The organism is Paenibacillus hexagrammi (assembly GCF_021513275.1).
GTDB classification, from domain to species: domain Bacteria; phylum Bacillota; class Bacilli; order Paenibacillales; family NBRC-103111; genus Paenibacillus_E; species Paenibacillus_E hexagrammi.
This window is the reverse complement of the sequence record NZ_CP090978.1, coordinates 3,344,687-3,401,257: the sequence shown is the minus strand read 5'-3', so window position 1 is coordinate 3,401,257 and position 56,571 is coordinate 3,344,687. Positions and strand designations below refer to the sequence as shown.

The following is a 56,571-nucleotide window of genomic DNA, read 5'->3' as shown; positions in this document are numbered from 1 at the left end:
TAACAGGATTTACAGGCTCGGCAGGCTACGTACTCATTACCATGGAACGAGCCATGCTTTTGACCGACTTTCGTTATATGACACAGGCTCCTGGGCAAGCCGTGCATTATGAAGTCATCGAGCACAAGCCCAAAGTCGTTGAGTCCATCAGGGAATTATTGCAGCAGCAGGGAATTAGCAAGCTTGCGTTTGAGCAGGCCGATATCACGTATGGCGATTATCTCAGCTATCAAGCTGGCCTATCTGGAATCGAATTTGTGCCAACAAATCGAATCGTCGAGCAGATCCGTTTTATCAAGGACGATGCTGAGCTGCAAATCATGCAGGAGGCTGCCGATCTGGCGGACGCTACCTTCTCGCACATTCTTTCCTTTCTGAGGCCAGGAGCAGTTGAGAAGGATATTGCGCTCGAGATCGAAATGTTTATTCGAAAAAACGGCGGTACTTCAACCTCGTTTGAAACTATTGTAGCTTCCGGCGAGCGTTCCGCACTGCCTCATGGCAAAGCAAGCGACCGGGTACTGCAGAACCATGAATTTGTCAAATTGGATTTTGGAGCGTATTATAAAGGGTATTGCTCGGATATTACGCGCACAGTAATGCTTGGACAGCCAACCGATAAACATAAAGAAATTTATGATATCGTTTTGGAAGCGCAGCTTCATTGTCTGGAGAACCTCAAACCAGGGATAACCGGACGAGAGGGAGATGCTTATGCTCGTGATATCATTACGCGGCATGGCTACGGTGACTATTTCGGACATGGGACCGGACACGGTCTCGGTATGGAAATTCATGAATCTCCACGATTGTCCAAGACAGAAGATACGATTTTAACGCCCGGCATGGTAGTGACCGTTGAACCAGGAATTTATCTCCCCGGATTTGGTGGAGTTCGAATTGAGGACGATGTGGTGATTACCGACTCCGGAATTAAAATATTAACCCATTCTACCAAAGACTTTCTTATCATTGATTAGCGGAGGGACTTACTAGTGATTTCAGTAAACGATTTTAAAACAGGTTTGACTATTGAAGTAGACGGCGACTTGTTCACCGTTCAGGATTTCCAACACGTGAAACCGGGTAAAGGCGCGGCGTTTGTTCGCTCCAAATTGAAAAACCTGCGCAACGGCAACACCGTTGAGCGCACATTCCGTGCCGGTGAGAACGTAGGTCGCGCGCACATCGACAACCGTGCGATGCAATACCTGTATGCAAGCGGCAGCGAGCATACGTTCATGGACACAGAAACATTTGATCAAATTTCTCTTGAGCAAGATCAACTGAAATGGGAGCTTAACTTCCTGAAAGAGAACATGATGATCAAAATCATGAGCTATCAAGGCGAAATCCTCGGGATCAACATGCCAAAAAGCGTTGAGCTGAAGGTTGAAGAAACCGAGCCGGGAATTAAAGGAAACACGGCAACTGGCGCTACCAAAAGTGCGAAGCTGGAAACTGGACTTAACGTTCAAGTTCCGTTATTCATCAACGAAGGCGATGTCCTTCTAATTGACACGGATGATGGCAAGTATATCTCCCGTGCATAGTTCCTTTCGCGTGATCCAAACCTCTCGGACTTCTTGTTCGGGAGGTTTTTTGACATGGATTCCCCACATTTCAGCAGGTTTATGCTATAATATTGAATTGTTATGCACTAGCACTAGTATGCGTTGGGAGTGAGTCAGCTTTGTCTCTTGTAGTGATGAAATTTGGCGGCAGCTCTGTCGGAGATGCGGAGCGAATGAAGCGTGTTGCAAAAAGGATCGTAGAACGAAAGCAAGCAGGCCATAGCTGTGTTGTTGTCGTCTCTGCGATGGGAGATACAACCGATGATTTGATCGATTTGTCCAAACAAATTTATGACGGAACGCCTCCTGCCCGTGAGATGGATATGCTGCTTACGACAGGTGAGCAGGTATCAGTAGCTCTATTAGCAATGGCTATACATAGCTTAGGGGAAAAGGCTGTTTCTTACACCGGCTGGCAAAGCGGTATTTATACGGAGGAAGTTCACGGCAAGGCAAGAATTACCGATATTCAGCCAGAGCGTGTTCAAGCTGCGCTGACCGAAGGAAACGTTGTTATTGTTGCCGGATTCCAAGGAATGTCCGAGTCTGGTCAAATTACAACATTAGGACGCGGAGGATCGGACACAACGGCTGTAGCACTCGCAGCTGCTATTAAAGCGGATCTTTGTGAGATTTACACGGATGTGGACGGCGTTTACTCGACAGATCCGCGTATTGTCAAGGTAGCCCGCAAGCTGCATGAAATTTCTTATGATGAAATGCTGGAGCTAGCCAATCTAGGCGCGGCTGTCCTGCATCCGCGTGCAGTGGAATATGCGAAGAATTACAATGTGACCCTGGTGGTCCGCTCTAGCTTTACTTACAATGAGGGTACGAACGTGAAGGAGGAAGCAGTGATGGAGCAAGGAATCGTCGTTCGAGGCATCGCGTACGATAAGAATGTAGCAAGAATCAGTATTCTAGGTGTACCGGAAAAACCGGGCCAACTTGCCAAGGTGTTCACCGCGCTGGCGGATGTTCAAATTGACGTGGATATTATCGTGCAAAGCGGTGTCATTAACGGATCGGCGGATTTCTCATTCACTACATCCTTATCCGATAAGGAGAAAGCGCTCGACACGATCGAAAGAATTCGTAATGAGATCGGCTTCCGTGAAGTGACTTCCGAAGTAAATCTTGTGAAGGTATCCATCGTAGGTGCCGGCATGGTCAGCAGCCCAGGTGTAGCCGCTACGATGTTCAAAGTCATTTCCGATCTAGGCATCAGCATCAGCCTCGTAAGCACATCAGAAATCAAAATGTCCTGCGTGATCGACAGCACACACTTGACCGATGTCATCCGTGCGCTTCATACCGCATACGGATTAGACACGACCGAGCAAGCCTTCGTTGGCGGTCCGCAGGACAGAAGATAGCTATCTAATTTTATCGGCTACGAAATATGCCAGCTTAAGTAAAAAAGCCGTAATTCCGGCGGCCATAAGAGGTCCAACCGGAATGCCGCGCATAAATACGATTCCAAAGATAGAACCAATGACCAGGCCCACAATTAATTGTGGGTCTACTTTTAGTAGTTCTAACCCTTTGCCGTTCATGTAGGTGGCAAGTGCCCCTCCTGTCAGTGCGATTATGCCCGGCCACGTTGTGAATACCGAGATAATATCTTTGAACGAAATGCGTTCACTGGCAAAAGGCACTAACACGCCCATGGTCAAAAACAGCAACCCCAGTTCAAGTCCCCGCCGTTCCATGGCAGGCAAGTAGCGATCGAGCCCAATCAGCTTCACAGCCAGAAGAATACAAGCTGCCGTCGTGATGATATGAGAACGCCCAACGAGCCCGATGATGATGAGAATGACCAATAATAAATCGCCGTTCATGGCAAAACCCCTTGTCTGCAGGAAGTGAAAAGACAATCCTAGTCTATGAAGGGGTCTTGGTTTTAGAACAAGCTTTGTTTATAAGGGACCATTTGATCATGCAGCAGCATGGGCACCATCGTCGTGGTGTTGAGTGCGCAGCATAAGTCAATATCATCCTGGAAGCCGATTTTACACAACCTCTTTCCGTTGGAGCAAAGCAGAATAGCTGCCCGAAGACCGTCGCGATTCCGTTCAAAAGCATGAAGCATGGCCTGACCGAAATCATTTAGGCACACTTGCTTATCCCCCAAAAGGCTTATTAATTCAGCCGTGATTTGACCGGCGGCCAAACCATCTTCAAGCGAAAATACATCCTGAGTGCCTGCGCATAAAATGACGACATCGCGTCTGAAGTCGACTGCAGCCGCCGCACAGGCCGCACCATTTATAAATGCACCTGCTAGAACATGGTCTGCTTTCATGGCTTTTTGAATTCCTCGCGTTCCATTCGTTGTCGTTAGAATGATTCTTCTTCCCTTTACGGCGGAAGGGGAGTATTCGGACGGTGAATTACCAAAATCAAATCCTGGTATTTTTTTGCAATACCGTTCGCCTCCGAGCAGATCCCCGCTGGTTTGAAGCTCTTTCGCTTGTATGACGGTCTCCACAGGAAGAATCGATTTGCAGCCGTTAGATAGTGCCGTGATCATTGTGCTTGTAGCTCGAAGCACATCAATGACGATAACGGTCTTATGAAGGAATTCATCAGACCGGGCTTCGCCGATGTTGGCTACGACATCAATTTGCATGACATTATTCCTTTCCGGTAGTTAAGGACAATGTATCGGATCGAAGACCTCTCCTCAACGCTTCGAGAGAAATTATCTCCTGCGATGAGATGTTGCCGAGATGGACATCGGCGCCTAGCAGTTGAATCAGATGGACCTGCTGACTTTTTAAAGGCGCTTCCCACAACAGAATCCCAGGACTTGGTACACTCGAGAGTACCTTGTGCAGCTCTTCATCTTTACAATTTCCCTGTGCGTCAAATATCCCCACACCCATTCCGGATTCCCGCGCCTCGATGGTAACAAGCTCGGCTCCGTACTCTGCATCTAGGGCTACGGTTTCGATTAGCTCATCGAGCTCAATTGAAGAGCCCCAGCCCTTCTTTCCATACTCCGTGTAGACCTCGAAGCCTGATTCCAATCCTCTAAGAATCAATTCGTTTCTGAGCTTACGGTCCATTTTGATAGTGCCGTCAGATACCTCAATGCCTGTAAAACCCAATGCAGAAATCATATCAAAAAGAGAAGCAACCGCGTTTTGAACGACTGCAACTTCCAGGAAGGTGCCTCCTGGATAAATGCTGATGCCCAAAGCTTTTGCCATTTCGATTTTTTTCTTCAACAATAGCTGAGGATATAATGGCGAGGTGCCGAAGCCTATTTTGATCATGTCGATATGATTGCTTGAGGTGCTAAGCAAGTCCTCGAACGCATTGAGGCCAAGTCCTTTATCGATTACCATCGTTTTCCCGAGTGTTCTAGGTTTCATCTGCCTTTGCCCTGTGGGATCGGCCAGAACCGGGTTCCATATCAGCTGAGAGGTCACTTCCATCGGATTCAATCTCCTCACTATCCTGTTAAGGTCAATTCTGAGTTCATCATATGCATTTTTGATTAGGGTGGTGCCCACCATGCCTAAAATCAGACGAGCTTGCATAAGGTAGGGTAAAAGGGATGAGCTGTCTGCTGCTCACCCTTTTTCAAGGAGGGGAACGATGGACAAATGATTAATAAAATTGTTATGAGTATGGCTTCTTTAAGGTTGCTATCGGGAAGTATTGAAATCATCGCGGCTATTATTATGATCCGATTGAATCAAGTGGAAAAAGCGCTCCTGGTGAATACCGGCTTGGCTCTAGTAGGTCCTCTAGTTCTATTAACTACAACGACTATCGGTCTAGTAGCGATCGCAGAGAAACTATCATTTGGCAAAATGATATGGGTCATCGCCGGAGTAAGCTGTATCTTCATCGGTATATTAAGAAAGTAAATTGTCATATCTCTTTTCTATCAAGCATACGAATAAGTATAAAAGACGGGACAACCTGGAGGCATGTCTTGCGATGTTAAGCTCAATTGTGAATCTGTTACCGCGCACGATGCAAATGATTCTTTCACAGCTGCCTAGTCAAGTAAGAGAAAGCATTGAGGAGATCAGGGTGAGAGAGTCCAGACCTCTTGAGATTGGCTTTCATGATTCGTACGCATTTTTGGATGGGAATGGCAATGTGACATTAGAAGAGCTGTCGGCATATAAGCCGACAACAGCAGATTGTATGTCGCTGCTCGAGATGCTGACGAATCATTCGCTCTATACCTATGAGGAAGAATTGCGGCGCGGTTACATCACCATTGCAGGCGGCCATCGGGTCGGACTGGCTGGGAGAACCGTGTTGGAACAGGGGAACGTCAAGCAAATACGCGATGTAAGCTCCTTCAATATCCGCATAGCGAAAGACATTGTCGGGGTTAGTAACGAGCTGATGCCTTACTTGCTGGATCCTGCACGCTCAACGATTCATCACACACTCATTATTTCACCTCCACAACAGGGCAAAACTACGCTTCTGCGGGATATTGTGAGGAATGTGAGCAAAGGCAATTGGGGAACGGATCCGAATGGCATATCGCCCATCCTGTCAGCAACGCGGCAATGTGCCGGGAAAAAGGTTGGAATTGTTGATGAAAGGTCGGAACTTGCTGCAAGCAGCAGAGGTGTTCCGAAATTCGATGTGGGCCCGCGTACTGATGTTCTAGACGGTTGTCCGAAAGCCGAAGGGATGATGATGATGATTCGATCCATGTCACCTGAGGTGCTGGCGGTCGACGAGATCGGGAGGCCAGAGGATGCAGCTGCCATTCATGAGGCGATCCATGCCGGGGTTCGTATCGTAGCTACTGCCCATGGCGCGGACTTTGAGGATGTACGAATGCGCCCCGTTCTCAAACAGCTCTTGGAGGAGGGGGTGTTCTCCAGATACATTGTCCTGGATAGACGCAAACAAGGGTTTGCGCCCTATCGAATCCTAGACGGGACAGGAAGACAAATTCAAGTACATCGAATAGGAAGAGGATGATCGATCATGTTGAAGTTTGTCGGATCCGTTCTCATCCTAGGAGCCGCTGCCTGGTTTGGGTTCTTACAAGCATCACATTACGCCAGGCGGCCGAAGCAAATTCGTTTGATGATCAGCGCGCTTCAGAGAATGGAAACCGAGATCGTATATGCAGTGACGCCGCTGCCCGACGCATTTCGATCACTAAGCAAGCAAATGGCAGAGCCTGTGTCCTCCATGTTCAGGCTAACCTCGGAAAGATTGATTTCCGCGGAAGGCCGATCAACCCGCGAGATTTGGCAGCATACGATCACGGACATGTGGCGGAGAACGTCGATGAAGCAGCCGGAGCAAGAGGTGGTGCTGCAGCTGGGCTCCGTACTTGGTTTATCGGACCGGGGAGATCAGATCAAGCATTTGCGGCTGGCCGTTAGTCAACTGCAAGCCGAAGAAGCTGAGGCAAGAGATGAGCAGCGTCGTTACGAAAAAATGTGGAAAAGCCTCGGTGTTCTTGTTGGAGCCTTAATCGTGATCTTGATGTATTAACGAAAATGGGGTGCCTGGAATGAACGTAGATGTAAACGCCATTTTCCAGATCGCCGGCATCGGCATCATCATCGCGATGATTCATTCGGTGCTCAAGCAAATGGGCAAAGAGGATATGGCACACTGGGTTACGGTTATTGGCTTTGTTGTCGTCCTTTTTATGGTGGTCAGCATGCTGGATAACTTGTTTAAAGAAATTAAAACGATCTTTCTTTTTCAGTAGGTGAGTCATGGAAATCATTCAGATTGTCGGTCTTGGACTCATCGTTACCATTCTATCTCTCATTATTAAAGAGCAGAAACCGATGTTCGCCTTTTTACTTGCCGCGTTCACAGGTGTCGTGATCTTCCTGTTTCTGATTGGCAAAATCTCATCCGTTATCCGCGTGCTGGAGGATTTAGGCGAGAAATCCAACATCAATATGGTTTTTCTTAAAACCATCCTAAAAATCATCGGTGTGGCTTATATCGCTGAGTTTGGAGCCCAAATCGTCAGAGATGCGGGGCAGGAATCTATTGCATCTAAGATAGAACTTTCGGGCAAGGTGCTCATCATGGTCATGGCGATTCCCATCATCACGGTGATCATTGAAACAGTCATCAAGCTGCTTCCGGCTTAACGAATGCTTACGAAGTTAGTTTTCCTTCGGAAAACGGAATGTGTTGATAAAGTAGGGATCATTCCGAGCTTCAGTAGCTTTTCTCCGATCGCTGTTGACATTTTGTTATTCGATTCAAATAAGAGCCTTCTAAGGTGATAACAAAACTGTCAAAGGCGACCGCTACGCTTCTCCGAAAACTACTGAGCCCTCCATTTGCCTTTATCATCAGTCTGGATTTTCCTAGCGGAAAACTCAGCACATGCTTACGAAGTTAGTTTTCCTTCGGAAAACTCTAAGGAGCTGACACTAGTGGTCCCACACAATTCGCGCTACTCGATGCATAACAGATGGATGCTGTTTCTGGTTTTGACCATAAGTCTTTGGCTCGGGTGGATGGGGACCTCCAGCGCAACTTCACCGGCAGATATCCTGATCCAGGAGCAGGCAAGCCATCTCAAAACCGACCAGGTTGAGCAGTATTGGAATAAGCTCATGAAAGACTACGGAGGATATTTTCCTGAAAACAAGACGCCTAGCTTTATGGAGATGTTGCTGGGGACAAAGGGATTTAGCGTATCCAGCATCTTTCGCGGGCTCTTGAATTACATTTTTCATGAAGTCATCGTCAACGGCAAACTGCTGGCATCCATTGTGATTTTAACCGTGTTCAGCATGATTTTAGAGACGCTCCAAAGCTCCTTTGAGAAAAATACGGTTAGCAGGCTGGGATATGCCATTGCCTATATGGTGTTGATTATCATCGCAATCAACAGCTTCAGTGTCGCAATCGGATACGCCAAAACCGCGATCACCTCCATGATTCAATTCATGGTAGCCATCGTGCCACTGCTGTTAACACTGCTCGCATCGATGGGAAATGTGACATCCGTTGCCATCATGCACCCGCTAATTATATTCATGATCCATTCCATCGGGACCGCGATCTACGTGTTTGTATTCCCGCTGCTGTTCTTCTCGGCAGTCCTGCACATCGTAAGCGCCTTGAGCGAGCGTTATAAAGTAACACAGCTTGCAAATCTGCTGCGAACTGTCGGACTTAGTATGCTTGGCGTGTTTGTAACCATATTCCTCGGCGTATTGTCCGTGCAAGGCACCGCAGGGGCCGTAAGAGACGGGGTAGCGATTCGAACGGCCAAATATGTGACCGGTAATTTCGTGCCTGTTGTAGGCAGGCTGTTCTCAGATGCAACGGAAACGGTAATCGGAGCCTCCCTGCTGGTTAAGAACGCGATCGGACTAGTTGGAGTGATTGTTCTCATTCTGCTGTGCGCCTTCCCGGCGATAAAGATTTTGACGCTTGCTTTCATTTACAACTTGTCTGCGGCAATTATGCAGCCCATTGGCGATAACCCCATGATTGTATGCTTGCAGACGATTGGCAAAAGCATGATTTACGTGTTTGCGGCTTTAGCCGCTGTAGGTTTAATGTTTTTCCTTGCCATAACCATTATGATTGCGATCAGCAATGTTTCCGTCATGATGAGATGAACCAGCTGCAGGAGGTGTAGGGATGGATTGGTTAGGCGGATGGCTAAAGTCGGTCATCATGGTCATATTGCTTGCCACTTTTGTCGATCTATTACTCCCTAGTAACACCATGCAGCGTTATGTGAAGACGGTACTCAGCTTGTTCGTCCTATTAACATTGCTTTCGCCAGTGATGCAGCTCTTTCAGAAGGATTGGAATGTGGATCGCCTTCTAAGCATGGCGGAAAGCAAACAGAATGGAATGGCTCTGCAAGCGAATGAAGGCGGGAGTAAAAACATGAAATCCCTGAATGACATCACCAAGGAAGCACAGCAGTTCAAGAATGAAGGGGATAAGCAGTCTATAAAGCTTATACAAAGCAAGCTGGCCGAGGTCATGAAAGAGGACTTACAAAATCAGACCGATCTTGTAGTCAGTGATGTACAAGTACTTGCACAAATCGACAACAATGGGAAGCCGGCCGTCACCGATGTCACGGCAACCCTTCATGATATAGACGCGAAGCGACCGGCTCCAACCGGGCTATCTAATAAGAGCATTGGGGTTATGGAACCGATGAAGCCGATTGATCCGATTCATATTGATATCCAGAACACAAACAAAGAGCAAGCGGCTGTAACTCAACAGACGGAGCCGGAAGACGGCAAGTTGAATGAGAAGCTTCGGCAAGAGCGAGAAAAGCTTACGACGGGGATCAGCCGGGACTGGCAGGTGAAGCCTGACCATATCCACATTCGAATCGAATCCGACTCCAGCAAGCTGTGAGTATAGGCTGCCAAAGATAGAATACGATTGTGAGGTGAATAGATGGGAACATTGCTGCAATGGATGGAACAGAAATTTGGAGGCGGCCCGGGGGCCCCAAGCGGAAAAATACACTGCTATGGGTGGCGCTGGTAGGGCTGCTCGGGGCTGCGCTAATGATTCTGAATTCTTTTATAACCGTAAAGGACGTCGATCCCATAAACGAAGGCCGGGCCTCCCCGCCGCAAAGCCAGGAAAGCAAGGAAACGTTTCTGGGCAGCACACCAAAGGAATCCTCTGTCTTTCACGAATATGAGCAAGCCTACGAAACGCAGCTGGAGGGTATTCTCAAGAACATTGTCGGGGTTGGTGATGTGGAAGTTCTGGTAACGATCGAATCGACGGAAGAAGTAACGGTCGATAAGAATTACAACGATAACCAGCAGATGACCACCGAGCGAGACTCGAATGGCGCAACACGAAATATATCCCAGGTTACACGAAGCGGAGAGGTCGTCATCTATCAGGTTGCAGGTGACCAAAAACCGCTTGTACTCAAATATATTAAGCCTAAGATCAGAGGCGTAATCGTTGTGGCCAAGGGAGCGGAGAATCTTACAGTGAAAAAAATGATCTCAGAAGCTGTAGAAAGAGGTCTTGATGTTCCGGCTCACAAAATCTCGATTTTACCAAGAAAAACAGGTTGATCAGCTTTACTTTCATCATAAATAAAAATCATATCATTTCAAGGAGGAATTACTCTATGAACGCAAAAAGACAAACAATTTGGCTTGTATCCATGCTTAGCTTGATGGTGGTGTTGTCCGCCTATTATCTATTCACTGAGGATGTTAATAAGCTTGATTTGGCTGCGACAGAAAGCGCTAAAAATCCGCAGGAAGTAAAAATCGATATGACCCAGCTGGACCCAGCATCTGCTGCAACTGGTCAAGGTAAAGCTGACGCGAAAGCAACTACAGGTACTGATACTAAAACAGACGCAAAAGCAAGCAGCACGAAAACAGATACGAAGAGCGGTGCCAAAACAGACGCTAAAGCAGATCCGCAAGCTGCCGCAAACGCTGCTAACGATGCCAAAATCATTCAGCAAGTGGAAGAACAATCCAAAGCGACTTCTGCCAGTGATTACTTCACGAACGCTCAAATGAAGCGCCATGAGGATTTTACGAAAAAGTCCTCCGATCTTCTGGACCTGATCACGGATAAGAACCAGACTCCGGATGCGGTAGCGAAAGCTAACAATGAATTAGAATCACTCTCCAATACTTATGATAAAATTGAAAATCTGGAAGGCTTGCTGCTGAAGGATTTCCCACAAGCGATCGTAACGCAAGAGGGCAAGGATTGGAAAGTAACTGTGCAGGCTGATAAGCTGGAAAAGAGCCAAGGTGTGACAATTGTTGACATGGTGATGAATGAGCTGGCCGCACAGCCTGAAAATATTAAAATTCAATATGTCCGTCCATAGGAGAGTATTTCTCTTTAAGTGATGAAAAAAATAGAGCATAGGAAAAGAGTCCGGATAAACTGGACTCTTTCCATTTCTTTCGTTTATGGTTATAATACTAACGTTGCACGTGGAGGGTAAACGCTTTACACAGCATTTACACTTTAGGTTATTGGTTCACCAACTTTGAAGGAGTGACTTGAATGTTCAAACTCAGTGAAATCAAAGAACTGATCAAGCTTGTCGATCAATCCTCTTTGCAGGAGATTGAAATCGAGAATGATGGATCTCGTCTTTTGATTCGCAAGCCTAATAAAACGGAATCCGTATTGGTCACAGCACCAGCGCAGGCCTCCTACGCTCCAGTCGGACAAGCCAGTATCATACAGCAGACTTCTGATCCTGTTATGGAAGCGTCGGCACCGGCTGCAGCGGCTCCTAAGCAAGAGGACTCATCCTTACATAAGATCGTATCCCCAATGGTAGGAACGTTCTATCATGCTTCTTCTCCGGGTGCAGCGCCGTTCGTTAGCGTAGGCTCGAAGGTAGGAGAAAAATCTGTTGTTTGTATTGTGGAAGCTATGAAATTGATGAACGAGATTGAAGCTGAAGTGAAGGGCGAAATCGTTCAAGTTCTGGTAAGAGAACGGTCAATTGGTAGAATACGGACAACCATTGTTCTTGGTCAGACCGGAGTAAGCGCGTTTTCAGGAGGGAAAATAATGAAATTCCATAAAGTCCTTATCGCGAACCGTGGAGAAATCGCAGTTCGTATTATTCGAGCCTGCAGAGAGCTTGGCATTTATACGGTAGCTGTCTATTCCGAAGCTGACCGTGACGCGCTGCATGTTCGTTTGGCAGACGAAGCTTACTGTATCGGTCCAACGGCTTCGAAAGACAGCTACTTGAACTTTACGAATCTGATGAGTGTCGCTACGTTGACAGAGTGCGATGCCATCCACCCGGGCTATGGATTTTTGGCGGAAAACGCCGACTTTGCGGAAATTTGCGAGAGCTGCAACATTACCTTTATAGGACCATCTCCCGATGCAATCAGCCGTATGGGTGACAAGTCTGTTGCTAAGCAGACGATGAAGGAAGCTAGAGTTCCGATTATCCCAGGCTCTGAAGGATTGGTAGAAAGCACAGAAGATGCTGTCAGCATCGCCCGTGATATCGGATACCCCGTTATCATTAAGGCAACAGCCGGCGGCGGCGGTAAAGGAATCCGTATCGCCGATAACGAAGAAATGCTCGTTCAGCAGATTACGACTGCACAGCAGGAAGCACAGAATGCATTCGGCAACTCTGGTGTGTATTTGGAAAAATATTTGACAGGCATGAAGCACGTCGAAATTCAAATTCTGGCAGACAAGCATGGGAATGTCGTACACTTGGGCGAGAGAGATTGCTCTGTACAGCGCCGCAAGACAAAAGCTTGTCGAAGAAGCGCCATGTCCTGTTCTGACTCCGGAAACTCGCAGCGCCATGGGTGAAGCTGCAGTGAGAGCTGCTAAAGCCGTAGACTATTCAGGTGCTGGTACGCTCGAGTTTTTGCTAGGTCCGGACGGTAAATTCTATTTCATGGAAATGAATACGAGAATCCAGGTCGAGCATCCGGTCACAGAGATGATTACGGGCATTGATATTATCAAAGAGATGGTTCGTATCGCAGAAGGCAATCCATTGTCTTTCACCCAAGCGGATGTCAACATCAACGGCTGGGCGATTGAGTGCCGGATTAATGCGGAAGATTCGAACAAGAACTTCATGCCTTCGGCAGGACAAATTAAGTTCTATTTGCCTCCCGGCGGTTTCGGCGTCAGAGTTGACAGCGCAGCGTATACCGGCTATACCATTCCGCCACATTATGATTCCATGATTGCCAAATTAATCGTGTGGGGTAAGGATCGAGATGACGCTATCGCGAGGATGAAACGGGCGTTGACAGAATTTGCAGTCGAAGGTGTTCACACGACGATTCCGTTCCATCAGAAGCTGCTAGAACATAAGAGATTCATTGAGGGCAACCACGATATTAAATTTCTGGAAGAGCACGATGTGAACGATCCGGAATCGTAGGATTTGTTTGTCATATTTTTAGTGAAATGGTATACTATTTTATTAAGACAGCTTATCCAAAATGTAAGTCGTAAGCATACATGAACTTCGCAGGGCGCAGAGCTCCGCTATAACAGCACATGCTTTACGCGTCCGTTTTACTGGCGTGTCACAGAGATCATACATGAAGAAGCCAGGTTTCTGGCGAAATTTTTAGGAGGTGCCACAATGAGCACAATCGCTCCAGACTACGTCAAAACAGACATGGGCAGCATTCAGATTGCCCCTGAAGTAATTGAAATCATTGCCGGTTTGGCAACGGTGGAAGTGCAGGGAGTAGCGGGAATGAGCGGCGGACTGGCAGGAGGCATTGGTGAACTGCTCGGACGCAAGAACTTGTCCAAGGGTGTAAAAGTTGAGGTGGGACAGCGCGAAGCGGCCATTGATGTCTCCATTATTGTCGAATATGGCAATAGAATCCCAGAGGTAGCAAGCGGTATTCAACAAAATGTAAAGCATGCGATCGAATCGATGACGGGTCTAAATGTGGTGGAAGTAAATGTGCATATCCATGATGTACATTTTAAACTGCCTGAAAAGCAAACGGTCGAAGAAGATCCAGCAGCGGCACACAGAGTAAAATAGGTGACAAAAGAGGAAACCCCTACAGGTTGCAGGGGTTTCCTACAAGTTTATGGGGTTAATGATATGTAGAAGGGAGACAAGCTTTCGTGGGTAAAGTCTTAGACAGGCTATTGTTATTCCTATACAGCCTAATCATATTCGCAGCGTCTATCGTCATCTTAGCCGTCTCATGCAGTTGGGTCCCGAAAGCACGTGCGGAAGCAGTGTTAGACAGCTTCTATTTTGATCAGAACGTCGCTTATCCCGCAATCGTCATCAGTATCGTCCTGCTGCTCATCAGCATACGATTTGTGTACATATCCGTGAGGCGTGGACGCGCTCAAGCGCCATCCATTGACCAAAGGACTGAAATTGGTGATATTCGAATCTCCATGGAAACGGTTGAGAACCTTTCACTGAAAGCCGCTGGACGAACCAAAGGCGTGAAGGATTTGAAATCACGTGTACGGGTGAATCAATCCGGGTTGGAAATTATGATTCGAACGGTTGTAGACGGTGAAAGCTCGATCCCAGACCTAACCGAGGATATGCAAAGCAATGTCAAACGATATATAGAAGAAGTCACGGGGATCCCGGTTGCCTCCGTAACCGTATATGTAGCCAATATCATTCAATCAGCTCCAACATTTAAAAGCCGAGTCGAATAGAGGTGAACCCACCCATGTGGAATGAGCTGTGGGAGCAGCATAGAGGCAAAACGGTCGGAGCTGGACTAGGCGTTTTTTTCGGTTTTATCTACTTGTTTTTTGGTTTTTGGGACATGCTCATTTTTGCTTGTATCGTTCTGCTTGGATTGTATGTCGGTAATAAGCTTGACCGTAGAGAGAATTTCGCGGTGCTTGAAGACATTTGGCGCTATCTCACACAAAAATGGAGAATGTTTCGCTAAAATCCTTGGATATTCCTTGGATTTTTTGTTTGGATTCATTCAAGAATGACGTATACTAGAAGAAAAGGGAAGCTGGACCCTATCGTTGCAAATTCAGCTTAGGAGGACATAAATGAAACGCAGAGTTGCTAGGGAATTAGCCTTACAAAGCTTGTATCAAATTCAAATGAATGCAGACACGACCCCGAAAGAGGCCGTTCAAATTTGTATTCAAGAAGCACAGCAGGACAATGAAGCTGATCTTGAAATCGGCAAGGAGAAAATTCCGTCCGATTATATTTATGAGCTGGTAGAGGGAACCATTCATCATAAAGTCCAAATTGATGAGGCGCTTGAGGAGTATTTGAAAGGCTGGCAAATGGATCGTTTGTCCAGAATTGACCGCGAAGTGCTTCGTTTGGCTGTATTCGAAATGGTTTATGCTTCAGAAGAAGTGCCGCCTAAGGTAGTCGTCAATGAGGCGATTGATATGGCCAAGCACTACGGGACCGACGAATCTGGCAAATTCGTGAATGGCGTTCTCGGTAAGATGATCAAAGAAGTCGATCAATTGAAAAGCAAATCTGCGAACTAATGGTTTGATATTCATTCATATTTCTTTATTCATGGAGGGGGAGTCCATCATGTCCGGACAAGTGATTAATGGGAAAGAACTCGTAAGCTCAATTCGTGAGGAGATCAAAGCGGATGTCGCCGCTTTAACTGCGCAGGGTAATCAGCCTGGCTTGGTTGTTGTGATCGTTGGAGAAGATCCTGCTTCGCAAGTGTATGTAAGAAACAAAGCCAAGTCTTGTGATGACGTTGGTATCTATTCCGAAGTACATAGCTTGTCTGAGAATACGACTCAAGCGGATTTAATTGCTCTTATTCATAAGTTTAATGCTGACAGTCGAATTCATGGCATTTTGGTACAATCGCCCTTGCCTAAGCATATTGATGAAGAGGCTGTTGTAGACGAAATCGATCCAGCCAAGGATGTGGATTGCTTCCACCCTGTGAATGTAGGGAATTTGATGATTGGAAAAGACGGCATGAAGCCCTGCACACCTCAAGGTGTCATTGAAATATTGAAACGTACCGGTGTGGAGATCGCTGGCAAGCATGCCGTCGTCGTGGGTCGAAGCAACATTGTCGGCAAGCCGATGGCCATGCTGCTGCTGCGTGAGCATGCGACGGTCTCGGTCGTACATTCTCGTACACCGAATATGGAAGAAATTACGAAGCAAGCGGATATTCTCGTAGTTGCTGTTGGTAAAGCTCATCTGATCAAAGCGAACCATGTGAAGCCTGGCGCGGTGGTCATTGATGTCGGGATGAACCGGCCGGCTGACGGCAAATTAACAGGGGACGTAGATTTTGAGGCGGTGAAGGAAGTAGCTTCTGCCATTACTCCTGTTCCAGGATGTGTGGGTCCGATGACGATCACGATGCTGCTTCGCAATACCGTGGATGCGGCTGGGCGCGCTGCCAAGGCGAATGTGGGCGTGTAACGCTTGACTATGAACAGACAGGAAGCCAAGGTTTTTTCCGTCAAAGATTTGAACAGGTATATTAAGCTTGCGTTGGAAGGCGATTCACGCCTTCAGGATGTGTGGGTTCGGGGGAAATATCGAATTTCACACACCATTCCAGCGGACATATGTACTTTACCTTAAAGGATGCGGACGGGCGGCTCAAAAGCATCATGTTCGCTTCACATAATCAGCGGCTGGCGTTTAGGCCGAAGGAAGGCATGCGGGTTATCGCCCGCGGCAATATTTCGGTGTATGAACGCGATGGCGCTTATCAGTTCTATATTACATCGATGCAGCCGGACGGCATCGGCAGCCTGTTCTTAGCGTTCGAGCAGCTGAAGAAGAAGCTCGAAATCGAGGGACTGTTTGCGCCGGAGCGCAAGAAACCGATACCTCGGTTTCCACGTGCGATTGGCGTAATCACGTCTCCGACGGGGGCTGCTGTGCGTGATATTATGATCACGCTGCAGCGGCGCTACCCGGCGGTGCCGATCCTCCTGTATCCAGTACTGGTACAGGGGGATCAAGCGGCTCCTTCGATCGTCAAGGCGATCGAAGCGATGAACAGGCTCGGTGAAGCCTGCGTGCTCATCGTCGGCCGCGGCGGCGGCTCGCTTGAGGAGCTCTGGGCGTTCAACGAGGAAGCGGTCGCGCGGGCGATTGCCGCCTCCGCGATTCCCGTCATCTCGGCCGTCGGCCACGAGACGGACTTCACGATCGCGGACTTCGTCGCCGATCTCAGAGCGCCGACGCCTACGGCGGCGGCGGAGCTCGCGGTGCCGCACCACCTCGAGCTGAAGCAGCAGCTGTCGCAGCATGTGCAGAGGCTGCACAATGGCCTGCTTCAGCAGCTGCGCAGCAAGCAGGAACGGCTGGAGCGCGCGAAGCGCTCCCCGTTCCTGACCAACCCGCGCAGGCAGCTGCTCATGCAGCCTGCGGAACGGCTCGACCGGCTGGCGGAGCAGCTCGGTTACAAGATGCGGCAGCGGCTGACGCGCGCTGCCGAACGTCATATGAGGCTGGAGCGCAAGCTATCCAGCTTCAATCCCAAAGAGCAGGCCGTGCTTGCCGCGGAGCGGCTGGAATCGACTAACCGCCGCATGCTCACGGCCATGCAGACCCTCCTGCGCTTGAAGAAGCAGGAGTGGCAATCCGGCGTCCGTCAGCTGGACGCCCTAAGCCCGCTGAAGGTCATGCAGCGGGGCTACAATCTCGCGTATGACGAGTCGGAGAAGAAGCTGATCCGCTCAACCCGACAAGTACAGGTCGGGGATGTAATTAAGATCAGGCTGGTCGACGGCCGGCTGGACTGCCATGTTAGGGGATTGGAGGAAAACAACGATGTCAAGCAGTGAAACGGAAGTCAGCTTTGAGCAGGCGATGGAACAGCTCGAGCGTATTGTCGGGCAGCTGGAAAGCGGTGACGTTCCTCTGGAAAAAGCGATCGAGCTTTATCAAGAAGGTGTGCGTCTGTCCCATTTATGCGGTTTGAAGCTGGAACAGGTCGAGAAGAAAATCGAGATGCTGGTGGAAGGAAGCGCGGGCGTGGTTCGCAAGCCATTTCAACCGGCCTTGGACGATAAGGGGAATTCGGTTGAATAACACAAGCACTTTACGCGATTACATAACGGAAGAAGCAAAAAATGTGGAAGCGGCTTTGCAGGAGGCTCTGCCAGGCGAGTGGCAGGTTCCGGCTCAGCTGCGGGAGTCCATGCAGTATTCATTAATGGCAGGCGGCAAAAGACTGCGTCCCATTCTTGTGCTGGCCGCAGCCGAAGCGCTTGGCGGCCCAAGGGAAGCGGCTCTTCCTGTTGCTTGCGCCATTGAGATGATTCATACCTACTCCCTCATCCATGATGATTTACCAGCCATGGACAACGATGATTACCGTCGAGGCAAGCTGACGAATCACAAGGTGTTCGGCGAGGCAATGGCCATACTTGCAGGCGACGCCCTGCTGACCCATGCATTCTACAGCATAGCTCAAGCACGTAAGGTGTATGGTATCGCTGCCGATCGAGTACTTGCTATTACAGAAGAGCTCTCTGAATATGCGGGAGCACGAGGCATGGTTGGCGGTCAGGCGGCGGATATGCTGGGCGAGCAGGGAATCACGAAGCTGGAGGAACTAGAGTATATCCATACTCATAAAACAAGCGATCTCATTATCTTTTCTCTACGCGCTGGTGGACATATCGCCGGGGCATCCGAAGAGCAAATGAATGCGCTAAGCCAATTCGGCCTTTGCATTGGACTCGCATTTCAAATCCAGGATGATATTCTTGATCTTGTCGGGGATGAGGCGAAGCTGGGCAAGCCAGTCAAAAGCGATGAAAAGCAGCAGAAGGTGACGTACCCGTTTTTTATCGGAATCGAGGCTTCGGAGAAGAAAGTGAAGCAATTGACCGATGAGGGCAAGCAGGCTCTGCTAGCAGCCAAACTGCCGAATCCAGACCGCTTGCTGCAGCTTGCCGATTACTTGATGCAAAGAGATCACTAAGAAAATACCAATATTACATCGTGGAACCCATTTTGTGTTATAATGGTGCAATCCAAGGATTTGAACACGGAAAGCGAGGAAACAAGCGTGCTGCTCGAACAAATCAATCAACCTGAGGATTTAAAGCGGTTATCCATAGCGGAGCTTGAGGAATTGGCAGGAGAGATCCGTCAGTTTCTGATCGAGAAGCTGTCCGTGACAGGTGGACACCTAGCGCCTAACTTAGGTGTGGTTGAGCTGACTATTGCTTTACATACCCTGTTCCACAGCCCGTATGATAAATTGATTTTTGACGTAGGTCATCAGGCATATGTACACAAAATTTTAACCGGCCGTAAGGACCGATTCGATACGCTTCGTAAATATAAAGGCTTGTGCGGGTTTGTCAAGCGCTCTGAAAGCGAGCATGATGTGTGGGAGGCCGGTCATAGCAGCACCTCACTCTCGGCAGCTATGGGAATGGCGATGGCCCGCGATCTGAAAGGTGAGCACAACAAAGTAGTTGCCGTGATCGGCGATGGAGCGATTACAGGCGGTATGGCTTTAGAAGCCATGAATCATATCGGCCACGAAAAGAAAAATTTAATTGTCATCTTGAATGACAACGAAATGTCGATTGCACCGAACGTCGGTGCTATTCACAACTATTTAAGCAAGATCCGCTCCGATCGTCATTACTTGAAAGCTAAGGAAGAATTGGAGCACTTACTAAAGAAAATTCCTGCGATCGGCGGAACGCTGGCCAAAACAGCGGAGAAGCTGAAAGACAGTCTGAAATATTTTGTGCTGAACGGTGTATGGTTCGAAGAACTGGGTTTTACGTACATCGGTCCTGTAGACGGACATAATCTGACGGTATTGCTGGAAACGCTGAAGCAAGCGGAGAAAGTGAACGGACCTGTTCTCGTTCATGTCGTCACTACCAAAGGAAAAGGCTATACACCAGCGGAAAAGGATTCGTTATCCTGGCATGGTGCGGGTCCCTATAAGATTGAATCCGGTCAGATGCTAAAAGCAGTCGGTCATCCGATGTATACGGAAGTTTTTGGCAATACGCTGATTGAACTCTCGGAAAAAGATTCAAGAATCGTTGCCGTAACACCAGCTATGCCTGGAGGCTCCGGACTTCTAAAGTTTGCCAAGCGTTTTCCGGATCGCATGATTGATGTTGGTATTGCTGAACAGCATGCTGCGACTTTATGCGCGGGTCTTGCGAGCGAAGGTTTGAAACCGGTGTACGCCGTTTACTCCACATTCCTTCAAAGGGCGTACGATCAGGTGGTACATGATATTTGCCGACCGAAGCTGAATGTGATGTTTGCGATTGATCGAGCAGGATTTGTTGGTCCTGACGGGGAGACGCATCAAGGTGTGTATGATATACCTTTCTTGAGAACGCTGCCCAACATGGTGCTGATGATGCCGAAGGATGAGCGTGAACTGCGGAATATGATGCAGACAGCGCTTGAATATAATGAGGGTCCGATTGCATACCGCTACCCTAGGATTAACGGAACGGGAGCAAGCACGGAAGAAACGCCGACGGCTATTCCGATTGGAACCTGGGAGACCGTTCGTGATGGAGATCATGTTGCGGTTCTTGCAGTGGGTCCTATGGTGCAGATTGCGGAAGAGGCAGCAGAATTGCTGGCCAAGGAAGGCATTCAGCTCCGAGTAGTCAATGCTCGATTCATTAAACCGATTGACGAAGCCTATCTGCTTGAGCTGGCCGAAATCGGTATGCCGATCATTACGATGGAAGAAGGCGCCATCCAAGGCGGCTTTGGAAGCTCCGTCATGGAGTTTTATGCGGAAAAAGGCGTAGTTAATCAGCAAGTGAAATTGATGGGCGTGCCTGATTATTTTGTTGAGCACGGCTCCGTGAAAGAACAAAGGGAAGAAGTCGGACTGACCGTACAGCATCTCATGGTTGAGGTTAAGGCTTCCTTGCCGCGCAAACGCCAGCGTGCGTAACAACGCTTGACAGTATATGGAACGAGGAGCTTAGCATCATTATGTCATCCGATAAAGAAAGAATCGACGTATTGTTAGTCGAGCAAGGATATTTTGAAAGCAGAGAAAAAGCCAAGGCCGCCATTATGGCAGGCCTTGTTTTTGCGAATGAAGAACCGGTAGATAAGGCCGGAATGAAGATCAGCCGGGCAGCTGCGCTTAAGGTCAAAGGAGCCGTTCACCCATACGTCAGCAGAGGCGGACTGAAGCTGGAGAAGGCCATTAAAGTATTTGGTATTGATGTCAAGGATGCTGTTATGCTCGATATCGGCTCTTCTACAGGGGGCTTCACGGACTGCGCGTTGCAGAACGGCGCTTCTTATGTGTACGCCATCGACGTTGGTTATAATCAGTTGGATTGGTCCCTCCGCAATGATGAAAGGGTCCATGTCATGGAAAGAACCAACTTCCGCTTTACGACGAGAGAGGATTTAGCCGGTCCTCCGCCTACGTTCGCTTCCATTGATGTGTCGTTTATATCGCTCCGCATCATTTTGCCGCCGCTCAAGAACATTTTTCAAGATGCAGGCAGTGTGGTTGCGCTGATTAAGCCTCAGTTTGAAGCAGGTCGAGAGAAGGTCGGCAAGTCTGGTGTCGTTCGGGATGCTAAGGTTCATGAAGAGGTCTTACAGTCGGTGCTATCGTTTGCGGACGAGACTGGCTTCAGGCTAAAAGGTCTTACTTATTCTCCTATTACCGGCGGCGAAGGGAATGTTGAATTCTTGGCCTATTGGACATGCAATTCAGAAGATACCGATGTGCTGGAAGGCGACAAAGAAGCTATGATAAAAGCAACTGTTCTAGAATCTCAGAGACTACAGGGCAAATAAACTCATCTTGACTCCGACAACGGCGCGGCCCAGAGATGGGTTTTTTGTTCGAAAAAGGATTTCATCGCTGTATCCGCGAATACTATGGCGAGGTGAAAACGATTGGAAAAGGGAGACATTTCAGTCATTTTACTGATTCTGATCATCGTCATGGGATATATGTTCATACGCTTCAGAAGCTGGCTGTATACGCCAAGAAGGAGACGCTTTCCATTACCGGAATCGTCTGCTGAGGTCACGCAGGATGAAGCTGTGGAGCTTTTGGAGGGGGCCGGTTTTGATATTGTTGCCGGGAAAGCGAAGGTTCCGATTACGATGATTATTAATGATCATGAGCAGCTCGAAAGCCGTTACTTCATTGACTACTTCGTACAGCAGGATGAAGAAGTGTACATCGTGAAGCTGGCGCGCGAGAGAAGGCCGCTGGAGATGACAGGAAGCGCCGTTAGGGACATGCTGCTGCCATACAGCCTGATCTATCCCGAAGCTGCCGGTGTACTCTATGTCGATTTGGATCAGCGTAGAATCAAAAAAATCAAGTTTCATATAGAGGTGTAAGCATGAAGGGTCAACGACATGTGAAGATAAGAGAAATCATAACGAATCATGAGATCGAAACGCAGGATGAGCTGGTGGAGTCTTTGCGTGCTGCGGGCTTTCATGTCACACAAGCAACGGTTTCCAGAGATATTAAGGAATTGCACCTAATGAAGGTCCCATTAGACGATGGGCGCTACAAATATTCGATGCCGGCCGACCAACGATATAACCCGATGCAGGCTTCGCCGGGCGCTCAGCGATCATTTTGTCAGTGTAGATTTTACAGATAACTTGGTTGTCATGAAATGTTTGCCAGGAACGGCAAATACGATTTGCGCGCTCATTGATAATCTGGAGTGGACCGAAGTAATGGGAACAATTGGTGGAGATGACACCATTCTTGTTATTTGCCGCGGTAAAGATCAAAGCCAATCCTTTGTAAATCAAATGATGTCACTTTTATCATAGAAGCTTAGGGGAAAGCATGTTAACGGAACTGTCGATTCGCAATTTAGCGGTTGTAGAGCATGTACATATTCACTTTAAAGAAGGCTTTCACGTGTTAACGGGGGAAACCGGTGCAGGAAAATCCATTATTATTGATGCGCTTACTCTGATAGTGGGCGGCAGAGGGTCGTCCGATTTGGTTCGCTATGGGGAAGATAAGGCAGAGATTGAAGCCATGTTCGATCTCCCTTCCGATCATCCGGTTTGGCAAACGCTTTCGAAATTAGGAATTCAGGCGGAATCCAATGAACATTTAATTATTAGACGTGAAGTGACGTCTTCTGGAAAAAGCTCCAGCCGCATGAACGGTCAGCTTGTGAATTTAACGATGTTGAAGGAAGCAGGCGAAAGCCTGGTTAATATACACGGCCAGCATGAGCATCAATCGCTTCTTAAGGTAGATGAGCATATTCATTCGCTTGATTTATTCGGGGAAGATGAAATTCGCCACGCAAAAACGATTTATCAGGAAGCGTATGATCAATATATGCAGCTTCATAAGGAATTGAAGGATTTGCAGGAGACTAGCAAGCAGGCGCTGCAAATGCTTGATCTGTACCGGTTTCAGATTGAGGAACTCTCTTCCGCCAAGCTAAAGCCAGGTGAAGATGAGGTTCTCGCGGAAGAAAAACGCAAGCTTGCCAATGCCGAGAAGCTCTATCAGAGCTCATCAGAGTCTTATGATTTGCTTTATGGCACGAATCGGGGCTTAGATGCCATTAACAAGGCGATTCACAGATTACAGGATATTGCCCACTTGGACCCAGTCAAGCTGAACCCAGTACTAGAGCAAGCACAGTCCGCTTATTACCAATTGGAAGATGCTGCGTATCAAATTAGAGATTACCGTGATGAGATTGAGTTCAATCCGGCTAGACTTGATTTTATTGAAGAGCGCTTGGATTCACTTTCTTCTTTACGGAGAAAATATGGGGAGAATATCCCGGAGATGCTGGCCTATCTGGATAAAATCAAGCGAGAAGTCGATACGATCGAAAACAAAGACGAGCATATTCGCAGGCTCGAGGATCAGTTGTCCAAGCAAGAAAGGAAGCTTGCCGCCGCGGCCGTAGATCTATCGGACGTTCGTAAACAATTGGCGCAGCAGCTGGCTGCCCAAATCGAGCTAGAATTGCGTGATCTTCAGATGGAGCGAACTCAGTTCCGTGTACATATCGAACGAACCCATGATGAACGGGGCATCGAGGTAGGCGGCAGTAAGGTTCGTTTTTCAAGAGAAGGTATTGACCAGATCGAATTTATGATGGCTCCGAATCCGGGAGAGCCTTTGAGGGGACTGAGCAAAATCGCCTCAGGAGGGGAGCTTTCACGAATCATGCTCGCGATGAAAGCCATTTTTGCTCGTATTGATCAGATTCCTGTCCTTGTCTTCGATGAAGTTGATACAGGAGTCAGCGGTCGCGCGGCGCAAGCCATTGCAGAGAAAATGTCTGTTTTATCGCGGAGCTGCCAAGTGTTTTCAATTACCCATTTGCCTCAGGTAGCCTGCATGGCGGATGTGCATTTTGAAATTCGCAAGGAAGTAGACCAAGGCCGCACGTTCACGCGCGTAACCGATTTAAGCGAAGCGGGTAGAACCGAAGAATTGGCGAGGATGCTTGGCGGTGTGGAAGTGACGGATACGACGCTTCATCATGCCCAAGAAATGATTGCGTTAGCTAATGAGAAGAAACAAAGGATATAAAAGTTTAAACAGTTATCATTTTCAGTTATAAAACATGGTGAGAGGGGTTAACTTATAGGTACGCATTTGACGAAGCTGTTCGTCGAAGCTCAGGAAGTGTAAAGGAGCGTGAAGTAGTTGCAATCCAGCAAAAGAAAAAGATTGATTGGACTCTTGCTCGTCTTCTTCGTTTGTTTGGTCAGTGTGTCCGCACCTTTCCAAAGCTTTGCCTCTTTTCCTCAAGAACTCCGTTTATTCAGCGGGCAAGGAAAGCAGCTCCAATTGACGATGCCGGTTAACGCGCAAGTCACCATTAATGACCCTGATATCGTGAAGGTCAACGGTAATGCCCAGCACTCATTTCAGGTTAATCTTCAAGACCCGATTTCCTTGCAATCCGATCATTCCGGACAAACCGAGATGAAAGTCAAGTTATTCGGAACCATTCCGATCAAAACAGTGAAAGTGAATGTCGTGCCTGATCTTAAAGTGATTCCAGGCGGGCAAACGATCGGAGTGAAGATTAAGTCTGCCGGTATTTTGGTTGTAGGTCATCATTTGGTTTCTGTTGCCCAAGACCAAAAAGTTTCACCGGGAGAAGAAGCCAAGATTCAAGTTGGTGATCTTATTACAAAAATTAACGGTAAGGAATCCAAGGACGTCAGCAAGGTTGCAGATCTTGTAGCCAAAGCAGGTGAAAGCAAAACCCCACTGGATCTTACGATTCGCCGCAATAATGAAGAAATTCAACTAAAGCTTCAGCCTGCCTTTGATGTTGTGGACAAGGCTTATCGTCTTGGGCTTTATATCCGAGATTCCGCCGCAGGTGTAGGTACCCTAACCTATTATGCCCCGGATCAGGGTGTATATGGCGCTCTGGGCCATGTCATTACGGATATGGATACCCAGACCCCAATCATTGTTGGCGCTGGAGATATCGTGTATTCGAACGTCACCTCCATTTCTAAGAGCCATAATGGTGAACCAGGAGAGAAGCGAGCAACTTTATACAAGGACAGTAAAGTGATTGGAAATATCGAGAAAAATACGGCCTTCGGGATTTTCGGCAAAATGTATGCTGCACCGGATCATAGTCTTGAGAAGGATGCTATCCCAGTGGCTTTTGCTGAAGAAGTCAAAGAAGGACCCGCACAAATTTATACAGTCGTAGAAGGTCAGAAAGTCGAGAAATTCGATATTCAGGTAGTTCATGTATCCAAACAGGATACACCAGCAACCAAAGGCATGGTAATCAAAATCACAGATCCTCGCCTGCTTGAAAAAACAGGTGGTATCGTTCAAGGGATGAGCGGCAGCCCGATTATTCAGAACGGTAAAATGATCGGAGCGGTTACCCATGTATTTGTCAACGACCCTACCAGCGGTTATGGATGCTTTATTGAATGGATGCTGCAGGATTCAGGAATTATTCTTCGTCCTTCATCATCGGAATCAAAGGCGAGTTAGTGCCTTTGATTCTTTTTGTTTGTATAAGTGGATATTTAATGGGAATCATGCATAATTATCTTTGTTTGTGTCGAAATATGTTGGATGTCGTTGATAAATATTTCATTATAAAGGAATGTGAAAAAAAAGAAAAGAAAAATAATTTTCGACAGAAGGAATTTAAACTCAAGTGTCGAATACCTATCCTAAGAGAGAAAAATTACCAACTTAACTTGCTTAGTACCTAAAGGAGGATTTCAAGTTGCAAAAGATTCAGGTTTTATTAGCGGATGATAATCGTGAGTTCACTCATTTATTATCAGAATTTATCGGTGAACAAGAAGATATGGAAATAGCTGGTGTCGCCTATAACGGTAACGAAGTATTACGTTTCATCGAGCAGCAGCGTGAAGTGCCGGATGTGCTCATTTTAGATATTATTATGCCGCATTTGGACGGTTTAGGCGTCCTTGAAAAGCTCCGTGAAATGAACCTGAATCCACAGCCCAAAATCATCATGCTGACGGCCTTCGGCCAAGAAAACATCACGCAAAAAGCTGTTCAATTAGGGGCATCATATTATATTCTGAAGCCATTTGATATGGAGGTCCTTACGAACCGAATTCGCCAGCTTGTAGGCGGCGGTAGCCAAGCGGCCGCGACAACGTCACAAGTGCCTAAAGCAAATGTCGTACATATGCCGAAAGGTAAAAATTTGGATGCGAATATCACCAGCATCATACATGAAATTGGCGTTCCTGCACATATTAAAGGATATCAATACTTACGAGAAGCGATCACGATGGTTTATAACAACATCGAAATTCTAGGTGCTATCACCAAAACACTCTACCCGGCAATTGCCGAAAAATACAAAACGACGCCTAGTCGCGTCGAACGTGCGATTCGCCACGCGATTGAGGTCGCTTGGACGCGCGGCAACATCGACAGCATCAGCTTTATTTTTGGGTACACGATTAATATATCGAAATCGAAGCCAACCAACTCGGAATTCATCGCGATGGTGGCGGATAAGCTCAGAATTGAGCACAAGGTTTCTTGAGAGGGTAAGGAGCTTTGAGGGGTAAGGGATTTCGATGTAAGCCATTTTAAGTCGATAAATATCTTTTGTTAAGCCAACAAATACCACTTATTTATTGGGCTTCTTGTAAGCCGATAAAGGAGTGGTATTTTTTATAACTGATATTAAAGAAGCGACTACAAAAGAGATATAACAACGACAACCATCGCTGATTATATTCGCAACATTAAAGTGTACTTTAACTATCTCTACAATGCGGAGCGGGAGATTAGAACAATTTGAAGCATCCAAACGATGCTTTTTTTTGTTTTTGATGAGGGTGGTGGGGGGATGGATAAAATCTTTACCCCCTACTTGTTTTCGCAGGAATGCTAATAGCACACCCAAAACTAGACATGTTTGGAAATTAGCACGAATTGAAGAATATCTCTGGGACAAGCAAGGGAAAACTGTACTAGGGTGAATAATGATGAAAATAAAATTTCTGTTTATAATTGTCCTTGCAATTTACTTACCAGGTTTAGCCTTTGCAGAATCTAAGTATCATAAATTGGATTCGCGTACATTAACAAAGATAAAAAAACAAGTAACTTTCAAAATGTTACTCCCTCAAGAACAGAGCCTGCCAAGAGGTTGGACTGTTGAGGTTAAGAATCCATTTCCTCTAGACATAAATAAGCCAATCAGAAAAATCAGGTTACATTATTTTGACAAAAATGAACACTATTTATTTGGTTTAGAGCAGTATTCAGTTAAGGGACGTAAGGTTATTAGAGAAGATACAAATGGTCAGAACAGTCGTCGCTCTTACCTTGATGACTTTGGACCATCTACAAATGGAATAAAGGTCTTTGTAAACAATTGTGAGGGGCGTTTTGTACATTGGGCTTTAACGAATGGGGAAAAGGGTGGTTTCCTATGGTGGATTCAAGATGATACATACATTGAAATGGAAAGCCTTACAATTAGCGAGACAGAAATGCTTAGAATAGCAAATTTATTGAAATAAGGATTAAGTATAAAGGGGAAACAGATGCTTAATTTGAAATGGTTATTAATCGTTTCAGCCATTCTTTTAAGTTTTTCATGTCCTGGATTGTAGATACATTGATTACTATTACAAATTCATTAAGATAAAACTATACAAGCACCATCATTCATCATGGATGGTGCTTTTTTTGTTTAATAAGCATTTATATTCCAAAATATGGTACAATGTCATTGGGTACATAGTTTTCTATAAAGTACTAAGTAATGAAATGTGTATTGTACTTTTTAATAAAAGGATGGGAAAGATATTTGATTGGATTAATGAATATAAACCAAAAAGTAAAGATGTAGAACATATACGTTATAGGAGAGTCCATTTATCAAAAGTTGCCTATGATACTCCCACATCAATGACTGAATTAGCACATTTTGTTTTCGCGCGAAGTGTAAAAGGGCAATTTCATTTAAAGGGAGAAGAAACATGTCGGAGAGAAAATTGTTATTTAGTGATTCGCCAAATACAATGGTAATTACATTAAAAAATATAGTCAAATGTGAGCAACCAATAGTTAGTATACGTTTCACATGACGAAGAGGATGGGATGTGGCACTTCCTTAATGGAAAAGACGTTGAAACAGAAAATGCTGTAACCGGTAAAATGGAGTCAACAGAAAACAACAAATAAGAATGAACACTCTTTCCATCTCATACCCCACCCTATTAAAATCATCTTAGATCATAAAGATTAGGGTGAGGAAGAGATATGAGGCGCTTAGAGAGGTGGCATATGTACTTCTCCATACTCGGAATGAAGGAGCAGGGCTTAAAGATCACACAAATTGCACGAAAGCTAGAGGTATCCAGAAATACGGTGTACAAGTTCTTGGAAATGAATCCAGATGAATTTAGTAAATATTTGGAACAACTGGAGACTAGACAAAAGAAGTTAGATGGATATGAATCGTCCATTCTACAATGGTTGCGGGAATATCCCGACCTGTCGGCTGCTCAAATTCACGACTGGCTCAAGGAACGGTTTCAGGTGCAGAACATTTCAGAGGGAACAGTGCGAAACTACGTAAGGGACCTTCGGAAAAAGTACAACATCCCCAAAGTCATGCAAGCCAGACAATACGAGGCTGTACAAGATCCTCCTCCGGGTTATCAGCTACAAGTAGACTTCGGGGAAACAAAGCTCCGGAATCTTCAGGGAAATTTGGTGCGGTTGTGGTTCATGGGATTCGTCTTGTCCCATTCCAGGCATAAATATGTACAGTGGTTGGACCGTCCCTTTACTACGAAGGATGTGGTGGATATGCATGAGGAAGCGTTCGCATTCTTCGGTGGGATCCCGCAGGAGATTGTTTACGACCAGGACCATCTGCTTCTTACCAGCGAGAATCATGGAGATTTGTTATTCACGCATGAGTTTGCAAGTTATGTTAAGCAGCGGGATTTTCGAATCCGAATGTGCAGGAAACAAGATCCTGAAAGTAAAGGCCGCATCGAAAATGTAGTCAAGTATGTAAAGCGAAACTTCGCAAGGCATCGCCTCTTCGCTAACCTAGACAGGCTCAATGAAGACTGTGTAGCTTGGCTCCATCGCACGGGAAATGCCAAGATCCATCACACCACTAAAAAAATACCGGCCGAAGTCTATGCTCTTGAAAAGAGCACCTCCGCCCGGTCCACACAAAAATAAACTCGCTACCACCAAGTATAACAAGGACCGTTCGGAAGGACAACACCATTTGGTATGAAGGAAACCGGTATTCAGTTCCGCTTGGAACCTATGACGGGACAGACAAGCAAGTGAGTATTCAGGTTACGGAAATGGGGCGCCTAGCGATTCGAGATCTGGACAGCGGGCAACTATTGGCCGAACATCCACTGGCCACAGGCAATGGACAACTCGTTCAGAACACCAATCACAAACGAGATCGAACGAAGGGCATTGCAGCCTACATCCAAACCGTAGCGGAAGCATTCCCAGACCCAACAGCGGCTAGCCCCTTCCTAAACGAGATTTACAACCGTAAGCCCCGGTACATTAGGGACCAATTACAGCTCATTCAGCGTGCTTTGGAGCCCGCAGAGCCGGATGCTGTAACGAAGGCTTTGGGTTACTGTATCAAACACCGTTTGTATCGGGCAACCGACTTTGCTGATGCAGTGGAGCATTACAAGAGGCCGAGACCACCGGAAATTCCCTCAGAAGCTCCTCTAAAACTGCTAAGCGATCAAGATCAGTCCAAGCGTAAAGTCAAGCCCCAAATTCGGGAGTTCGACGCCTACAAGGCCATTCTTACGGGGGGACAGCGATGAATGAAGTGACTGTAGAACTTAGACAAGCACTACGAAATCTCAATCTAACGGAAGCGGCTCAGGTCATCGAGCAAACATTAATGGAAGCGGACTCCAAGGAATGGACCTGCCGCCAATTCTTGCAATGGCTCCTGCAGTACGAAATGAACCGCCGCGAAGAAAAGCAACTCGCCAAACGGTTTCGCTGGGCTCTGTTTCCGGAGATTAAGAGGCTCGACGACTTCATGCTAGAGGAGCAGCAGTCGCTCAGCAGACGGCAGTTTAACCAACTAAGAGAGCTACTTTGGCTCGAGCAAAACTACAATCTAATTTTTCTGGGGCCGCCGGGCGTGGGAAAAACCCATTTGGCCATAGGTCTTGGCGTGGAAGCATTGAAAAAAGGGTACCGGGTCAGTTTTATTACGATGGACGGTCTCATTCAATTATTGAAAACGGAGACCATATCAAGGGTCTCTGGGTCCAAGCTCAAACGGCTATACCGATCCCAACTTGTGATCATGGATGACTTGATGTTTATGGCCATGGACCGTTATGAAGCCAACTTATTCTTTCAGTTTATAAACAAGTTATATGGGCAATCCTCGATCATCTTGACCTCCAATAAGGGTCCGGATGATTGGGGAGAGCTACTAGGCGATCCTGCCATCACCACAGCAATCCTGGACAGAATTCTGCATAAAAGTGAAATCATCCAGCTCCAAGGGGACAGCTATCGGTTGAAGCATCGACAGACCATTTTCAGCTAAAACTGTTCAAACTTATTTATCGAAAAATGCTCAAATGGACTTGACGGTTACAAATGCGTCAATTGTATCTCTTGAAGAGATTGTTCAAATTGATTCAGCAATAATTGATGTTGCAGATTTACCCCTTGGTTGGATGGCAATAAGAAGAAATAAAGATAGTGAATGGCGTAGAATAAAGCGTTAGATATAACATGGATATTATTTGTTGTTATTTTTATTAATTGTTTAGAATTTATTGGAGGTTTGGGATATGGTCGAAGATCAAGAAATACAGGCTTTAAAGGAACGTATTATAAGGCTCGAAACAAAGATTGATATGTTAACTCAATTTAATCCAAATAAGCAAGAACGTCCATTTTTATTAAATGCCATTATAGGATTTGTGGGTACATTTTGTACTATCATTTTGATAATATTTCTTTTGATTATTTTACAAAAGTTATAAGAGTTTTGAAATAAATGGATGAAATTAACTGTGATACAAAAAAGGGAAGTTCAATAAACAATTCACAGCCATCGTCCGATTATTGAGGATGGTTTTCATCATGCGTACGAGTCACATTAAGTTACATTCAACCTATCAAATGCACTTATGTAATCAGCTCCTAGGGGGTTGAATGGAAGCAAGCAACAAATCTGCATATAGTAATTGATGTTTAAATGAAGTATTAAAAGTCACTAGCGTTGCATTAAATTTCTCTGAATCTTCACAATCTTCTGTTATTTAGACATTCGAACAGAAAAAGATCCTTTACAATGGAATGACAGGTAGTACTGTCCATAATCCACCGAAAAGGATCAACCCATGGACAAGAATACCCTATTTTCTTCATTTGGTAAATGGATTTCTCCAATTTGTACGAAATCCTTCACGGATCGTATCGCGATGACCGGACAGGATAAGTATGTTAAAAAACTAACCACAATTGCTTATCTTAAATTGTTCCTGCATGCACAAATCCAACAGCGTGATGCCCTGCGAGATATTGCCGTTGATGTACTTTCGAAAGGCTTTCAGAAAGAACTTGGTTTAAGCTCCATCTCAGCGTCTCAATTATGCCGGAAGCACAATCAGGTAGACCCTGCTTCACTTGAGAGTGTCTTCTCCGAGCTCGTCGCACGCATTCGCCGTAGCACATCTCCTACTGTCTTCCGAAAGGACTTCAAGATCATTGACTCGACGACAATCGGACTCTGCTTACAGAAGTACAAATGGGCGGAGTTTCGTCAGACCAAGGCCGGGATCAAACTTCATTTTCGATTGGAGTACATGGACGATGATACTGTAGTACCCGAAAAAGTAACGATTACGCCAGCTAAGAAGAATGACCGTACTCAGATGGATGCTCTAGTTAACGAGATCGGTGTTACTTACGTCTACGACCGAGGCTATGTCGACTACGCCAAGTTCGATGATTACTGCGATCGCGGCATCTTCTTCGTCACAAGAACGAAGAAAAATGCGGTGATTCGGTCCATCGACTCGTTTCAGCTTCCTGCTGAGAGTGCGGTGCTTTCCGACGAGATGGTATATGTGGGCACTCCGCAAAAAAGGATGGAGAATGTCCTTCGTCTCATTCACACCGTAGATTCGGAAGGGAACCCAGTGGCTATCTTAACGAATCGATTTGACCTAAAAGCAGAGGAGATAGGTCAGATTTACCGGGAACGTTGGGCGATCGGCGTGTCCAGTTAAGGACACAACATCTAGTCGGTGAAAGTCCGACCGGGAGAAAAGACTAGACTCCCGTAGCCTGAGAGGCGCCGTGGAGCGAAAGCGAGACGGTGAAGCCCTCTGACATCACGCTCAAAAGGAGCATGGGCAAAATTCCAGGTTGTAACGTACAGTGAACGCAGACGTAGCCTCGTTACACGCAATTCCGGTGGCTGAGACGGTCGATAACGCGCGAAAGCAGCAAGAACTGACCGAAAGAGTCTGAAACGGCAGTTCTCACCGGCGGGGTATCAGCGGCGACATGGAGTGAAAGATGTTATGGAAACTGGAGAAGCCCTCGGCATCCGGTGAAGAAAGCTCACCGAGGAGGCATTCCCTATAACCGTGATCGGGAAATGGGACATGCAGATGTCAGGGTGGCGGATCGGACCGTAGTACTTTAGATCCGCGTGCAGCAAAACGCGCGGGGAGGGAAGGGTCCGGACCGGTAAACAAATCCGTATAACCAAAGGAGGCAAGGGTGAAAATGACAAAAACACCCATCAGTCTGCAGGAACTGAGGCAACGGATATATCAAAAGGCGAAGTCTGAACCTACGCATCGGTTCTGGGGTCTATTTACCCACATAACCAGCATAACGACTCTCCATGAAGCGTACCGACATGCGAAGAAAAACGGCGGTGCCGCAGGCATAGACGGACAAAGCTTCGCAGACGTGGAAAAAGAGGGTGTTATCCCGTTTCTCGAAGGCATCCAAGAAGAACTCCAAACGGGAACGTACCAACCTCAAGCCAACCGGAAGGTAGATATACCGAAGGCGAACGGCAAAATGCGAACTTTACAAATTCCCGTAATCCGGGATCGCGTTGTACAAGGTGCTCTAAAATTGATTCTCGAAGCGATCTTTGAAGCTGACTTCTGCCCAAATTCGTATGGATTTCGACCGAAGCGCTCACCTCACCAAGCATTAGCCGAAGTGAGACGAAGTGTACTGCGACGCATGACCAATGTAATCGATGTCGATTTATCCCGATACTTTGATACAATCCGGCACTCGATTCTACTGGAGAAGATGTCGAAGCGCATCCAAGACCCACAAGTGATGCACCTGATCAAACAGGTGATAAAAGCGGCGGGAAAGATCGGCGTACCCCAAGGTGGGCCGTTTTCTCCATTAGCTTCGAATATCTACCTGAATGAGGTAGACTGGGCATTTGATGCCATTCGGCGTAAAACGGCAGAAGGCAGTTACGAAGCGGTCAATTACCATCGATTTGCCGATGATATGGTGATCACCGTAAGCGGACACTCCAGCAAACAAGGGTGGGCTGAACTAGCTCTTAAAAGACTTCAGGAACAGCTGAAACCGTTGGGTGTAGAACTAAATCTGGAGAAAACTCGGATGGTTAACGTCCTGAAAGGCGAGGCATTTGCTTTCCTTGGATTTGACTTAAGGCGAGTACCAAACCGTAGTGGAACTGGATACTTCATCCTCATGACACCGAAGAAGAAAGCACGCATTGCAGTCAAGGCGCGAATCCGCGAGCTAATCCAAAATGGCGGGGCAACCCCGGCAAAAGACATGGTGAAACGGATCAATGCCGTATTAGCTGGATGGGTGAATTATTTTCGGGTTGGCAATTCGAGTGATGCATTTAGCGAGGTGCGTGACTACACGGAGATGAAAATACGAACCTTGCTGACGAGAAGAAAACGGAGAAGAAAGCGTAGTGTCGGATGGCGAAGATGGAGTAATGAGTACCTCTACGGTGTATTGGGACTATATTGGGATTGGAAAGTCCATCCCCTCAAGAACGTAGAAGGATACCGATGAAAGTGATCGCCATTTGATAGGTCTCATAACCCTTTTGAAGAAGTTTACTGGGTGAGCTGCTTGAGGGAAAACCTCACGAGCAGTTCTTATGGGGAGGGGCTGGAAACGGGTCGCAAACGACACCGCGCCAATTCTTTACCCGACAGACATTCTTCAAATGGTTGAAGCAACATATTCGGATTAAGAAGTTCTACGGAACCACTGAACGGGCCGTGATGAACCAGGTTTGGACTGCGTTAATCGCGTTTTGCTTACTGGTGTTGGTGAAATTAGAAACACAGTCGAAGCATAGTTTGCTACAAATCTACCGGTGGCTCAGGACCTTACTTTGGGAACCAGTTCAAACCTGGATCGATCAGATAGATCGACAACCGGAAAGAAGGTCCGCAAGTGGGTGAAAGTCGAAATAAAGCTGGATGTTGGTGCTAAAACGAAGCAATTACCATAAAATTACCAAATGGATAAAGGCTACCTTCTGACAGGACTTCGACCTTTTGGTCTATGAGCCGAGAATTTTATTCAGAATAATGTGACAATTGGCTTGTGGTTTTTTTATGCAACACTAGTGATTAAAAGTAAATTTAATTTATTTGTGAAGAGATTAGTTGGGTTGACAGAAAACAACAGTTAGCCTATTTTTAAATCAAGGCAATTTTGCCCATTAAATTTAGCAGTAGAAGCCAATAAATATTTGGATTGTGTTGATAAAAATATAAAATAGATATTTTGACAGATGATGTTCCCAAAACCCTTAATGAGTAAGGCTTCATTATAGACAGCATCAGCTTTATTTTTGGGTACACGATTAGTATATCGAAATCGAAGCCATCCAACTCGGAATTCATCGCGATGGTGGCGGATAAGCTTCGGATCGAGCACAAGGTTTCTTGAGAGGGTAAGGAGCTTTGAGAGTGATTTGTAAAGTTTTAGAAATTTAAACTATAAATACCATTTCTTCCTTGGCTATTCGTGCCATTGAAGAAGTGGTATTTTTATTGTGATCAGAAATGTATTGGTGATATGATTAGTCTATAGGTATCTAGAGGTATTATTTAATATATAGGTGAAACACATAATGATAGAATTATTCATTGGTCTTCTTCTGTTTATATTAATTCTTATTAGTATCAAATATAATATTCGTAAATTTACACAGATCGCTATTGTTCTGATAAATGTATTACTTATTGCAGAATTTGCAGGTTCCTACTTGTTTTACAACAAGCATAATCTGTCCATGTGGGATTATTGGCAGTACAAACATCAAGCACTGGATTACTCAAAGGTACATGACCCTAGTCAAATTTATAAGGTTGCTAATATAGAGAAACAAGGATGTAAATTACTGCAAGGGTGTCTTGTTTTTGTGAACTTGGAGTCTACAACCAGTCAAGATATGATGGATGTTATGTTTCATAATGGGAAAATTATCCAATCCGCACGCCCTATGGATGAAAAAAGATAGAGGATTCACTTCGTGAGACCTAACTGAATATCAAAGTACCGAACTTTGACTCGTAACCTCTTCGATAAGTTTGATCATGGAAGTTACGGAATTTGATATTTCTAATCAATTGTTCAGAAATCAGCGGATTCTTGGCTCAATCTAGCCAAACAAAATATCCATAATCGTACCTAGCTGTCCGCGCGACTTTCCTTCGAGTATGCTGGGGTTGTATACTTCAACAAATCCGCAGCCTTCACACGATACAAACAGGAAGTGGTTGTGCTGAATATCAAACATCTTACTTAGTCCTGTTCCGGTCATAGCAACTTCTTTAGTTCGGCAGTTTGTGCCGCTGCATTTTGTACATCTGAATTTTTCTTTTATCGCATCTTCAATTCGCATTTTGAAATACCTCCAGTTTCTCAAGTATAACTATGTATAACATACGAAATTCACAATGAAAGGATTCAATGAAGAAGATGTTACCACTGGGACTCGCACCATTGCTGCCAATCTGCATTAACGCCGAAATTCTCTTCGAGAGTTAGGATAACCAGGATTAACTGAAGAATGAGAACGATTTTTTTCAAAGTAACAGCTCCTTTGCTATGAATTACTTACTAATATAGACTGAGTTTATGGTGTAAAAGTTTCTCGAATTGGGGTTATATGTAAAATGAAAGCTGCTGCTCAGGTTCATACAAGAGCGAAAGCTACTGCTAGGTCGGCTCAAGGCAGAGTATTTCCTTTCTACGGTTCTCTTGAACGGTCTACTGGTTCATATCCAAATTATAGACAAAGGGCCGCTTGCAATTATGCAAAGCAGCCCTTGAATTTGTAACCTTATTTCATTTCTTTTTGTCTATTGCCAAGGAAAGTCAATGCTTACCAAGCGAAAGCACTAGTAATAATGACCAGGAGAATAAACAGAACGAGAATTGCTGCGGAAGACGTGTAACCAACACCTGCACCTGCTAAGTTAGACATTCAAATCATCCTTTCGTTTTATGAATTATATAGTCAAGGGAAGTCAATGCTTACCAAGCGAAAGCACTAGTGATAATGACCAGGAGAATGAACAGCACGAGAATCGCTGCGGAAGACGTGTAGCCAACACCTGCACCTGCTAAGTTAGACATTCGAATCATCCTTTCGTGAATAGGTTATATGGTTAAGGGAAGGAATTGCTTACCAAGCAAAAGCGCTTGTGATAATGACCAATAGAATGAAGAGCACGAGAATCGCCGCGGAAGAAGTATACCCTACACCTGCACCAGTTACGTTAGACATTCAAATCATCCTTTCGTTGATGGGTTGTTGTTACATGGTTAGTATATGGGAAGATAGCCTGAGTGTATGGGCGAATTGAGGGATTGTGCGAATGCCCTTATGGATACAAAATAGGCGAATAGCCCTAGGAGCTCATACATACAGAAGGTTCCAGCATATACACATGAAACTTTGAACGAATGGAGATTATAGGAATACAACGTTTTGGGTGGGATCGAATTGCACTTTGCATTAGCACTTCTAGTAGCTATTATTGTTTGGCGGAAAGGTGTTTGGAGAGAATGGAGTAAATATCACACGACCATGATGTTTTTTGCAGTGGGTAATGTGACATATAATTTCCTTACGGCTAATTATTTTCTTTGGAAGATGAAGCCGGACTTTTTTCCCAATCATAGCATTACGGAGATGATCTATTCGTTCATTACGTTTCCTAGTACTGCACTGCTTTTCCTAAGTGCTTATCCAGAGTCCGATACATTCAAAGCCGTTATTCATCATGTAAAATGGATCCTTATTTATGTGCTCATTGAGTGGTTTTTTACAACGAATGACCGGATGATCTATCAGCATGGCTGGAACTTGTGGTGGTCGGCTGCCTTCGATGTGACGATGTTTCCGATCTTGCGGCTGCACCACAAGCGCCCGATATTGACATATGGAATATCCGTTGTATTATGCGTGTTCTGGATATGGATGTTTGATGTGCCTGTGAATGTACCGATTGAACAAAGGCACGGGTGACGGCAAAACTGGAATGTACTGGTATCCCATGTTATGATGGGGAAGCAGCGGCAAGTCTCAAGGAGAGGTATGAGCAAGACATGGAAGAGAAAACGGAGAAAACGTTTCATCTGTTAGGTATTATTGCAGGTGTGATCGTTGATAATTTGGGGACATTTATGTCTTCGGGGTTAATGGGCAGCATATATTTGTCTCTTCATGAAGGGGATAAAGAAGAGTTAATACAAGTGTATAATCACATCGGCTGGCTGATCTTGTTTATGGTTGTTGGCATGCTGTGGTCATTCTTCGGTGGCTATGTGGCAGCAAGGGTAGCCAGGCGGGCAGAGCTTATCAATGCAGCTTGTATTGGTGTAATTGGGGCTGGAATTGAATTTGATTCTTTTATTTCAAACCCTGGCATAGCTACCTGGTATCAGGTAATTGGGCTTTTGATCGTTATTCCTGTGTCCTTGCTTGGCGGAAAGATGGCTCTACGAAAAAAACAGCGTTCTACAACATGAAAACGTAAAAAGAGACTCGACCTACATCGAATAGGTGAGTCTCTTCCTATGTAACGGGATAACTAATTGGCCGGTGTTGGCATATAGCTGAGCATGGTTGTCCGTACGGATTCGGAGGTTTGCTGGAGGTCTATGTTTTCAAAGACATGCTCGCATTGCTTTCGGTAGGACACTTCTTCAATATAATGTTTCAAATAGTTGTCGACTACGTCTGCAGGTGTTTGGCGTGCGAGTAGGCGTTCCATAATCGTTTGTTTGTTTACATAGATGAAAATACGAATAGCCCGGTCTCCAAATTCGTACTTAAACCGGTTGGCTGCGTAGCGATTGACAATGACGTAGATGGACTCATGCTCTCTAAGAGCTTGCTCCAGATCTGCTCGTTTGATGCCATAGAAATTGCCGTCAATTTCAACTGTTTGAAAGAATTCGCCCGCAATATCCGCATCGATAAACGCTTTCCTCGATATAAATTTGTAATCCGTTCCCTCGATTTCTTTAGGTCTTGGTGTTCGAGTTGTGTAAGAGACAACCGATGAAAATCCGAGCTCCTCGGCAATGCGGCGGGCAATAGTTTTGCGTCCTGAACCGCTGGTGCCGGTAATCACAAAGATCAGTCCTTGCGCACGTTGTTCGCTCATCATGATTCCCCCTCCAATCGAAAGTTGAAAGCGTCATCCTTACACTTTTATTATAGTATGAAAATTCCGAAAATTAAAGAAGGAATACGTCTTTCTATGCTTCTCATGTATAATAAAATGTTGAAAGGAGAGGCTTCCCCTGAATTTAAGATCATTCATACAATTGAATCAATCGCTACTGCGAATTGTGCTTGCGTTGTTCATTGCGTCTTCCGGCAGTGTCCTACTCTTGCTATTAAGGATCATATGGTCGCACAGCACGCTCTACCATTGGCTGATTCTGCCTAATCTCATTTTGGCTTGGATCCCGCTTGTGGCAGCTTTAGTCGTACGATATGCATGGCAAAAAAAGCGGACTTCCGCTTCGGCATTTTATTTGGACTGGCATTCTGGCTGCTATTTTATCCCAACTCCCCTTATATCATTACTGACATCGTTCACTTGACGTACTTAAAAACCTCAATTCCGATCCAATATGATATATTGCTTAACGCGCTGACGGCATTTACCGCTCTGTTAACAGGATTATTATCATTGTACATTGTTCACGAGATGTTCATGGAGAAATTTCGCTCACGTACCGCGTGGCTGTTTGTCGGCGTTTTGCAGTTTTTGTGCAGTATAGGGGTTTTTCTGGGACGTTTTTTGCGTTGGAATAGTTGGGATATTGTGAGCGATCCTGTAGAGATTGTACAAGACTCATTGGATACGATAGAGTCAAGCAGTTCGCTTATTTTTATCTGTGCCATGATGCTCGTCATGTGCTGTTCCTATCTGATGGTATATACCATGCTGCGATATAGAAGATAGCGACTTTTCTGGGAAGGAGGGCAGAATATGCCTAGCTATGCAAATCACAGTTTGGAAGCTACGCAATTCCTTCAGCAAAAGACAGGAAGCACGCAGTTGGATTGCTATACGTACATAGATCCTGAAAACACCGAAAAAAGCTTTTTCGTCGTAAAAACGTCGAATAAGGTGATTCATGTTTCTTTCTCCGAAATTGAATATAATCCATTAGATTATAGGAGCTTGCTAGAGGGCTTATACCAAGTAATCTATGAATAATGCGTAGACAAGCGATAGTATTGATGATAGGATATTTCTAATTGCATATTTGGAATCAGGTGCCAAATGAACCTTTCATTTGGTTAAAAGGGAAGTCCGGTGAAAATCCGGCACGGACCCGCCACTGTAACGATGGCCGAATTATTTCGGCATCTTTTCGCACGAAAGTCACTGGAGCGTTTGCTCCGGGAAGACGCGAAGAGACGGTAATCGAAGTCAGGAGACCTGCCTGGTTTATCAACACTGCAAACCCTACGAGGAATTAGGGAGTGTTAGAGAGCGGTTGCTCCTTTTTTCTTCTTTTTTGGCGCGCTAACCAAGCACTTCTAACATGATTCTGTGTTGGAAGTGCTTTTTTTCATGCTTACATATCGTGAAACTGGGTTTTAGACGGGCAATTTTGTGAGAGGGGATGAAGATATGAAAGGGAAGTTGCTGATTATCGGCTTCGGTCCGGGAAGCTTTGAACATATGACCAGGCGGGCACGCGAAGCGATTCAAGAGAGTGAGGTCGTTATTGGCTACAACACATATGTGGACTTGATCTCAGGCCTGCTCACAGAACAACAAATCGTTCGAACAGGCATGACGGAGGAGGTCAGCAGAGCGCAAGAGGCAGTCCGGCAGGCTAATTCAGGCAAGAAGGTAGCAGTCATATCAAGCGGTGACGCAGGTGTATATGGAATGGCTGGACTCGTCTATGAGGTGCTGATGGAGCAGGGCTGGACACGGTCTGCAGGGGTTGAAGTGGAGGTCATCCCGGGTATTTCCGCTCTACATTCTGCAGGCTCGCTGCTTGGGGCGCCAATCATGCATGATGCTTGCACAATTAGCCTCAGTGATCACCTTACACCTTGGGAATTCATTGCCAAAAGAGTTGAGGCGGCGGGGCAGGCCGATTTTGTTATCGCTTTGTACAATCCGCGCAGCGGAAGAAGGACGAGGCAGATCGTGGAGACTCAGAGAATCCTCCTTCAATATCGTTCACCGGATACGCCCGTAGGTATTGTCAAGAGTGCGTATCGGGATCGGGAGCATGTCATCGTCACGACGCTATCTGAAATGTTGAACTACGAAATTGGCATGTTGACCACCATCATCATCGGCAATTCAAGCACTAAAAATTACGACGGGCTCATGATTACGCCAAGAGGCTATCAGCGCAAATATACGCTTGGAGCAGAGATTCAGCCTCTGAAGCCTCATCAAAGACTTCAAGCGGAGGCAGAGCCTTGGGCGCTTGCACAAGAAGAGGCGTCACAGGTAATCGGAGAATCAAGGAATACAAAGCCGTTAGTTCCGGCGCTGGGGTTCGATGAAACTTTGCAGGTAAGGCCAAATCTACATGAACTGGCTGTGGAGGCGCTCCAACTCGTTTCCCGAGGAAAAGGAGAAGAATCGTGTGCTGCACCAGTGCAGCTACCAGCACAACTACAGGCACAAACACTAATATCAGCTGAACTACGAGCACAAACGCAAGTACAATCGGCGGTGACAGCGACGAAATCAATCTTTGAATTCGCGGTTAGCCCTGGAATTGCCAATAAAAAGCTAAGCAGTACACAGTTAGTAGCTTTGGGACAAATCCTTGGGGATCGCGGAGATATGGAATACACGCCGCATCATCAGTTGATCGTAAGAATTCAAACGGAGAATCCGGTAGAAATAACAGAGGAGCTTGAAGCGCTGGGACTTCTGCTCTCTCCTATTGGAGACCTAGCGCAAATCAAAGCTTGTGATTTTTGTAATCTGGAAAAAAGTGAATCCATTCCTTATGCAGAGGCCATTCATAAGCGAGTCGGCAATCTCGAGGTTCCCAAAGAATTAAAGATAGGTTTTAACGGATGCGGGATGGCATGCTACGGTGCTGTACAACAGGATATCGGTATCGTGTACAGGAAAGAAAAGTTTGATTTGTTTCTTGGGGGCAAAACGGTGGGACGAAACGCGCATCCTGCCCAGCCTGTAGCTGAAGGAATCGAGCCAGGAGAGATTGTCGAGCTTGTAGCGCGAATCGTTGAACGATACAAGACAGAAGGACATCCGAATGAAAGATTCCATAAATTTTATAAGAGGGTGAAGGAGATCGAAGGGTACCGACATCAGGAAGCGCAAGGCTTTGTCATCGAAAATGCGGCCTGCGGGGATTAATGCTTGGATCATTTGCAATAGAAGTTCAGGAGGAGAACGAGATATGAATGCAGTTTTATTTGTTGGTCATGGCAGCAGGGATGAAGAAGGTAATGAAGAGGTCAGGCAATTTGTAGCTGATATTTCTGCAAGAATGAATGGTTTTTTAGTGGAAACGTGTTTCTTGGAGTTCGTTCTGCCTACGATTTCACAAGGAATTGAACGATGTATATCGCAAGGAGCATCACGTGTGATCGTGATACCGATTATATTATTTGCTGCCGGACACGCCAAAATCCATATTCCTGCAGCGATCGACGAAGCGAAGCTGAAATATCCGCAAGTTCAGTTCACCTACGGGAGACCAATCGGTGTTCACGATCAAATTCTTGACATCTTAACCTCACGGATTCTTGACTCTGGGATCCAAGTGGAGCAGGAGCAAGAGGACACGGCTCTCCTCGTCGTAGGACGCGGAAGCAGCGATCCAGACGCAAACAGTGATTTGTTCAAAATTTCTCGGCTTTTGTGGGAACGCCTTAAGGTCAAATGGGTGGAGACCGCCTTTATCGGGGTAACGGCTCCGCTGATTGATGAAGGTGTTGAACGATGTATCCGACTTGGAGCAAAGAAGGTTGTGATTCTCCCGTACTTCTTGTTCACGGGTGTGTTGATTCAAAGGATGGAAAGTTTGGTTGAGGGGTACGGCGAGAAGTATGTAAACCATGAGTTTGTGCTTGCTCCCTATTTCGGCTTCCATCCGATTCTGAAGGAAATTCTCATAAGCCGGGCGCTAGAGGCCGTCCAGGATGAGGTGAAAATGAACTGCGATATGTGTCAGTACCGTTTGGAAGCGATGAAGCATATCGACCATGATCATCATCATGATCACCATGGGCTTCATGATGAGCACCATCATGACCATGGACATGTTCACCATCATCATCATCGTGAGCACAACCATGAACACCACCAAGAGCATCACCAAGAGCACGATGAACACCACCATCAACACCAAGAGGAGAATCTTGGCCTTGAACATAATCATCATCACCGTCATGCGGATGTGCACGAGCGTGATCACGTCCAAGATCATCACCATGAGGAACACAGCGAACAACACGAACACGACCATACACAGCTGCAAGACAGCATCCCCGTTCAAATTGGGGGTACAAAGATATGATTCTTGTCCTAGCCGGAACAAGCGATGCGAGAGAGCTCGCACTCCAAATTCGAGCTGAAGGCCATGCAATTCTGACGACGGTGGTTACTGACAGTGCAGCTAAAAGCATGGAGATGGAAGGACTTCCTGTCCTGACCGGCAGATTGACAGCGGAACAGATGCAGGAGCTCATTCGTGATAAATGCATCCGTGCCGTGGTCGACGCTACACATCCGTTTGCGGAGGAGGCTTCCAAGAATGCGATAGCGGCATCGCAGGAAGCTAAGGTTCCTTACGTTCGCTTTGAGCGCCAAAGTCTAACTTACGAACAGAGTGGTCTCATTACGATCGTCGATGATTACCAAGCAGCGGCGGAAGAAGCTGCGCAAAGAAGAGGCAATATTATGCTCACGACGGGCAGCAAAACCCTAGGCATTTTTGCGAAGCGCTTGTTAGGGCTGCCTGATACAACATTAATTGCCCGTATGCTTCCGCGCAAGGACAATATGGAAAAATGCGAAGAGCTGGGATTGGAGCAGAGGAACATTGTCGCGATGCAAGGTCCTTTTTCCAAAGAGCTGAATCAAGCGCTATACGCCCACTATAACGTTACACTGATGATCACCAAAGAAAGCGGAAAAGTAGGCGCGGTGGATGAGAAGCTGGAAGCAGCGCTGGAGATGGGCATTGAGAGCATTGTGATCGGCCGTCCGGGGCTGGAATATGGGACCCAGTACGCAGACTTTGACGGTGTGCTGCAGCATATCGGACAGCTTATTTTTAAGGAGGCATAGACCATGGAATTTCATACGGACTTTAAACCGCTAACCGTTCAGCCGCAGGAAATCGAGGAGAAGAGCTTCGAAATGATTACGGAAGAGCTTGGTGAGCACAGCTTCACAGAGGAACAATATCCGGTCGTTCAGCGCGTAATTCATGCTTCGGCGGATTTTGAACTGGGAAGAAGCATGCGGTTCCATCCCAGAGCAATTGAAGCTGGCGTTGAAGCAATTCGTTCTGGGAAAATTCTGGTTGCCGACGTGCAAATGGTGCAGGTGGGCATTAGCAAGCCCCGCATCGAGCAGTACGGCGGCGAGGTCAAAGTATACATATCCGATCAAGATGTCATCGAGGAAGCCAAAAGGCTCAACACGACACGTGCGATTATTTCCATTCGCAAAGCGATCCAAGAGGCGGAAGGCGGTGTTTTTGCCATTGGCAATGCGCCGACGGCGCTACTGGAGCTGATCCGCCTGATCAAAGAAGGCGTTGCGAAGCCCGGACTCGTCATCGGCGTGCCGGTCGGCTTCGTCTCGGCAGCGGAGTCGAAGGAGGAGCTGGCGAAGCTCGATATTCCGTTCATCACGAATATCGGCCGCAAGGGCGGCAGTCCGGTCGCCGTGGCTGCCGTGAACGCGCTGTCCATCCTCGCAGCGCGGATGGGGTAAAACAGGCCATGGACGAGCAAGCGAAGCCGCTCCGCCATGGCTACACCACAGGCTCCTGCGCGACCGCAGGAGCCAAGGCGGCGCTGCTGGCGCTCATCGAGCAGGCGCCGCAAGCGGAAGTGCGCATCCGTATCCCGATCGGGGATACGGTCGCATTTGCTCTGCACAGCTGCGAGTACACGCAGCTGTGGGGCGAGGCCGCCGTGATTAAGGACGGCGGCGATGACCCTGACGCGACGCACGGCGCTAAGATCATCGTGCGCGTGAGCTGGCGCGATGAGCCCGGCATCGCGATCGACGGAGGCATCGGCGTCGGGCGCGTCACGAAGCCCGGCCTCCCCGTGGAGGTCGGCATGGCCGCGATCAACCCCGTGCCGAGAAAAATGATTCGCGAGACCGTGCAAGAGGTGCTCGAGCAGTACGAGATGGAGCGCGGCGTCTACGTGCTCGTCTCTGTGCCTGACGGCGAAGAAATCGCCAAGAAAACGCTCAATGGGCGGCTTGGTATCATCGGCGGCATTTCGATCTTAGGCACACGGGGAATCGTGGTACCTTTCTCAACAGCTGCCTATAAAGCCAGTGTAGCTCAGGCGATCCGCGTCGCCGTCAAATGCGGCTGTGAGCATATTGTGTTATCCACAGGTGGCCGCACGGAGACTTACGGAATCAGCATGTATCCGAATCTTCCAGAGGAAGCCTTTGTGGAAATGGGCGATTTCGTCGGCTTCGCCTTGACGCAGTGCCAGAGGCAGGGAGTCCGCAAAGTGACACTAGTCGGGATGATGGGGAAATTCTCCAAGGTTGCTCAGGGAGTGATGATGGTGCATTCCAAGAGTGCCCCGGTTGATTTTAATTTTTTGGCACAGGTAGCAGTAGAGTCAGAAGCTTCCGACACTTTACTTGAAGAAATCCGAAACGCCAACACAGCGGCGCAGGTAGGCGATCTGATGGCGGCAAGCGGTCATCGCCGCTATTTTGAACGTTTATGCGAAAGGTGCTGCCGCGCAGGTCTTCTGGAGGTTGGGGGCGGAGGCTTCGATGAAATCGAAACCGTCATCATTTCCATGAAAGCAGAGCTGCTGGGTCAGTCCTCAATTCGAAGAGAGCCACAGGCTCTGTAGCATTGTACGAGCGGTGTGGCATCGTATAACGGTTGTCAACGTTTACACGCTAGATGATCCACATAACCGGATAGCAAGATACATGAATCAGCTCCGAAAACTATTATCATTTTGAATGGCATTATACACAGATAGGATGAATCGAATGAGCGGCACAATGAAAATGATTGGTATCAGCGGTAATGGGAAAGAGAGCCTGTTACCTCTGTATATGAAGTGGATAGAGGAGTGCGAGGTATTAGTCGGCGGGGAACGCCAGCTAGCTCTCTTTCCGGATTTTCAGGGGAGAAAATCGTGATTAAAGGAAGCCTGCAGGCGTTGATGGAGACGATCGCAGGAACAGAGAAGAGAACCGTCATTCTTGCTACAGGTGATCCTCTCTTTTATGGAATAGGAGGATACGCCTCGAAGAAGCTAAACGGGATAGAGATTTATCCAAATGTCAGCTCGATTCAACTAGCCTTCGCCCGCATCGGGGAAAGCTGGCAGGACGCTTACATCACCAGTGTACATGGCCGCAGCATGAAAGGCCTCATACAGCGAATAGACGGCAAGCACAAAATCGCACTGCTGACCGATGATACGAACACACCGGCTGAGATTGCCAGGTATCTGCTCTCCTACGGAATGACGGAGTACCGGGCATTTATTGCCGAGAATTTAGACAGCGATAGCGAACGCACAGGTTGGTACGAATTGGAGCAGCTTACGGCAGCGGAATTTTCGCCGCTCAATGTGATGCTCCTGATATGGCAATCAGCTGGCCCGGAGTGGACATTAGGCATCGAGGATGATCAATTCGCACAGCGAAAGCCGGATAAAGGGCTGATTACGAAGAAAGAAATTCGCGTTCTGAGTCTGAGCCAAATGCGGCTGAAAGCAGACAGTGTCGTGTGGGATATTGGTACTTGTACAGGCTCGGTGGCCATTGAATCTGCCAAAATAGCCAAGTACGGACAAGTATTCGCGATTGAGAAAAATGCTGACGATTTGCAAAATTGCTTGGATAACTGCCGGAAATTTCGAGTAGATCTCACGGTTGTTCAGGGCCGGGCTCCTCAAGGCTTGGATTCCTTTGCGGACCCCGACGCTATCTTCATTGGCGGCACCGGCGGCGAGATGAAGGAGCTAGTAAAGGTTTGTTCACAGCGGCTTAAGCCGAAGGGCAGAATCGTGCTGAACGCTGCAACCATTGAGACACTGTATGAAGCTGATCAGACGTTCACAAGCCTGGGGTTTGAGACGCAGATTACGCTGGCACAGGTGTCGAGAAGTAAGCCGATTTTGAATATGAAGCGCTTTGATGCCCTCAATCCCATTTACATCATCACAGCCAAAGCCAAGCATGCGGAAGCGACAGATCAGGGAGGAAACGATGATGAGTAAAATCGGCACGTTATACGGTGTTGGCGTTGGTCCCGGGGACCCGGAGCTCATTACGGTCAAAGCGTTCCGGCTGCTGAAAGAATGTCCGGTTATCGCATACCCGAGAAAAATGCGCGGAGCTAAAAGCTATGCACTAGCGATTACAGAGATGTATATGAATACAGCGGATAAAGAAATGCTCGGACTCACCTTCCCTATGACGAGGGACAAAGAAGCCCTGGAAGCGCAATGGACCAAGACGGTGGAGCTGGTATATCAGTGTCTCGCCGAGGGTAAGGATGTCGCATTCGTTACCGAAGGGGATCCGATGATTTTCAGCACATATATTCATTTGATGCGGTTGATGAAGGAGCAGCATCCCGAGGTTCAGGCCGTTTCCATACCGGGCATATCGTCGGTGAATGCTTCAGCATCCCGATTAGGACTACCGATGGCGGACGGGGATGAGCAAATCGCGATCGTACCGGCAGTAGACGATTACGAAGCCATGCGCAAAGCGATTGAAGAGCACGACTGCATCGTTTTTATTAAAGTGGCCAAGGTGATTGATCTCATGCTGACGGTGCTGCGTGACCTGCAATTGGTGGACAAGGCTTCCGTTATTACCAAAGTGACATCTTCCGAGGAAATGATTTGGCGCAATGTGGAGGAGCTGCAAGGGCGTGAGCTGGAATATTTAACTTTAATGGTGGTGAGAAAATAGATGAAAGTATACATTATTGGAGCAGGTCCCGGCGATCCCGATCTCATTACTGTCAAAGGTCTGAAGCTGCTTCAGCAGGCGGATGTGGTCATGTACACCGATTCCTTGGTCAACGATGAACTGATTGCCATGGCAAAGCCTGAAGCTGAGATTGTGAAAAGCTCAGGCATGGAGCTCGGCGAAATGGTACAGCTAATGGTCGATAGGCTGAAGCAGGGCAAAATGGTGGTTCGGGTCCATACGGGTGATCCCGCTATGTTCGGTGCGACCATGGAGCAAATTGCCTTGCTGCGTAAGGAAGGAATCGGCTATGAAATTATTCCCGGTGTCAGCTCGGTCTTTGCTTCGGCTGCCGTGGTAGGCGCTGAATTAACGATTCCGGAGCTAACACAAACGGTCATTCTGACCCGTGCCGAGGGCAGGACACCGGTGCCGGAGCTTGAGAAGCTTCGTGACCTCGCGGCACACCACTGTACCATTGCCTTGTTTTTGAGCGCCACACTGACCAAGAAGGTCGTAGGTGAGCTGCTGGAAGCGGGCTGGAGTGAGGACACACCTGTAGCGGTCGTTCAGCGCGCATCATGGCCCGATCAGCAGATTATTCGTACGACGATCGCGCGTCTTGAGGAAGATATGAGAAAGGGCGGCATCCGCTCGCACGCAATGATTCTAGCCGGTTGGGCGCTTGATCCGGAGATTCACGGAAAAGAGGAATACCGCTCCAAGCTGTATGACAAGACGTTTACGCATCGCTTCCGCAGAGGAGTGAAGGCATGATCATCTCGCTCAAAGAAGGCAATATACCTACTATTCAGCAAAGCAGTGATTATGCCATTGTTGCGATTACCAAACACGGCGTTGAGACAGCGCGCAGGCTGCATGAACGTATGAGCGGCACGGACGTTTACTATATGAGCAAGTTTCGGCACGGAGATGAAGAACAGAAAGGCATTCAGCTCTTTGAGAATAGTGTGCGCCTGCTATTCCCCGCTTTATTTCCCGCTTATCAAGGATTGATTATCATCATCTCGCTCGGTGCTGTCGTGCGAATGATCGCGCCGCTGCTTCAGGACAAGAAGAAAGACCCAGCAATTGTCGTCATCGACGATCATGCCGAGCATGTCATCAGTGTGCTGTCCGGCCATTTAGGCGGAGCTAATGAGCTTACGCTGGAGGTGGCGGCTGCATTAGGGGCAAGACCGGTCATCACAACAGCCTCTGATGTGCAAAAAACGATTCCCGTCGACCTGTTCGGCCGCCGTTTTGGCTGGAGGTGGGAGTCCGCGGATAAGCTGACCCCGGTCAGTGCATCTGTCGTTAATGAAGAACGGATCGCGGTTATACAGGAATCCGGTGAAACCGATTGGTGGCAGCATGACCGTCAGATCCCGCCCCACATCCAGAGGTTCACGCAAATTGAAGACGCTGCCGCCTACGATCCGCAAGCGGTGCTGCTCATCACGCATCGCTTGCTGCGGGCAGATGAACAAGCTATTTTGCATAACGGTGTATTGTACAGACCGAGAGTGATCGTGCTTGGAATCGGCTGCAATCGGGGAACCGCGGCAGAAGAAATTGAAGCAGTCATTCGTGAAACATTGGACGAGTTAGGCTTTTCTCTGCTTAGTGTGAAAGCTGCTTGTACCATTGATCTCAAGAAGGATGAAGAGGGGCTGCTCGCGGTCGTTCGCAAATTTGGCTGGGAATTCGTCTGTTATACACCGGAAGATCTCAACCGTATTCCTGTTGAAGCCCCATCCGAAACCGTATATAAATTCACAGGAGCCTATGGGGTCAGCGAACCGGCAGCCAAGCTCTACATCCAGTCAGAGCAGCTTGCTCTGACCAAGAAGAAATCAGGGAACGTAACGATCTCTGTCGGTTTGCTGCGATTTGCGGAGGGAGGGCCATCGTGTCAGGAAGAATTGTCATAGCAGGTACAGGCAGCGGTGTCGGTAAGACGACACTGACGATCGGCATCATGGCAGCTTTACAGCAAAGGGGACTTGTCGTGCAGGGGTTTAAATGCGGCCCTGATTACATCGATCCCACCTATCATACGGCGGTAACCGGAAGGCCTTCGCGCAATTTGGACAGCTGGATGACAGGACGCGACGGTGTAAAAACTACCTATCTCAAAGGAAGCCAAGGTGCCGACATTTCCATTATTGAAGGCGTTATGGGCATGTATGACGGGAAAAACCATTTATCCGATGAAGGCAGCACCGCAGATATCAGCAGAATTTTGGATGCACCGGTGATCCTCGTTGTCAATATTGCCAGCATGGCTAGAAGCGCGGCTGCAATCGTGAAAGGGTTTCAGCTGTTGCAGCCGGCCTGCCGTATTGCCGGTGTCATTGTGAACCACGCTGGAAGCGCCGGACATTATAAGATGGTCAAGGAAGCTACCGAGCAGGAGTGCGGTATACCGGTAATCGGCTGGATGCCGAAGGCCGCGGATATTGCACTGCCGGAACGCCATTTGGGACTTGTTCCTTTCATTGAAAGAGGAGAGCTCGATGGGTATTTTCAGAAGCTAGCAGAGATGATCTCAGCTCAAATCGACTTAGACCAATTGCTTCAGATTTCTTCGATCGCAGCGGCTCTTCCGGATTTGAATGGAACTCCATCGACTCTTACGGGAGCGAATCAACGTGAAAAGCTGACCATCGCCATTGCCAAAGACTCCGCGTTTCACTTCTATTATCCCGAGAATATTGAGCTGCTGGAGTCCAGCGGAGCGGAATGCATTTACTTTTCTCCACTTGCCGGTGAAGAAGTACCAGCCAATGCCGATGGACTGTATATAGGCGGCGGCTTCCCTGAAGAGTTCGCGCAGCGGCTTGCAGCGAATGTTCATGCTAGAGAATCGGTTAGGACGAGAATCGCTGACGGGCTTCCGACGCTAGCGGAGTGCGGAGGATTTATGTTTTTAACGGAAGAGCTTGTGGATTCTGCCGGTGCGGCACACCCAATGGTTGGAGTCATTCCTGGAAGAGTGGTCATGCAGCGGAAGCTGGCAGCGCTCGGGTACCGCGAGGTGGAAGGTGTGCCAGGTAATTTCCTATTAGCAGAGGGAGAGAAGGCAAGAGGGCATGAGTTTCACTATTCTACCTTTCATAGCGATGAACAGGAAGTGAAGCCTGCCTTCCATTCCAAAGGCCGGCTCGGAACAAAGCCCGAGGGCATCGTCATGGCCAATCTGGTAGCCGGCTATACGCATTTGCATTTTGCCTCTAATCCGCAGATGGTCGGTCGATGGCTGGATGCCTGCGCCGTATACCGCGACAAGAAAAAAGAACCTAACCAGTAGCGGTCAGGTTCTTTTTTGTACCCATAGCAACAATTATTTAATGTACTGCATGGACTGTTCAGCAATGGTATGCTTAAAGCGATCCAGGCAATTGCACAAGTAATCTTTGCGGCAAATCGGGCAAGGCTCTTTCATTAATCTATTCAGGTCCGTTACTTTGCCAACTCCTGTTTCGGGATCTCTCTCGAAAAAGAGGCGGCACTCGTTTCTGTCTTTAAGAACGGCCACAATTTCGAAGAGACCATTTTTTTTGTTGTCACTGACAACCTTCGCATCAACTACCTGCGGATCATAAGCCACATGAATTCCTCCTCAAACTAGCATGACCTAACCTTTGTTAGCATGGGTGCATTAGTATATTATAGTAATAAACGAACTTTTATTCAATAGGAGGGCTGGAAGCGTGATAATCGACTATTGGGAGAAGGATGACAGTGGTTCCGAACCGAACATCTACGTAGGGCTGCAGTTTGAAGACGAGCCTGATTCGCTATACGTTGCGGAGTTGATTCTAGCTGAGGATCGCTCGATTCACAAGTGGGGGCTTCTTTTTAACGGCTTTGACTGTAACTATGCGTTTCGTGAAGAAGAGAAGGATCAGATTACGACCTATCTGAAGTCTCAAGGCCTGGAGCTGCTTTAAGAAGATGAATATAAATAGAAAAGGAATCGGCTCCATGTTCCTGGCTCCAATTCCTTTGTTTATGTTTGTGGTAGCGTCGCTCTAAAGCTTCCTTCATGGTCGGTGTTGTTTTGGTAACAGGATTTACACCATTCCAGTTCAGTCGTTGGACAGACGGATCTGATTTGCCTTCACGAAGATGCTTGATCCGTTTCTTTTTTGCTGTTGATAGAGACATCATCAATCCCTCTTTTCATAACTTGTTGTTTTTCTATTGTATGCAAACGGAACCGTTGCAGCAATGGAAAGTTTTATTGTAACGAAATTAGCTTCAAAAGGTGGTGTCAACATGCGTGTCCAAGTAAAGCTGTCTGTTGAAGGCAGTGCTGTCAAAGAAGAGATGCTCGAAATTGCAGAGCAGAAGCTCGGTGAACTTACCGATGAAGAAATTCAGCAGGCCATCGAAATCAACATACGTACTTGGTTAGATAAAATGCTCCAGGTCGAATGGGAAGTTATCGAGGAGTAGGCGTACACAATTGAAATGTAGGTAAAATAGGAAAAGCCCCGCAGGAATCTCAGGTTCCGGCAGGGGCTTGTTTGATTTGTGGGTCTATGTATGATTAGTGGATGTCGTTAACGCCAGTCTTTTGAATCGCGTGCTCCCAGCTAGGATAGTAATACAAAGCATTCTTCATTAAGTCCGGATGCTGCTTCTTCACATTTTTTCGTAAGTGATTCTCCGCTGTTGTGAAGCTGCACAATGTGACCCAGGACCTCGTCTGCACTCATGTTTAGCTCCATCAAGTCTCAACCTCCTTACTATGAATTTCTTACAATCATTGCCTCGAAATTGGCAAAATATACATAGATTCACGGTAACAAGGTTACAATAATTCCAACATTTGAGTAGGCACAAAGGAAGTCGGTGTAATCATGAATTGGCCATCTTTCACAGGCTTGAAGGACAAACTTGAGCTTATTTGTAAAGGAAAAATCAGCATCTGCCCTATACCTCAAAGCACGCTGCGCGCTCTTCCTCCAGGCAGAATCGTCGTCATGAAACAGCAGGACTTAGATGAGTCAACAGCTCAAGCATGTATAGAACGCAAGGTGAAAGCAGTTATTAGCTGTGAAGAAGCAATGAGCGGTATGTATCCGTCTCATGGTCTTCTCTTGCTGCTGCGGCACGGAATTCCCGTGTGGGAAGCGAGCTTGGAGGACTTGGAGCGGTTCGAGCAGGACATTATCATTTATATGTACGGAGATTACGCAGTTTGGGAAGATCAGCAGGTTTCCTGCAAGTTGATGACCAAAGAACAATGGATGAAGCAGATGCAGTCAGCGCAAAGCTGGGCGGCTGATCGAATGGAGTCTTTGATTGAACAGACATTGAAGACGGCTTTGCAGCACAAACATGAAATTGTACATAGACAACCTTTGCCCGATTTGCCTGTGGATTGGAGTGACAAGCATGTACTGGTTGTTGCCGGTGGCAAGGATTGCCTGACAGATGTAGAGGATGCGAAAGCGTATATACGGGATTTCCGCCCGATTCTCATAGCCGTGGAGCGTGGAGCTGATGTGCTTCTGGATTGCGGCTACAAGCCCCATCTGATCGTAGGTGCATTGGGGAGCATGTCGGACCGGGCGCTCCATTGCGGGGCTGAGCTGATTGTTCACCATGAACGGGACGCAGAGGAGTCGGAATTGCAGCGGCTTCGAATGCGCGGGCTTAGGGCGCAGGCTTTTACTGGTTTCGGAACAAGTACGGAAGTGTCGATGCTGCTTGCCTTTGAGAAAGGGGCTTCATGGATTGTGACGGCAGGGACTGACACCCATATGATCAACTTCTTGGAGAATGGAAGAACAGACATGGGCGGAGCTCTGCTCGTTCAGATGAAGGCAGGTCATCGACTGATCGATATCAAGAGTGTCAACATGTTTTATCAGCAAAAACGGTCACAGCTAACCGAAACGCTCATAACGCTTTGTTTGTCGGCGGGTTTCATTGCTCTTACTCTGCTGCAAATGGATTGGATTACAGATAAATGGACACAAGTTGTATGGAAGCTAGGTGGGTATGGATGAAGCCGAATCTATCGATAATTGTCCCAGCCTGGAATGTGGAACGAACGATTGCTCATACACTGCAACATGTGACGGAGGTGCCTTGGGAGCACTACCCTACACGGCTTGATTCAAGAAAGCATTATGAGCTGATCGTCATCGACGACGGCAGTACCGATCGAACTTACGAAGAAGCCTGGCCGTGGTCTGATCTGTTAGTCAGGCACCGGTTGAGACTGGGGAAAGAGGCTGCCATACAAGCCGGAATCGCTCGCGCTCAAGGGGAAATCGTGCTTATACTCGACGCCGATCTCCAGGAAACCGCCAAGCTTGCTCCCAGGCTGCTGGAGCCGATCCTGTGGGCCGATGCCGACCTGGTCATCGGCACGCTGCCTTCACCGGCCAGGTCCGGGATCTCCGGCCTGGCCAAACGGCTTACCGCTGGAGGAGCTTTTCGCTCCAGCGGCAGTAAGACCGCAGCTCCCTTGTCCGGACAGCGCGCTATGCGCGCTGATCGGCTGCGGGAGCTGGAAGAGCTGTTCCGCGGCTTCGGTTCGGAAGCCGCGCTGGCTCGCGATGCGCAGCAGCGGGGCCTGCGCATCGCAGAAATAGCCGTGCCCTTCGAGCACCGGGATTCCCGGCACGAATGGCACGGCTCTGCACGCAGCCGCGGACAGCAGCTTGCCGCGGCAGGGGCGGCTTTGTTTTCGCGTTGGAGATGGAGATAAGTGGCGAACAGCCGCTTGAGCTTCAAAGTTGCTTTCATCAAACAGTAAGACCGGACGCGAGTCCGGTGAGCTTGTTGATAAAGTAGGCTCACTCCGAGCTTCAGTAGCTTTTCTCCGAGCGCTGTTGACATTTTGTTATTTGATTAAATTAATACCTCAACTTTCGCAGCTTGAAATTGGCAAATAAACCTTGATGTAGCTAGGCAAACCGGCTATCCAATCGTGGAGTTGACGATGGATCAGTTTTGAGATTCTCTTCCCAACTTTTGTGGCAACTTCGTTCATCAGTTCGACCAGTTGTTGAAGTGCAACGACCCAGTCAATCGTGCCAACTTCGTCACACAACAAATAGAACAGACCGCCAATTGTCCGCTGATCCGTGCTTTGGCGATGCTGCCAAGCCAGTAAGATATAGCGCGCGAATACGATCGTTGTATGGCTAATAAGCAGATCGTAAGAGCGTCCTTGAAACTCCTTCTGCAGGCGCAGCAAGGATTTGGCGCACTTAAAGAAGACTTCTATTTCCCAACGCATTCTGTAAATCCGAATGATGTCTGAAGCAGATAACGTAAGATCGGTAGAGAGGATAGCTAGCCATTCCTTCTTCTTGGATCGATGACGGACGAACACAACCATGACGGGGATCCCTGGAGCTAGCTCCGTCCGAATCTGCCGAAGGATGTGCCGGTTCTTTCCCTCGATGCGAGCCGCAAGTGAATATAGTGAATTCAGGCAAATGCGATGCCCATCTACTAGATATCGCTTTCTATCGTTTTTCACCATGCCAATGACGTGTAATTCGCGATTACGCATCTCTTGAATCAGTGGCGCGTGAGTAAACCAGCTATCCATGAGCACATAGGACGCGGAAAGACCGGCAGCCATAGCGCGATCCAGCATAGCGGCGATGTTATCTGGAGCACTTTGCAGCGCTTCTTTCCGACGCTTGTAACCTGACGAGCGTTTATCGATACCGTCGGCGATCCCATTGATGCTGGAGTTGTTCGAGCTGAGAAGCGCGAAGTCAATTGGAACGAAGGAATGTCCATCTGTCCATCCCATGGTTAGCATGCGGAAACCCTTATAGTACGCTCCTGTGGCATGATCTTTAAAGCGTGCGAGCATCTCGACAGCCTTGCTTCGGTTACGTTCAAACATTGAATCATCGAAGATGAATGCCGTTTCGCGCTTGTCAGAGGTAAGGTGCTCCATGCGATGAACGGTCTCATGGCTTAGTAGTGTTAAAAAGCGTCGCCAAGCATATCCACTGTGATTGAGAAAACGATAGACCGCATCTTTCCCAGGATAATTTGTGCCCTGAGGGCTTTCGAGCAGACGAAACCAATTTTTCTGCTGAAACAACAGTACAAATATGATTCGGAACAAGGTCGCACAGGTGAAGCCGAACTTCTTTTTGAAGCCAGCATCATTCAAGTGTTTAATGACCTTCAGTTCCTGGAAAGCCAACTTAATTTCTGCTGGCAGTTGATCAATGGATAGCTTTTGCTCTATCATATAGAGGACACCTCTTCTGTGTGGTAGTAGTGTGACTTCGACAC

The 56,571-nt window shown here is 47.2% G+C and carries 61 protein-coding genes, 6 pseudogenes and 1 riboswitch (1 of these 68 running past the window's edge); of the genes and pseudogenes, 56 read left to right on the top strand and 11 right to left on the bottom strand.

Annotation, left to right across the window (positions count from 1 at the left end; translation table 11 throughout):
• From L0M14_RS15465 to L0M14_RS15455, 3 genes are all read left to right on the top strand, one after another.
• Window positions 1-980: the 3' portion of a M24 family metallopeptidase gene (locus tag L0M14_RS15465; protein WP_235117615.1), read on the top strand. The gene continues 94 nt to the left of window position 1, outside the view; only the last 980 of its 1,074 coding nucleotides appear in the window; its start codon lies beyond the left edge, outside the window; its stop codon occupies window positions 978-980.
• 15 nt (window positions 981-995) lie between these two features.
• Window positions 996-1,553, top strand: coding sequence for an elongation factor P (efp, locus tag L0M14_RS15460; RefSeq protein WP_235117614.1), 558 nt, complete (start codon window positions 996-998; stop codon window positions 1,551-1,553).
• 140 nt (window positions 1,554-1,693) lie between these two features.
• Window positions 1,694-2,950, top strand: coding sequence for an aspartate kinase (locus tag L0M14_RS15455; RefSeq protein ID WP_235117613.1), 1,257 nt, complete (start codon window positions 1,694-1,696; stop codon window positions 2,948-2,950).
• On the opposite strand, the gene L0M14_RS15450 is transcribed toward L0M14_RS15455, so the two are convergent.
• The 3 genes from L0M14_RS15450 to L0M14_RS15440 form a co-directional block, all read right to left on the bottom strand.
• Window positions 2,951-3,415 (bottom strand): DUF441 domain-containing protein, encoded by a 465-nt coding sequence (locus tag L0M14_RS15450; protein WP_235117612.1) that lies wholly within the window; start codon window positions 3,413-3,415, stop codon window positions 2,951-2,953.
• Window positions 3,416-3,477: 62 nt separating this feature from the next.
• Window positions 3,478-4,206 (bottom strand): 2-phosphosulfolactate phosphatase, encoded by a 729-nt coding sequence (locus L0M14_RS15445; protein ID WP_235117611.1) that lies wholly within the window; start codon window positions 4,204-4,206, stop codon window positions 3,478-3,480.
• Window positions 4,207-4,210: 4 nt separating this feature from the next.
• Window positions 4,211-5,017, bottom strand: a complete 807-nt coding sequence (locus L0M14_RS15440; protein WP_235122921.1) for a phosphosulfolactate synthase — start codon at window positions 5,015-5,017, stop codon at window positions 4,211-4,213.
• A 171-nt stretch (window positions 5,018-5,188) separates the two neighbouring features.
• On the opposite strand from L0M14_RS15440, the gene L0M14_RS15435 reads away from it, so the two are divergent.
• The 35 genes and pseudogenes from L0M14_RS15435 to L0M14_RS15265 all read left to right on the top strand — a co-directional run bounded on the left by L0M14_RS15435 (window position 5,189) and on the right by L0M14_RS15265 (window position 36,098).
• Window positions 5,189-5,455 (top strand): YqhV family protein, encoded by a 267-nt coding sequence (locus L0M14_RS15435; RefSeq protein WP_235117610.1) that lies wholly within the window; start codon window positions 5,189-5,191, stop codon window positions 5,453-5,455.
• Window positions 5,456-5,528: 73 nt separating this feature from the next.
• Entirely contained in the window at window positions 5,529-6,542 is a 1,014-nt protein-coding gene (gene spoIIIAA / locus L0M14_RS15430) for a stage III sporulation protein AA (RefSeq protein WP_235117609.1), read from the top strand.
• A 6-nt stretch (window positions 6,543-6,548) separates the two neighbouring features.
• Window positions 6,549-7,067, top strand: a complete 519-nt coding sequence (spoIIIAB, locus tag L0M14_RS15425) for a stage III sporulation protein SpoIIIAB (protein WP_235117608.1) — start codon at window positions 6,549-6,551, stop codon at window positions 7,065-7,067.
• A 19-nt stretch (window positions 7,068-7,086) separates the two neighbouring features.
• The gene (gene spoIIIAC / locus L0M14_RS15420; protein WP_056614718.1) at window positions 7,087-7,290 is read left to right on the top strand and encodes a stage III sporulation protein AC; all 204 of its coding nucleotides are present in this window, start codon (window positions 7,087-7,089) and stop codon (window positions 7,288-7,290) included.
• Window positions 7,291-7,297: 7 nt separating this feature from the next.
• Window positions 7,298-7,687 (top strand): stage III sporulation protein AD, encoded by a 390-nt coding sequence (gene spoIIIAD, locus L0M14_RS15415; protein ID WP_235117607.1) that lies wholly within the window; start codon window positions 7,298-7,300, stop codon window positions 7,685-7,687.
• Window positions 7,688-8,020: 333 nt separating this feature from the next.
• Window positions 8,021-9,178, top strand: coding sequence for a stage III sporulation protein AE (spoIIIAE, locus tag L0M14_RS15410; protein WP_235122920.1), 1,158 nt, complete (start codon window positions 8,021-8,023; stop codon window positions 9,176-9,178).
• Between the two features lie 22 nt (window positions 9,179-9,200).
• Window positions 9,201-9,944 carry a stage III sporulation protein AF gene (gene spoIIIAF / locus L0M14_RS15405; RefSeq protein ID WP_235117606.1) on the top strand — a complete coding sequence of 248 codons (744 nt, stop codon included), beginning with the start codon at window positions 9,201-9,203 and terminating at the stop codon, window positions 9,942-9,944.
• Window positions 9,945-10,003: 59 nt separating this feature from the next.
• On the top strand, window positions 10,004-10,630 hold the full coding sequence (gene spoIIIAG / locus L0M14_RS15400) for a stage III sporulation protein AG (RefSeq protein WP_235117605.1): 627 nt from the start codon (window positions 10,004-10,006) through the stop codon (window positions 10,628-10,630).
• A 56-nt stretch (window positions 10,631-10,686) separates the two neighbouring features.
• Window positions 10,687-11,412 carry a SpoIIIAH-like family protein gene (locus L0M14_RS15395; RefSeq protein WP_235117604.1) on the top strand — a complete coding sequence of 242 codons (726 nt, stop codon included), beginning with the start codon at window positions 10,687-10,689 and terminating at the stop codon, window positions 11,410-11,412.
• 182 nt (window positions 11,413-11,594) lie between these two features.
• A pseudogene (accB, locus tag L0M14_RS15390) lies at window positions 11,595-12,090 on the top strand (acetyl-CoA carboxylase biotin carboxyl carrier protein).
• A gap of 23 nt (window positions 12,091-12,113) precedes the next feature.
• Window positions 12,114-13,473: pseudogene (accC, locus tag L0M14_RS15385) on the top strand (acetyl-CoA carboxylase biotin carboxylase subunit).
• Window positions 13,474-13,680: 207 nt separating this feature from the next.
• Window positions 13,681-14,097, top strand: a complete 417-nt coding sequence (locus tag L0M14_RS15380; RefSeq protein WP_235117603.1) for an Asp23/Gls24 family envelope stress response protein — start codon at window positions 13,681-13,683, stop codon at window positions 14,095-14,097.
• A gap of 86 nt (window positions 14,098-14,183) precedes the next feature.
• Window positions 14,184-14,744 carry an alkaline shock response membrane anchor protein AmaP gene (gene amaP / locus L0M14_RS15375; protein ID WP_235117602.1) on the top strand — a complete coding sequence of 187 codons (561 nt, stop codon included), beginning with the start codon at window positions 14,184-14,186 and terminating at the stop codon, window positions 14,742-14,744.
• 14 nt (window positions 14,745-14,758) lie between these two features.
• A complete protein-coding gene (locus tag L0M14_RS15370) occupies window positions 14,759-14,986 on the top strand; it encodes a DUF2273 domain-containing protein (protein WP_235117601.1) in 228 nt (75 codons plus the stop codon).
• Between the two features lie 112 nt (window positions 14,987-15,098).
• Window positions 15,099-15,560: a transcription antitermination factor NusB gene (gene nusB, locus L0M14_RS15365; RefSeq protein WP_235117600.1), complete on the top strand. Its 462-nt coding sequence runs from the start codon at window positions 15,099-15,101 to the stop codon at window positions 15,558-15,560.
• 49 nt (window positions 15,561-15,609) lie between these two features.
• On the top strand, window positions 15,610-16,476 hold the full coding sequence (gene folD, locus L0M14_RS15360; RefSeq protein ID WP_235117599.1) for a bifunctional methylenetetrahydrofolate dehydrogenase/methenyltetrahydrofolate cyclohydrolase FolD: 867 nt from the start codon (window positions 15,610-15,612) through the stop codon (window positions 16,474-16,476).
• A gap of 9 nt (window positions 16,477-16,485) precedes the next feature.
• A pseudogene (xseA, locus tag L0M14_RS15355) lies at window positions 16,486-17,855 on the top strand (exodeoxyribonuclease VII large subunit).
• Window positions 17,842-18,102 (top strand): exodeoxyribonuclease VII small subunit, encoded by a 261-nt coding sequence (gene xseB, locus L0M14_RS15350; protein WP_235117598.1) that lies wholly within the window; start codon window positions 17,842-17,844, stop codon window positions 18,100-18,102. Before xseA ends, xseB begins: the two are co-directional and overlap by 14 nt.
• Window positions 18,095-19,000 (top strand): polyprenyl synthetase family protein, encoded by a 906-nt coding sequence (locus L0M14_RS15345; RefSeq protein WP_235117597.1) that lies wholly within the window; start codon window positions 18,095-18,097, stop codon window positions 18,998-19,000. The genes xseB and L0M14_RS15345 overlap by 8 nt, the downstream gene beginning before the upstream one ends.
• 87 nt (window positions 19,001-19,087) lie before the next feature.
• Window positions 19,088-20,974: a 1-deoxy-D-xylulose-5-phosphate synthase gene (gene dxs, locus L0M14_RS15340; protein ID WP_235122919.1), complete on the top strand. Its 1,887-nt coding sequence runs from the start codon at window positions 19,088-19,090 to the stop codon at window positions 20,972-20,974.
• Between the two features lie 41 nt (window positions 20,975-21,015).
• Window positions 21,016-21,843: a TlyA family RNA methyltransferase gene (locus tag L0M14_RS15335; RefSeq protein ID WP_235117596.1), complete on the top strand. Its 828-nt coding sequence runs from the start codon at window positions 21,016-21,018 to the stop codon at window positions 21,841-21,843.
• Between the two features lie 102 nt (window positions 21,844-21,945).
• Complete coding sequence (locus L0M14_RS15330; RefSeq protein WP_235117595.1) at window positions 21,946-22,401, top strand: hypothetical protein; 456 nt, start codon at window positions 21,946-21,948, stop codon at window positions 22,399-22,401.
• Between the two features lie 2 nt (window positions 22,402-22,403).
• Window positions 22,404-22,851 (top strand): annotated as a pseudogene (gene ahrC, locus L0M14_RS15325) (transcriptional regulator AhrC/ArgR).
• A gap of 16 nt (window positions 22,852-22,867) precedes the next feature.
• Window positions 22,868-24,595, top strand: coding sequence for a DNA repair protein RecN (recN, locus tag L0M14_RS15320; RefSeq protein ID WP_235117594.1), 1,728 nt, complete (start codon window positions 22,868-22,870; stop codon window positions 24,593-24,595).
• Between the two features lie 117 nt (window positions 24,596-24,712).
• On the top strand, window positions 24,713-26,041 hold the full coding sequence (gene spoIVB / locus L0M14_RS15315; protein WP_235117593.1) for a SpoIVB peptidase: 1,329 nt from the start codon (window positions 24,713-24,715) through the stop codon (window positions 26,039-26,041).
• 241 nt (window positions 26,042-26,282) lie between these two features.
• The gene (gene spo0A / locus L0M14_RS15310) at window positions 26,283-27,083 is read left to right on the top strand and encodes a sporulation transcription factor Spo0A (RefSeq protein ID WP_235117592.1); all 801 of its coding nucleotides are present in this window, start codon (window positions 26,283-26,285) and stop codon (window positions 27,081-27,083) included.
• Between the two features lie 445 nt (window positions 27,084-27,528).
• Window positions 27,529-28,071, top strand: a complete 543-nt coding sequence (locus L0M14_RS15305) for a DUF4367 domain-containing protein (RefSeq protein ID WP_235117591.1) — start codon at window positions 27,529-27,531, stop codon at window positions 28,069-28,071.
• 769 nt (window positions 28,072-28,840) lie between these two features.
• Window positions 28,841-29,755, top strand: coding sequence for an IS21 family transposase (gene istA, locus L0M14_RS15300; protein ID WP_235117590.1), 915 nt, complete (start codon window positions 28,841-28,843; stop codon window positions 29,753-29,755).
• The gene (locus tag L0M14_RS15295; RefSeq protein ID WP_405031083.1) at window positions 29,752-30,378 is read left to right on the top strand and encodes a Mu transposase domain-containing protein; all 627 of its coding nucleotides are present in this window, start codon (window positions 29,752-29,754) and stop codon (window positions 30,376-30,378) included. Before istA ends, L0M14_RS15295 begins: the two co-directional genes overlap by 4 nt.
• The gene (gene istB / locus L0M14_RS15290; protein WP_235117588.1) at window positions 30,375-31,124 is read left to right on the top strand and encodes an IS21-like element helper ATPase IstB; all 750 of its coding nucleotides are present in this window, start codon (window positions 30,375-30,377) and stop codon (window positions 31,122-31,124) included. Before L0M14_RS15295 ends, istB begins: the two co-directional genes overlap by 4 nt.
• Before the next feature lie 250 nt (window positions 31,125-31,374).
• Complete coding sequence (locus L0M14_RS15285) at window positions 31,375-31,569, top strand: hypothetical protein (RefSeq protein WP_235117587.1); 195 nt, start codon at window positions 31,375-31,377, stop codon at window positions 31,567-31,569.
• A gap of 360 nt (window positions 31,570-31,929) precedes the next feature.
• Window positions 31,930-32,820, top strand: a complete 891-nt coding sequence (locus tag L0M14_RS15280) for an IS4 family transposase (protein WP_235117586.1) — start codon at window positions 31,930-31,932, stop codon at window positions 32,818-32,820.
• Between the two features lie 505 nt (window positions 32,821-33,325).
• Complete coding sequence (ltrA, locus tag L0M14_RS15275; RefSeq protein WP_235117585.1) at window positions 33,326-34,633, top strand: group II intron reverse transcriptase/maturase; 1,308 nt, start codon at window positions 33,326-33,328, stop codon at window positions 34,631-34,633.
• A gap of 771 nt (window positions 34,634-35,404) precedes the next feature.
• A pseudogene (locus L0M14_RS15270) lies at window positions 35,405-35,524 on the top strand (sporulation initiation factor Spo0A C-terminal domain-containing protein); the annotation flags it as partial.
• A gap of 184 nt (window positions 35,525-35,708) precedes the next feature.
• Complete coding sequence (locus tag L0M14_RS15265; protein WP_235117584.1) at window positions 35,709-36,098, top strand: hypothetical protein; 390 nt, start codon at window positions 35,709-35,711, stop codon at window positions 36,096-36,098.
• Window positions 36,099-36,239: 141 nt separating this feature from the next.
• On the opposite strand, the gene L0M14_RS15260 is transcribed toward L0M14_RS15265, so the two are convergent.
• The 4 genes from L0M14_RS15260 to L0M14_RS15245 all read right to left on the bottom strand — a co-directional run bounded on the left by L0M14_RS15260 (window position 36,240) and on the right by L0M14_RS15245 (window position 37,370).
• On the bottom strand, window positions 36,240-36,482 hold the full coding sequence (locus L0M14_RS15260; RefSeq protein ID WP_235117583.1) for a zinc ribbon domain-containing protein: 243 nt from the start codon (window positions 36,480-36,482) through the stop codon (window positions 36,240-36,242).
• 483 nt (window positions 36,483-36,965) lie between these two features.
• On the bottom strand, window positions 36,966-37,067 hold the full coding sequence (locus L0M14_RS15255; protein WP_235117582.1) for a YjcZ family sporulation protein: 102 nt from the start codon (window positions 37,065-37,067) through the stop codon (window positions 36,966-36,968).
• 50 nt (window positions 37,068-37,117) lie between these two features.
• The gene (locus L0M14_RS15250) at window positions 37,118-37,219 is read right to left on the bottom strand and encodes a YjcZ family sporulation protein (protein WP_235117582.1); all 102 of its coding nucleotides are present in this window, start codon (window positions 37,217-37,219) and stop codon (window positions 37,118-37,120) included.
• A gap of 49 nt (window positions 37,220-37,268) precedes the next feature.
• The gene (locus tag L0M14_RS15245) at window positions 37,269-37,370 is read right to left on the bottom strand and encodes a YjcZ family sporulation protein (protein WP_235117581.1); all 102 of its coding nucleotides are present in this window, start codon (window positions 37,368-37,370) and stop codon (window positions 37,269-37,271) included.
• A gap of 219 nt (window positions 37,371-37,589) precedes the next feature.
• On the opposite strand from L0M14_RS15245, the gene L0M14_RS15240 reads away from it, so the two are divergent.
• Both L0M14_RS15240 and L0M14_RS15235 read left to right on the top strand, forming a co-directional pair.
• On the top strand, window positions 37,590-38,114 hold the full coding sequence (locus L0M14_RS15240; protein WP_235117580.1) for a CBO0543 family protein: 525 nt from the start codon (window positions 37,590-37,592) through the stop codon (window positions 38,112-38,114).
• Between the two features lie 80 nt (window positions 38,115-38,194).
• Window positions 38,195-38,617 carry a hypothetical protein gene (locus tag L0M14_RS15235; protein WP_235117579.1) on the top strand — a complete coding sequence of 141 codons (423 nt, stop codon included), beginning with the start codon at window positions 38,195-38,197 and terminating at the stop codon, window positions 38,615-38,617.
• Between the two features lie 62 nt (window positions 38,618-38,679).
• Here L0M14_RS15235 and L0M14_RS15230 read toward each other — a convergent pair whose 3' ends face one another.
• Window positions 38,680-39,261, bottom strand: coding sequence for a guanylate kinase (locus L0M14_RS15230; RefSeq protein WP_235117578.1), 582 nt, complete (start codon window positions 39,259-39,261; stop codon window positions 38,680-38,682).
• A 336-nt stretch (window positions 39,262-39,597) separates the two neighbouring features.
• On the opposite strand from L0M14_RS15230, the gene L0M14_RS15225 reads away from it, so the two are divergent.
• The 12 genes and pseudogenes from L0M14_RS15225 (at window position 39,598) to L0M14_RS15170 (ending at window position 51,592) form a co-directional block, all read left to right on the top strand.
• The gene (locus tag L0M14_RS15225) at window positions 39,598-40,068 is read left to right on the top strand and encodes a DUF1361 domain-containing protein (RefSeq protein WP_235117577.1); all 471 of its coding nucleotides are present in this window, start codon (window positions 39,598-39,600) and stop codon (window positions 40,066-40,068) included.
• Window positions 40,069-40,095: 27 nt separating this feature from the next.
• Window positions 40,096-40,326, top strand: coding sequence for a hypothetical protein (locus L0M14_RS15220; RefSeq protein ID WP_235117576.1), 231 nt, complete (start codon window positions 40,096-40,098; stop codon window positions 40,324-40,326).
• 40 nt (window positions 40,327-40,366) lie between these two features.
• A riboswitch (cobalamin riboswitch) is annotated at window positions 40,367-40,573 on the top strand.
• A gap of 173 nt (window positions 40,574-40,746) precedes the next feature.
• Complete coding sequence (gene cobJ, locus L0M14_RS15215; protein ID WP_235117575.1) at window positions 40,747-42,477, top strand: precorrin-3B C(17)-methyltransferase; 1,731 nt, start codon at window positions 40,747-40,749, stop codon at window positions 42,475-42,477.
• Window positions 42,478-42,520: 43 nt separating this feature from the next.
• Window positions 42,521-43,642 (top strand): sirohydrochlorin chelatase, encoded by a 1,122-nt coding sequence (locus L0M14_RS15210; protein WP_235117574.1) that lies wholly within the window; start codon window positions 42,521-42,523, stop codon window positions 43,640-43,642.
• The gene (gene cobK / locus L0M14_RS15205) at window positions 43,639-44,415 is read left to right on the top strand and encodes a precorrin-6A reductase (protein ID WP_235117573.1); all 777 of its coding nucleotides are present in this window, start codon (window positions 43,639-43,641) and stop codon (window positions 44,413-44,415) included. The genes L0M14_RS15210 and cobK overlap by 4 nt, the downstream gene beginning before the upstream one ends.
• A gap of 3 nt (window positions 44,416-44,418) precedes the next feature.
• Window positions 44,419-45,069, top strand: a complete 651-nt coding sequence (locus L0M14_RS15200; protein WP_235117572.1) for a precorrin-8X methylmutase — start codon at window positions 44,419-44,421, stop codon at window positions 45,067-45,069.
• Window positions 45,070-45,077: 8 nt separating this feature from the next.
• Window positions 45,078-46,190, top strand: a complete 1,113-nt coding sequence (locus L0M14_RS15195; RefSeq protein WP_235117571.1) for a cobalt-precorrin-5B (C(1))-methyltransferase — start codon at window positions 45,078-45,080, stop codon at window positions 46,188-46,190.
• A gap of 145 nt (window positions 46,191-46,335) precedes the next feature.
• Window positions 46,336-47,576: pseudogene (cbiE, locus tag L0M14_RS15190) on the top strand (precorrin-6y C5,15-methyltransferase (decarboxylating) subunit CbiE).
• Entirely contained in the window at window positions 47,569-48,279 is a 711-nt protein-coding gene (cobI, locus tag L0M14_RS15185) for a precorrin-2 C(20)-methyltransferase (protein ID WP_235122918.1), read from the top strand. The pseudogene cbiE and the gene cobI overlap by 8 nt, the downstream one beginning before the upstream one ends.
• Complete coding sequence (gene cobM, locus L0M14_RS15180) at window positions 48,280-49,056, top strand: precorrin-4 C(11)-methyltransferase (protein WP_235117570.1); 777 nt, start codon at window positions 48,280-48,282, stop codon at window positions 49,054-49,056. It begins immediately after the preceding gene.
• Window positions 49,053-50,213 carry a cobalt-precorrin 5A hydrolase gene (locus L0M14_RS15175; RefSeq protein ID WP_235117569.1) on the top strand — a complete coding sequence of 387 codons (1,161 nt, stop codon included), beginning with the start codon at window positions 49,053-49,055 and terminating at the stop codon, window positions 50,211-50,213. The genes cobM and L0M14_RS15175 overlap by 4 nt, the downstream gene beginning before the upstream one ends.
• A complete protein-coding gene (locus tag L0M14_RS15170; protein WP_235122917.1) occupies window positions 50,189-51,592 on the top strand; it encodes a cobyrinic acid a,c-diamide synthase CobB in 1,404 nt (467 codons plus the stop codon). Before L0M14_RS15175 ends, L0M14_RS15170 begins: the two co-directional genes overlap by 25 nt.
• A gap of 33 nt (window positions 51,593-51,625) precedes the next feature.
• Here the strand turns inward: L0M14_RS15170 and L0M14_RS15165 are convergent, their stop codons facing one another.
• A complete protein-coding gene (locus L0M14_RS15165) occupies window positions 51,626-51,892 on the bottom strand; it encodes a hypothetical protein (protein ID WP_235117568.1) in 267 nt (88 codons plus the stop codon).
• A 103-nt stretch (window positions 51,893-51,995) separates the two neighbouring features.
• On the opposite strand from L0M14_RS15165, the gene L0M14_RS15160 reads away from it, so the two are divergent.
• Together L0M14_RS15160 and L0M14_RS15155 are read left to right on the top strand one after the other, a co-directional pair.
• Window positions 51,996-52,235: a hypothetical protein gene (locus L0M14_RS15160; RefSeq protein WP_235117567.1), complete on the top strand. Its 240-nt coding sequence runs from the start codon at window positions 51,996-51,998 to the stop codon at window positions 52,233-52,235.
• Between the two features lie 328 nt (window positions 52,236-52,563).
• A complete protein-coding gene (locus tag L0M14_RS15155; protein ID WP_235117566.1) occupies window positions 52,564-52,743 on the top strand; it encodes a hypothetical protein in 180 nt (59 codons plus the stop codon).
• Window positions 52,744-52,883: 140 nt separating this feature from the next.
• On the opposite strand, the gene L0M14_RS15150 is transcribed toward L0M14_RS15155, so the two are convergent.
• On the bottom strand, window positions 52,884-53,018 hold the full coding sequence (locus L0M14_RS15150) for a hypothetical protein (protein WP_311198712.1): 135 nt from the start codon (window positions 53,016-53,018) through the stop codon (window positions 52,884-52,886).
• A 132-nt stretch (window positions 53,019-53,150) separates the two neighbouring features.
• Between L0M14_RS15150 and steA the strand changes: the two genes are divergently transcribed.
• Both steA and L0M14_RS15140 read left to right on the top strand, forming a co-directional pair.
• Window positions 53,151-54,305, top strand: coding sequence for a putative cytokinetic ring protein SteA (steA, locus tag L0M14_RS15145; RefSeq protein ID WP_235117565.1), 1,155 nt, complete (start codon window positions 53,151-53,153; stop codon window positions 54,303-54,305).
• Complete coding sequence (locus tag L0M14_RS15140) at window positions 54,302-55,012, top strand: glycosyltransferase family 2 protein (RefSeq protein ID WP_235117564.1); 711 nt, start codon at window positions 54,302-54,304, stop codon at window positions 55,010-55,012. Before steA ends, L0M14_RS15140 begins: the two co-directional genes overlap by 4 nt.
• 156 nt (window positions 55,013-55,168) lie before the next feature.
• Here L0M14_RS15140 and L0M14_RS15135 read toward each other — a convergent pair whose 3' ends face one another.
• Window positions 55,169-56,527, bottom strand: a complete 1,359-nt coding sequence (locus L0M14_RS15135; protein ID WP_235117563.1) for an IS4 family transposase — start codon at window positions 56,525-56,527, stop codon at window positions 55,169-55,171.
• Window positions 56,528-56,571 lie beyond the last annotated feature (44 nt).

Excerpts from the sequence above, each read along its gene's own strand:
- L0M14_RS15450 (WP_235117612.1), bottom strand. The coding sequence starts at position 3,415 with ATGAACGGCGATTTATTATTGGTCATTCTCATCATCATCGGGCTCGTT.
- L0M14_RS15445 (WP_235117611.1), bottom strand. The coding sequence starts at position 4,206 with ATGCAAATTGATGTCGTAGCCAACATCGGCGAAGCCCGGTCTGATGAA.
- L0M14_RS15440 (WP_235122921.1), bottom strand. The coding sequence starts at position 5,017 with ATGGAAGTGACCTCTCAGCTGATATGGAACCCGGTTCTGGCCGATCCC.
- L0M14_RS15435 (WP_235117610.1), top strand. The coding sequence starts at position 5,189 with ATGATTAATAAAATTGTTATGAGTATGGCTTCTTTAAGGTTGCTATCG.
- spoIIIAA (WP_235117609.1), top strand. The coding sequence starts at position 5,529 with ATGTTAAGCTCAATTGTGAATCTGTTACCGCGCACGATGCAAATGATT.
- spoIIIAB (WP_235117608.1), top strand. The coding sequence starts at position 6,549 with ATGTTGAAGTTTGTCGGATCCGTTCTCATCCTAGGAGCCGCTGCCTGG.
- spoIIIAC (WP_056614718.1), top strand. The coding sequence starts at position 7,087 with ATGAACGTAGATGTAAACGCCATTTTCCAGATCGCCGGCATCGGCATC.
- spoIIIAD (WP_235117607.1), top strand. The coding sequence starts at position 7,298 with ATGGAAATCATTCAGATTGTCGGTCTTGGACTCATCGTTACCATTCTA.
- spoIIIAE (WP_235122920.1), top strand. The coding sequence starts at position 8,021 with ATGCTGTTTCTGGTTTTGACCATAAGTCTTTGGCTCGGGTGGATGGGG.
- spoIIIAF (WP_235117606.1), top strand. The coding sequence starts at position 9,201 with ATGGATTGGTTAGGCGGATGGCTAAAGTCGGTCATCATGGTCATATTG.
- spoIIIAG (WP_235117605.1), top strand. The coding sequence starts at position 10,004 with ATGGATGGAACAGAAATTTGGAGGCGGCCCGGGGGCCCCAAGCGGAAA.
- L0M14_RS15395 (WP_235117604.1), top strand. The coding sequence starts at position 10,687 with ATGAACGCAAAAAGACAAACAATTTGGCTTGTATCCATGCTTAGCTTG.
- L0M14_RS15380 (WP_235117603.1), top strand. The coding sequence starts at position 13,681 with ATGAGCACAATCGCTCCAGACTACGTCAAAACAGACATGGGCAGCATT.
- L0M14_RS15370 (WP_235117601.1), top strand. The coding sequence starts at position 14,759 with ATGTGGAATGAGCTGTGGGAGCAGCATAGAGGCAAAACGGTCGGAGCT.
- nusB (WP_235117600.1), top strand. The coding sequence starts at position 15,099 with ATGAAACGCAGAGTTGCTAGGGAATTAGCCTTACAAAGCTTGTATCAA.
- folD (WP_235117599.1), top strand. The coding sequence starts at position 15,610 with ATGTCCGGACAAGTGATTAATGGGAAAGAACTCGTAAGCTCAATTCGT.
- xseB (WP_235117598.1), top strand. The coding sequence starts at position 17,842 with ATGTCAAGCAGTGAAACGGAAGTCAGCTTTGAGCAGGCGATGGAACAG.
- L0M14_RS15335 (WP_235117596.1), top strand. The coding sequence starts at position 21,016 with ATGTCATCCGATAAAGAAAGAATCGACGTATTGTTAGTCGAGCAAGGA.
- recN (WP_235117594.1), top strand. The coding sequence starts at position 22,868 with ATGTTAACGGAACTGTCGATTCGCAATTTAGCGGTTGTAGAGCATGTA.
- L0M14_RS15305 (WP_235117591.1), top strand. The coding sequence starts at position 27,529 with ATGATGAAAATAAAATTTCTGTTTATAATTGTCCTTGCAATTTACTTA.
- istA (WP_235117590.1), top strand. The coding sequence starts at position 28,841 with ATGTACTTCTCCATACTCGGAATGAAGGAGCAGGGCTTAAAGATCACA.
- istB (WP_235117588.1), top strand. The coding sequence starts at position 30,375 with ATGAATGAAGTGACTGTAGAACTTAGACAAGCACTACGAAATCTCAAT.
- L0M14_RS15285 (WP_235117587.1), top strand. The coding sequence starts at position 31,375 with ATGGTCGAAGATCAAGAAATACAGGCTTTAAAGGAACGTATTATAAGG.
- L0M14_RS15280 (WP_235117586.1), top strand. The coding sequence starts at position 31,930 with ATGGACAAGAATACCCTATTTTCTTCATTTGGTAAATGGATTTCTCCA.
- ltrA (WP_235117585.1), top strand. The coding sequence starts at position 33,326 with ATGACAAAAACACCCATCAGTCTGCAGGAACTGAGGCAACGGATATAT.
- L0M14_RS15265 (WP_235117584.1), top strand. The coding sequence starts at position 35,709 with ATGATAGAATTATTCATTGGTCTTCTTCTGTTTATATTAATTCTTATT.
- L0M14_RS15260 (WP_235117583.1), bottom strand. The coding sequence starts at position 36,482 with ATGCGAATTGAAGATGCGATAAAAGAAAAATTCAGATGTACAAAATGC.
- L0M14_RS15255 (WP_235117582.1), bottom strand. The coding sequence starts at position 37,067 with ATGTCTAACTTAGCAGGTGCAGGTGTTGGTTACACGTCTTCCGCAGCA.
- L0M14_RS15250 (WP_235117582.1), bottom strand. The coding sequence starts at position 37,219 with ATGTCTAACTTAGCAGGTGCAGGTGTTGGCTACACGTCTTCCGCAGCG.
- L0M14_RS15245 (WP_235117581.1), bottom strand. The coding sequence starts at position 37,370 with ATGTCTAACGTAACTGGTGCAGGTGTAGGGTATACTTCTTCCGCGGCG.
- L0M14_RS15235 (WP_235117579.1), top strand. The coding sequence starts at position 38,195 with ATGGAAGAGAAAACGGAGAAAACGTTTCATCTGTTAGGTATTATTGCA.
- L0M14_RS15230 (WP_235117578.1), bottom strand. The coding sequence starts at position 39,261 with ATGATGAGCGAACAACGTGCGCAAGGACTGATCTTTGTGATTACCGGC.
- L0M14_RS15225 (WP_235117577.1), top strand. The coding sequence starts at position 39,598 with ATGGCAAAAAAAGCGGACTTCCGCTTCGGCATTTTATTTGGACTGGCA.
- L0M14_RS15220 (WP_235117576.1), top strand. The coding sequence starts at position 40,096 with ATGCCTAGCTATGCAAATCACAGTTTGGAAGCTACGCAATTCCTTCAG.
- cobJ (WP_235117575.1), top strand. The coding sequence starts at position 40,747 with ATGAAAGGGAAGTTGCTGATTATCGGCTTCGGTCCGGGAAGCTTTGAA.
- L0M14_RS15210 (WP_235117574.1), top strand. The coding sequence starts at position 42,521 with ATGAATGCAGTTTTATTTGTTGGTCATGGCAGCAGGGATGAAGAAGGT.
- cobK (WP_235117573.1), top strand. The coding sequence starts at position 43,639 with ATGATTCTTGTCCTAGCCGGAACAAGCGATGCGAGAGAGCTCGCACTC.
- L0M14_RS15200 (WP_235117572.1), top strand. The coding sequence starts at position 44,419 with ATGGAATTTCATACGGACTTTAAACCGCTAACCGTTCAGCCGCAGGAA.
- L0M14_RS15195 (WP_235117571.1), top strand. The coding sequence starts at position 45,078 with ATGGACGAGCAAGCGAAGCCGCTCCGCCATGGCTACACCACAGGCTCC.
- cobI (WP_235122918.1), top strand. The coding sequence starts at position 47,569 with ATGAGTAAAATCGGCACGTTATACGGTGTTGGCGTTGGTCCCGGGGAC.
- cobM (WP_235117570.1), top strand. The coding sequence starts at position 48,280 with ATGAAAGTATACATTATTGGAGCAGGTCCCGGCGATCCCGATCTCATT.
- L0M14_RS15175 (WP_235117569.1), top strand. The coding sequence starts at position 49,053 with ATGATCATCTCGCTCAAAGAAGGCAATATACCTACTATTCAGCAAAGC.
- L0M14_RS15155 (WP_235117566.1), top strand. The coding sequence starts at position 52,564 with ATGCGTGTCCAAGTAAAGCTGTCTGTTGAAGGCAGTGCTGTCAAAGAA.
- L0M14_RS15150 (WP_311198712.1), bottom strand. The coding sequence starts at position 53,018 with ATGGAGCTAAACATGAGTGCAGACGAGGTCCTGGGTCACATTGTGCAG.
- steA (WP_235117565.1), top strand. The coding sequence starts at position 53,151 with ATGAATTGGCCATCTTTCACAGGCTTGAAGGACAAACTTGAGCTTATT.
- L0M14_RS15140 (WP_235117564.1), top strand. The coding sequence starts at position 54,302 with ATGAAGCCGAATCTATCGATAATTGTCCCAGCCTGGAATGTGGAACGA.
- L0M14_RS15135 (WP_235117563.1), bottom strand. The coding sequence starts at position 56,527 with ATGATAGAGCAAAAGCTATCCATTGATCAACTGCCAGCAGAAATTAAG.